Here is a 42,675-nt window from a genome sequence, read left to right as displayed (position 1 = left end):
AAACGGCTTGAGCCCTGTCGAATACAGGTCTCAAGCCGCCTAGGCTGGTTTTCATTATTTGTCCTGTCTACTTGACAGGGAGCACTTCACGATGAGCGGAGGTTTTCGTTTAGAATCCTTGTTCGAAATCCGTTCCGGCATGGTTCGTCTGTGGTCGTTCCGCTTGACGAATCGAGTCGTAGAACGTCGCGTACGTCGTCGTGAAGTACGGGTAGACGTACAAGAAACCGATTCCGAGCGTAAACACCCCGACGAAGAACCAACCGATGAACGAGAGGACGAGTTTGAACGCGTCCATCTTATGCCCATCCATCATGCGGCGTGATTCCGTGATCGCCTCAAGGGCCGATAGTTCCGGTTGGTCCCGTAAAATGTAGTACGTCAGTGAGTACGAGAACCCTTTGATGATTCCCGGGATCACGAGGAGCAACGTCCATAAGAAAATGAACAATCCCATGAAGAACGGGGCGAGCACGTGCTTGACGTAGCCCGTTTTAAATGGCTCGAACAACTTTGAGACGCCTGGCCGCTCGCCGCGTGAAACGGAAAGGACGAGCCACGCCCAGCCGATCGTGAGAGGTGCAATCAACAAAGTGAGAAGAAGCGACAAGAACGTAAGTCCCGTGTCAGCCGCTGTCGGTATCGCCTCTGGGTCTACAGGGACAGGCGGCGCGAACGATTGTGGAATCCCGTTCAAGACGACGAATAAAATTAATAGCCCGGCCATCAGCCAACGCTTTCCGGTTAACATTTTTTGTGCATGTTGTTTTAACTGTGCAGTCATTTTTCATCATCCTTTTTGTGAGGTCTTTCCTAAGTGTACGTCATCGCCCCCAGAAAAGTTTCAAAAAACCACGAAAAAAGGGAAAAGGTTTTTCCCCTCCCCCTCAATACATCACATTGCCCATGAAAAACTGTGACATCGATAAAATAAATAAGAGCACACCTGTGGCCACTGCCGCCAACGAAATGATTTTAAATAGACGGCTTCTCAGAAACGCCTGACGATATTCAAAGCGGCGGATCAGCAATACGTGGACAACCTCATAGAGAAGGACTGCGGCCGTGAAGTAAAACGTCATGATACTCCCGAACCCGAAGAACAACATCGCAAGTAAGCCCAGACCGAAGTTATGAATTCGGTTGTGGACGTCATCGCGGTCACCGACGGTCGCCGTTTGTACGTGTTGCATACTTCCACCTCACTTCCAAAACCCGAACAGAAACAATTGCTATAAATATAAGTTATCACAATTTTCCCACCCCTAAACCTGTCACACCGTCTTTTCACCTAAAAGAAACATTTGGAAAATAAATGTAACAAAAAAAGCGCTGATGTCATCAGCGCGTCATGTGCCGGTCGAAGGTTCAGCTTCTTCCGACTTATTGAATTTGCGTTTCAGTTTGAGCGGTTGTTTCGTGCCGCCGAAGACCGGACCGTCTTCCGCCTCATCGATTTCCGTCTCTTTCTTGAGCACGAAGAACGGGCACCCAAAGTTACAGTATTCATACACGTAATCCATCACATGGTCGATCCGGTTGTCATATGTCGCAAACTTGGATTTCGTCTCATAAAATCCTTTCAACCGAAGTTGTCCGTGACCCCAGTCCCCGACGATATAATCATACTTATCGAGCACGTCGCTATAGCGTGCGATGAATGCCTCCTCGTCAAAACCGTCCCGCTTTTCTTCGATGACGGTATAGCCGTGGCGATTCACTCTAATCATGTTTCACACCTCCACTCTCCTATCATATCATGCCGACCGGCCCCGCCCCTATCCTTTTCGGATGGCATTATGGCGTGTCACAATCGTTTCCCGCAACACATCACGGAGCAGTTCTGGCATGAAGTAACGCTTTGTCTGGTCGGCCAAGTAAGGAAGGAGCGGTCCGAACGTGAACATGTCGACCGTGGCGACGCGATACGTCTCATCGAGCTCGACTTCCTGACCGTGGACGTAATAGCGACCATGCCTCAACTCGAGACCGTGGACAATCGGGGCACCAAGCACCGTTCCGCGAAATCCGAGGCCACGGACATGCATCGTCGTGAACGCTTCTTCTTGGACATCGTTTAAAAAACGGATCAGCGTGGCTCCGTCCAGCGAGAGCAGACAAGGATTGATCGGATGCGGACAGATGCGGTGAAGCATATTGAGCGTGACGTGCCCCGGCAATAACCCTTCCAATAGGACGCCTGCCGGGATCACGCTCACTTCAGCGTCACACCAGTCCGCCAGCCCGCCTGCCAACAGTTCACCGAGGGCAGATGGACCGAACCAGTCGCTCGGATAACCCGGCGTGTCAGCGATGGTCACGTCGAGCAGCCGCTCGGCTTGGCTGTATTCTTCTTGTAAGGTCGAAACCGTCGCTTCATCTGTCTCTCGTTCCGTTAAGTCATGCAAACTGGCCCGCTTCTCGATGACTCGGTTCCCATCGAGGGTGAGTTCCACTTCCCCGACGTATTGCCCGTATTTGCCGGCCTGGGCGATCAAGACACCGTTCGTGACGACCCCATCATCGAGCACGTGATGGGTATGGGCCCCGAGGATGACATCGATTTCCGGAAATGCTTCGGCGAGCCGCTCATCTGCATAAAAACCGAGGTGGCTGAGGGCGATGACGATATCACAGTCTCGGAGTGTTTCAAGCGCACGTTTCGTCGCCTCATGTGGCGCTTCGATGGCCCAACCGAGTTCCGGATAAAGTTCTTCATACGGTGCCGTCACACCGAATAGCCCGATGCGGAGTCCGTCTCGTTCGACAACGAGCGTCTCCGTCGCCCAATCGGGTCTTGTGCCATCCGCATGATAGATGTTCGCGAGCAACACCGGAAACTCCGCTTCTTCGTATAGATGGGCGAGCCAGTCATGCGGGAACGTGATACCTTCGTTGTTCCCAATCGTGACCGCCGTCGGTTGGACGCGATTGAGCAGGCGGACGTTCACTTGTCCCCGCGTCACTTCCGTCGCCGGATGGGTCCGGTCGGCATGGTCGCCGAGATCGAAGACGAGCGTCTCTTCTGTCCGGTGCTCGTTCAAAAACGAGACGAGACGCGGCCAGTTATGAAATTTCGAATGTAAGTCATTATAATGATACATCGTGATCGTTCTCAAGACGATTCCCCTTCCTAGAACAGGCTGATTTGGCTCGGGGCGAGCTCATATTCGGCACCGAGGATCTCGATCAACCGTTTGGCGTTCGGTACCGCGTCTCCGGCCGAGTTGTTGTTGAAGTAGACGTACACCGACTTCGCCGCTGCGTCGACTTGTTTGAGCGCCGCCGCGATCTCTTGCAGTTCGTCTTCACTGTAACGATACAGACAACGTACATGACGCCACTCTTGGCTCGTCATTCCTGGTTTTCTAAGCCAGCCAGCCGTGTTACGGCCGTGTAAGCGCACGACAGCCACTTCCGGATTGGTCACGACCGGCACAAATGGGATGCTGCTCTCTTTCGTCTGCGGCTCATCACAGATCGTGTTGATGAACCGAAGTTCTGTCAAGAAAGCGAGCGTCCGCTCCCGGAACGCCTCGGAGAACCAAGTCGGGTTGCGGAACTCGATCGCGATGTCATAATCCTTCAACTCGTCGCGAATCGTCCGCAAATAATCGAGATGAGGCTTTGAGACGTCAAACCACGGCGGCAGCTGGACGAGCACGGCCCGGAGTTTTCCGGCCTGCTTCAACGGTTCGACCGAGGTCCGGTACCGTTCGAACAGTTCGGCGAGCGGTAATTTCGGTTCGCGGTCATGTCCGCTCATTTCCCTGGAAACTTTGACGACGAACTGGAACGTTTCCGGTGTCTCCTGGTTCCACTTCTCATAGTTCTTCACAGGTTGAATCGCATAAAACGAGGAATCGATCTCGACGGTCGGAAAATGCCCCGCGTAGGTCGACAGTTTATGTTTACGTTCTTCCGGGTTCGTATAGAGCAAATCGTGGTCGCCCCATCCCGTCACACCGACATAAATCATCATGTTCCCTCCTTACATCATTGTTCGAACGTGGCCGTCGCTTTCCGCTTCGACCAGTTCAACGTTCCGGCGAACGTCACGAGCAACAGGACGAGTCCCATCACGAACGGATAGCGCATATCGATATCAAACGCGATCCCGGCGAGCGTCGGGCCGACGATATTGCCGATGCTCATGTAGGCGTTGTTCATTCCCATCGCAAACCCTTGTTCCTTATCGGCCATCTTCGACACGAGCGTATTCAATACCGGTCGTAAAATCGACGTCGACAAGAAGATAATCAACGTGACGGCGAAGAAAATCGCGTAAGACCCGGCGAACAGCGAGAACAAGAAGCCGAGCGCGGCGAGCATGATGAAGATGAGCACGACTTTGATCTCACCGAGCAATGAAACGAGACGGTCGACGGCGAACAGCTGCACGATGACGCTGACGATGCCTGTCCCGGTGATCATGACCGCGATTTGTTGCGGTGTCGCGCTGAACGTCTCACTGACGAACAAGCCGAGGACAGATTCATACGCCATCAGACCGAACGCCATGACCAAGTTGATGACGAGCACGAAGAAATACGGCTTCCGTGTCGACGACACGAGTTGGCGCGGCAACGACTCGCTCTCGCTCGTTTGAACGTATGGCTCTCGATCCGGTTCCTTCAATAGAATGATCGACGAGATGACGGCGACGAACGAGACGATCGCCGACAAGAGAAGCGGCGCCTTCAAACCAAACTCAGCGAAGAAACCACCGATCCCCGGTCCGATAACGATCCCGAGCGACATTGCCGCGGAAATATAACTGTTCCCTTTCGCCCGTTGCTTGAGCGTGGTGATGTCGGCCACGTAGGCGAAAATCGCCGGAATCAATAGCGCGGCCCCGACGCCGCCGATCGCCCGTGAAATCAAGAGGACGCTCAGGTTGTCAGATAAGTAAAAGACGCCCATCGAGACGGTAAAACCGATCAGACCTAAAATAATCATCAGACGGCGCCCGTAAACATCCGCCCATTTCCCGGCGATCGGCGACATGAGCAACTGGGCCCCTGCGAAGACTGAGATCATGAGACCGGCAGCAGTGCCGCCTTCTCCGATCATCTTCAAATAATCAGGAATGATCGGAATGATGATCCCGAATCCTGCTACAGCGATGAACATGTTCAACATGAGAATCGCCAATTGTTTCTTTTGTTTAGTCGTCAATGTATGTCACTTCCTTTTCATCCTTTCATTTTACTTGTTGATGAATGGAATGAGCAAACGATAAGACAGCAAAACACCCATCCTTGACCAGAGGATGGGTGTTCGTTCACTTGCTTATGAGATGCGTGATTGAGCGAGTGATTGATTGGAACGTTGTTTCGGTAAGAAAAGCGTGATCACATACACGATCAACGTTGGAACCGCCCAGGCGAGCCCGATCTCAGCCATCGGCAAGTTCGTGATCCATTCGGTTGCAGCAGACGGCGCCAAACCGTGTGTCGTCTCAAAGAGCGAGAGCACGAGGGCCGTATACACTGTCGCCTTCATGGCGACGTGAGGGTTGCGTTGAATCCGTTCCGTGATCGACACGAGAACGAGTGCGATCATGACCGGGTACAAGAGCGTGAGAAGCGGTACCGCGATTTGAATCAACGTACCGAGTCCGACGAGTGAGATGAGATAGCCGAACAACGTCGTCGCGATAACGACCTGATAATACTTGAGTGATTCGAACGTGTTGCTGATGAAGCGTGAGAACTCAGTGATGAGTCCGACTGCTGTCGTCAAACAAGCGAGGAAGACTGCTGCCCCAAGGGCGAGCATTCCGACTTGTCCGAATGAAGAACCGGCGAACGCTTGAAGCAAGCTTGCGCCATCTGTCGTCCCCGTTTGACCCGTCATATTCGCTCCGATCGATCCGAGCGAGATATAGACGAGCATCAAACATGTGACGGCAAGTAAGCCTGACGAGCGGAGAAGCGAAGACGCTTCTTTTTGGTCTGTCATACCGTTCGCTTTGAGCGTGACGAGCACGATGGCACCGAAGACGAGTGCGCCGAAGACGTCCATCGTCAAGTAACCTTGTTTGAAACCTTCCCCGAGCGCACCGATCCATGTCTCATATCCTTCTGCTGGTGCGACCGGCTTCCCGAGTGGAGCCACGAGGTTCGTGATTCCGATTGCCGCAAGCAAGAGCAAGAGGATTGGTGTGATGATGCGTCCGATGATTTCAATCAATTTTTGAGCGCGTAACGTCAAGAAGAACGTTAATCCGAAGAAGACAGTTGAACTGATTGCGAGCGTGAGCGTAGATGGCGCACCGAGGAACGGTACGACTCCCATCTCATACGTGACGGCTGCCGTCCGAGGAATCCCGAAGAACGGCCCGATTGCCACGTACATTAATCCCGTCAAGACGAGAGCAAGACGCTTCGGAATATACCGAGCGATTTGGTCAGACCCACCGCCGACCCGCGCGACTGCGAAGAGCGCGAGTAATGGTAGCCCGACGCCGGTAATGACGAAGCCGACTAGGGCTGGGACGAGGTTCTGTCCTGCCATCGCACCTAGCATCGGTGGGAACAGCAAGTTCCCGGCCCCGAAGAATAATGCGAAAATCGTGAACGCTAACGGGAATAATGTCGATTTTTTCATACAACTACCTCCACATACATGTAATACCTTCCGTGTTACCCAATGAATCAAATGACTAAATTTTCTGACAATAAAGCGCTTGGTCTATTTCATTATACACACTTTCATTTTTTTGACCACCCTATCCTTAAAAATGATGTTTATTTTTTTGAAATGTGGATTTTTCATATGGAACCGTTCCCTCATTTTACAAATTATCGGCGAGTAAATGAGGAAGGATTGCTCTTTATGAGAGAAATGGTCAATAACGGATATCGAATTTCCGGAAGGATTCGATCGTCGCCTCTTCGGCTTCGATGCGTTCGACCCCGACAAAACGATTGCCGTCATATAAAGCACGTTTATAAGATTCGAGTCTCTCCGCGTCTCCTTCGATTCGAAGTTCGACCGTCCCGTCATTCAAGTTCCGAACCCAACCCGTGATGCCGTATTCAAGCGCTGTCGCTTGAGCGAAGTAGCGGAAACCGACCCCTTGGACACGACCCGATACGATGAGATGTTGTGCTTGTTTCATGCATGTATTCCTCCTTGTATGTGAAATAACAGGTTTAATGACGCTGTAGTTAGGAAACAATATTTAAGTAAAATAATGGATAGGAGTGGTGATGTGGAACAACTTGTGAATATGGTGACGACGTTTTCGGATTGGCTATGGGGAGTGCCAATCATCTCATTACTTGTCTTGTCTGGACTTTATTTGACGATTCGTTTAGGGTTCTTCCAATTCCGATACCCGCTATACATATTGCAACAAACGTTAGGCAGTGTCTTTAAAAAACCAAAAGGCGAAGGCGACATCAGTCCTCGCCAAGCACTCACGTCGGCCTTGTCGTCGACGATCGGTGCTGCCAATATCATCGGGGTACCGGCTGCCATCATGTTCGGTGGTCCCGGTGCCATCTTCTGGATGTGGGTCATCGCCGTCGTCGGGATGGCCATCAAGTTCTCGGAGAGCGTCCTCGCTGTCCGTTACCGCGAGAAAAACGAGGCCGGGGAATTTGTCGGCGGTCCCGTCTACTATATGGCCAAAGGATTGAAGTTGAAATGGCTCGCTTCTTGGTTCGCCTTCGCCCTCATGATTGAACTCATCCCGAGTATCATGGTCCAAGGGAACGCCGTCAGTTCGGCCGTCCGCGAGACGTTCGACGGCAATACGCTCGTGACCGGACTCATCGTCGCGGGCCTCGTCGCGCTCGTCGTCTTCGGCGGCGTGAAGCGGATCGCCAAAGTGACGGAGGTCATCGTCCCGGCGATGGCGCTCGTCTATGTCGGTGCCGGGTTCATCATCGTCTTGATGAACTTCTCGCAAATCCCGGAAGTACTCGGGCTCATCTTCTCGTACGCATTCCAACCGATGGCTGCCCTTGGCGGTTTCGCCGGTGCCGCGATTGCCGAGACGATTCGTTGGGGCTTCGCCCGCGGTCTGTATTCGAACGAGGCTGGACTCGGGACGGCACCGATCGCCCACGCGGCCGCCCAAACGGATCATCCGGTCCGTCAAGGCTTCTGGGCCGTGATCGGGATTGTCATCGATACGCTCATCATCTGTAGCACGACGGCGTTCGTCGTCTTGTCTTCCGGTGTATGGACAGAGGCCGGCGCCATGAACGACCCGGCCGCTCTGACGACGATCGCATTCCAACAGTACTTCGGTTACACGGGTAGCCTGCTCGTCACGATCTCGCTCATCTTCTTCGTCTTGTCGACGATCATCGTCATCATCTTTTACGGGTCGCGCCAAGCCGAGTACTTGTTCGGGTTGAAGGCCGGATTCTTGATGAAAGTCGTCTATATCGCCTCGATCGTCATCGGTGCGATCGGCGGCGCCCAAATGATTTGGAACTTCCTCGACTTCATGCTCGCGATGATCCTCATCCCGAACATGATTGCCGTCTTGATGTTGAGCGGTGAAGTGAAGCGCTTGACGACTGAGTTCTTCACGTCCGAGAAATATTATAAGAAAGACGTCGCCGAGAAGAAGGCTTCGTAACGACAAACCCGGCTGCAATCGCAGCCGGGCCTTTTTTTATGAACTCGATTCAATCTTGTCGATCGCTTGACGAATCCGTCCGACCGAGGCGTCGAATTGTTGTTGTTCCTCGTCCGTCAGTTCGATCTCGACGATTTGGCGGATACCGGTCCGATCGATCAAGGCCGGTACGCCGATATGGAGCCCAGAGGCACCGTATTCTCCGTCGAGATGAGCACCGATCGTCACGACGGAGTTCTCGTTCCGGACGATGGCGCGGACGATCCGGAGGAGCCCGAGCCCAATCGCGTAGTACGCCGCGCTCTTATATTCGATAATTTGATTCGCCGCATCGCGGACCCCTTGATAGATGGCGTCCAAATCTTCTTGGCGGTACGATTCATTCTCCTCAAGTAACTGCTTCATCGACTTCCCGTAAATGCGGGCATTGTCCCAGGCGACGAATCCTCCGGCGCCATGCTCGCCCATGTAATAGACGTGGCAGTTCCGTGATGACAAGTCGAAGTACTCACCGACTTTATAACGAAGACGGGCCGTGTCAAGCACCGTACCTGAACCGATGACGCGGTGCTTTGGCAAGCCGGACGCCTTCCAGGCGACGTGCGCCATGACGTTAACCGGGTTCGTCGCAACGACGATGATGCCGTCGAACCCGCTCGCCATGATTTGTTTCGTGACGTCACGGACGACGACCGCGTTTTGTTCGGCCAGGTCCATCTGGGTCTGACCGAGCTTTTGAGCGGCACCGGCCGTGATGACGACGAGATCGGCGTCACGGCAGTCCGAGTAGTCCCCTGCCCAAATGCGGACTGGGCTCGGCGCGAACGAGATGCCGTGGTTGAGGTCCATCGCCTCCCCTTCGGCCTTGGCGTGGTTCGAGTCGATCAAGACGAGCTCTTCACAGAGCGCCGCCATCGACAGTTGATAGGCGAAACTGATACCGACCCAGCCGGCGCCGACGACGGCGATGCGGGTGATGTCTTTTGGATCAATCGTTTCCATTCAATCATTCCTCCCTAATCTTTATAGTCTTGGATCAACTGGCTCGGCTTCCATCGCAAGTGTCGCCAGAACGCATTCATGATACCTTTCGAGCGATTCTCGCTCCACAAAACGTTTCACACCTTCTATCCCAAGTGCAAATTCACGCAAGGCGAGCTTTTGTTTCTTCGAGACGTTCCGTTTTTTTAATCGCTTCAAGTTGTTAGGTTCTAAATAATCCATTCCATAGATGATGGATAAGTACTTCCGACCACGTACTTTGATCGCAGGTTGAATCAGTTTCCCTTCAACTTGCGTCAAAAACCGCTCTGGTTTGATGACGATTCCCTCGTGACCGTCTTCAGTCATCGTTTTCCACCATTCAATCACATCAGTTTCAGTCTCGGCATCTTCAATGATTCTATAATCGGTCGCTAAAAACAGTTCATCCATTTCTGAAAATCTCTGATTCATGGTCATATGCCATTCATGCGTCTTATCAAAAAACGTTTCTTCGCTATGTGCCAACACATGGAAAGGTGCAATCTTAATCGCGTTAAGATCTTCAACGTCCCAACAATACGTTTGAAACGCCTGTTTAAATGTCTCGGCTTGTTCCAGCTTTTGACTCACTTCTCTATACCATTCACGAACGCCATCCACGCGGTCTACAGCTGACTCGAGCGAACGTTTTAATTGCTCTCGATCGAGTAACGCTTGCTCAGCGACGTGAGCATACTGATGACGAATCAACTCTCTCGCTTTCAAATTCCAAGGCAGGATTTCGGCATCAAGTAAGACAAACTCTGTTTGATGCGACGCGAAGTAATCGTTTGATGTCAACGACTGATGAAGTCGCGTAACGACTTCAAGCTCTTGCTCAGATTCAAAGAACCGTCTACCTGAACGCGTATAAATGATCCCCTTCGTTCGTCGGCCAATCGCTTGCTCTGCAGCATCCTCATTCTTAAATAGAAGTAGAATTGCACGACTCCCCATATGCTTTTTCTCAGCGATCAGTCGCGTAATCCCAAGTTCTCGATAATAGGCAATCGCTTCGTTTGGGTGCTCGAGATAACCCTCCTCAGCAGCTGGCTTCGGTGTCGGGCTCATCGTCGGTGGAATGTAAACCAACTCTTCAAGCGGGACGGTATGATGTGATACGAGATCAATGGACGGTAATGCTGTTTCTTTCGAGACCTTTACTGCACCGATGGCTTCCGTTTCTACCGTATAGCCATTCATAAACTTCCCGATATTTGGTGGGTCTAATCGTTTCGCTTCTAGCATCGCGAGCGGATTGTCATCGACTTGTGCATAATCTTGCTTTGCTTCCACTTGAACGATGGTTTGTTCCGGATAACGAAATGCCGTCAAGCGCCCACCAAAAACCACACCTTGATCGATATTAATGGTTTGATTGAGACGTAGTGGACGTGGACGCGGATCGTGTCCCCAAATGATTAACTTGTTCGAGCGATGATGCACCGTCCAATCTTTTCGAATCGGCTTACCTGCGTCATCAAATCCATCATTGTCACCGTAGCGACAAAAATCACTAATCTCTCGAGAGGACTTACCAATGAACTCGTCTCGAATACCGGCATGGACACAGACTGCTGTCGGAATATCGTGCTTGGTCAGAACATAGTGAGAGGGTGCATGTTTTAGCAGGCGCTTCATTGAAGACTTTAACGCCTCCGTTAATTCTGCGCCATTCTCCTCTTCGAATGCATGGAGTTCTTCCACAAATAGCTCATCCCCATGCTTCATCGTAACGTTTCGTCCTTCGAGCCAGCGCAACACTTTCCAGCCATGATTACTATCAATCATTTTCGCAACACCCGCTTCGACGTGCCGAATGAAGAACAAAATGGTGTCAAGTGACTTCGGACCGCGACTCGTAATATCTCCAAGTGACAAGAAGGTGCGTCCTTCTGGATGTACGTATAACCCTTCTTCGTTTTGGATGTATCCTAAGCGTCCGAGCAACTCGATGAACTCATCGAAACATCCGTGAATGTCCCCAATCACATCAATCCCATGATCCGCCGATATATGGAGAGGATTATTCATTTGGCGCACAAGTTCGACTTTCTCAACGTCTGCAACGATGTGAAGTTGGTCGAATCCTTCGCGTTTCATCGAGCGCTTTTCCCGATTGAACACTTGAACTTGTTGTTTTACACGTCGCCCCCCACGAGGGAAATCGCGTTGTTGATCACGCTCAAGTAATGTGTGTTGTTCGACGTCTAAGACTAGCGCGTAGATAGGTTGATGCAACCGTCGTGCCAATTCGATATAAGTTTTACGGTCAGACGCATAGAGGTGTGTCGCGTCGATTATCGTCAGTTTATTGAGTCGCGCCCTTGCTTCGATGAGTGAAGTCATCAGCGCAAACGCCTCTGTGGATATGTCTTGATACGCTTCATAAAGCGTGTCAGCTTCGTCCGGCGGATGTCCTTTCCAATCGATATGCTCGACATCCCCGACAAGTTTCCGGTAATCATCCGAACTGACGACTTCGCTCGGACGAATCGTTTCGTCTTCGATTAATTGTTTGAGCCATGTCGACTTTCCGCTATTAGACGGTCCGACCAATAATACAATTCCCGCATAAGGAAGTTGAATCCGCATTATAACACCTGCTTTCTTGTAAACTCGGCGAGTTGAGTCGGCTCTCCAAACGTCGGATGGTTTTCGCCTATCCCACTGAACGTACACGAGTAACCGAACAGCGCTGCTTGCGTCTCACAAAAAGACATGAACTCTGACCTCGTCCACTCGAAGCGGTGATCCGGGTGTCGATATGACGAATCGAGCCCATACACCTTGTTATACTCTCGATTTGGTGTCGTCACGAAGAGTGACTTCGGTCGGTACGTATCGAGAAGTGTGGCCATCATCTTAGGAATACGATCTTCATCGATATGTTCGATGACCTCACAAAGAATGAAGACGTCCGCTCCGCGTAATCGGTCATCCACATAAAACAGCGAACCGAACATCGACACCGGTTGATTAAATGTTTTATCTTCGGCATTTTTTTCATAACGTTTTAATGCCTTGAGTCGCTCACGCTCAGACGGTTCGACCGCATAAATCAGTTCAATCCCAGGCACAAAACCAAGTTTGCTCGCAAGCTTCCCTTCTCCGGCACCCATATCAATGACGACACGACGCTCTGGTAAGGCGCTCACTTTTCCGATGATTGCCTCATAACGCAGGTCGTTCAACCGCTGGTGATCCGCTTTTTGTACTTTAGCTACCGGCTCCTCTTCTAAGAGACGATATACGTCTTTGAAGCGCAATGCTTGTTTCAAAATATATGTACGTTGTGGATGAGAATCTAACCATCCTTCCCCGTAACGTTTGAGTTTTTCAATTTCTTTCTCATCGATAAAATAATGCTTATAATTGTCCATGACAGGAATCAAAACATACAATTGTCGCAATGCCGATTGAAGTGTCGTCATGCCTGACAATTGTAGCATTCGGGCAGAGTGTTTCTTCGTTAAATCTAAATCGTCGGTTGTCTCGCTATAGACGAACTCCACCTGATAACCGAGTGGTTCGAACAACTCACGAATGGCTCCATCACTTAATGCACTCGCAATCGGCCCAACAGAAATGTGTAACGGAAACGAATGATTGACCCATTCCGCATATTCTGGTTTTGGTTTACCGTTGAGCGCCGTGCCGAGGGCCGTTCGTAATAACGAGCAAAAAATACTGCTGACGGCAAATTCTCGGTCATTTATGTATGAAGTAATATCGTATTGGCCAGCATTGTTACGTGAAAGTTCGATTGGGTCGGGCGTTACGAAAAATGTGACGTCTACATGTTCAGCCTCAAAGCGGTTAAAGAACATCCGGACGAGATGACCGTTTTCAGTGCGTTCATATATATTGTTTGGATTTTTAGCAAGCAAATAGGACAAGACTTCTACGTGTTCGCCTGTAGCTCGGATGGAGAGTTGCATGGCTTCACCTGACTTTCTTTGAATGTATGTGTTCAATTTTATTCAAATATACCATATTTTTGAATCCTCTCGTACTCGCCATATGCTAGAATGCGTTAATCCCAATCACTGATCTCAACCTTCCCGTACTGGTTCATCATTTCTGTAAATTCGTCATTCCGACGCACGCTACCAAAATCGACCACTACTTCCTCCACAATCGGGTTTTCTAAAAGAGGTACATAATCTTTGAATTGCATATGCTTCGCAGAAAAATGGGAAAAATTGTCGTAACGAGGGTGCTTCACCTAAGCTTGAAAGATTGATCAGGCCTTGTAAATGTTCGATTTCTATTCTTTTCAAGTGATAAAGTTTACTAACATCAGGTAATTGTTGAACACGACGAAGCGACTGTAAATGAAGTGTTCGCAACTCGAGCAATTCAGAAATGACGGATAAATCTTCTAATCCCCGAATGTGCCGCAACCCCAAATGTTGTAGCGCTTTTAATGAGGAAAGTGCCGTCAAATCGCGTGTCCCGCCTAATAGGATGTTCAGTGTTGTCAGTTTTTCAAGACCGCCTAAACAAGAAAAGTTATGTAATCGTACCGACCGTAACGTCAGCTCTTCTAATTGAGGGAGTCTCCTCAACACATCGATGCCTTTCGTATGTCCTTCTATGCGCAAACGTTTTAGTCTCGAGAATCGACTAATCACCGATAAATCGGGCTTCGTCGACTTCGTCGCCCCGATCGAGAGGTCAATCAGGTGCTCTGTCACACCGTCTAAAATGTCTAAACTTTCTAATCGATAGACGTGTAACACGAGTTCAGTTAACGAACGAAGCTGATGAATGACGTTTAAATTCGTTATTCTACGATCAACGTCAACATATAACCTTCTTACTGACGGGACATACGCAAGATTAGATAAGTCGCACCGTGCAAAATCAAAGCTATGTGCACGCAACACGATGTCATCACGTTTTGAAAAGAGATGCGCTTCTAATAACATAAACGTTTCTTGTGATACAACATCAGAGAATTGAATCGTGTGCAGGGTTTCCAACTGTATGAGTTCAAGTACTTCTGACTCCGTTAACCGGTCCGTGATTTCGACTCGTCCGCCACCTATATCTTCATACATGTTTTAATTCTCCTCTCTTTCGAAAATCCCCGTATCTCGAACATAACCAAAAATACAAATAATCTCACCTTCCATTACAAAAGGTATCTTTAGTCGTCTCAATATGTGATGAAATTTATCGGTTACATCATGAATCTCTGGTTCCATGATAGAACCACGAGCTTCTTTGACGATAGGTAGAATCCGCATCCATTCGATTGAAGCGGTCGGATAAGGAAAGCCATCATCCCAATCACTTGAGAGATCAGCCGTCTTCGATAAAAATTCAGGACTTGGTGTGTCTTCTAATACATATTTGATTTGATAAGGCGCTTCAGATAAGCATTCAGGTGCCACCGCTCGTCTCAGTTCCTCCCACTTCGTCTTGTTCATCACGGATGTCAATTGCCGCTTTTCAATTTCATGTAGCCGTTTTTGTCGGTCCATCCCGGTTCATCCCTTCTCATATACGATCTCTAAGCGCTTGATTGCCCGCGACACGTCTTCTCGATTATGTTTTTGCTTCATCCACTTGGGCAAGCGACTCTCCATACTTCGGTTCGCGCCGTCGCTCGTCCGAATATCTGCTTCCACGTACTGTCTCATATACGCGAGGTGCTCCTGGTTATAAGCCCATAGGATATGACCACAGCAGTTCGTCTGTAAATAAAGTGGAAGTCTAAAGAAAGGATCGTAGGCGCCTCTTTCTACCCGTATGCCTTGATCCGAATACATCCGTACGTACCCACAGGCCAGACAACTAAGACGTACCTCTTCATGAACGATTATGTCGGCGCGCTGCTCACATCGAGGACACCGCACAAGAATCTGATGCATGAACGCCATTAATGTTTTGCTCTTTAACTGAAATCGCTTCACTCGACACGCACCTCCTCATTTGATTATACAAAAAACCAGCGAAGCTACGCTTCGCTGGTTACATGAATAGATTACCCGATTGATCCTTCCATCTCGAACTTGATGAGACGGTTCATTTCGACGGCATATTCCATTGGCAATTCTTTCGTGAACGGCTCGATGAAGCCCATGACGATCATTTCCGTCGCTTCTTCTTCCGAGATTCCACGGCTCATGAGGTAGAAGAGTTGCTCTTCTGACACTTTAGAGACTTTCGCTTCGTGCTCGAGTGAGACTTGGTCGTTCAAGATCTCGTTGTACGGGATCGTGTCCGACGTCGACTCGTTGTCCATGATGAGCGTGTCACATTCGATGTTCGAACGTGCGCCTTTCGCTTTACGGCCGAAGTGGACGATACCGCGATACGAGACTTTTCCGCCTTGTTTCGAAATCGACTTCGAGACGATTGACGACGACGTGTTCGGTGCGAGGTGAATCATTTTCGCGCCGGCGTCTTGGTGCTGCCCTTTACCGCCGAGGGCGATTGAGAGCGTCATCCCGCGTGAGCCTTCACCTTTTAAGATGACGGCCGGGTATTTCATCGTGAGTTTCGAACCAATGTTACCATCGATCCACTCCATCGATCCACCCGCTTCACAGATGGCACGCTTCGTGACCAAGTTGTAGACGTTGTTCGCCCAGTTTTGGATCGTCGTATAGCGGCAGTATGCGTCTTTGTTGACGAAAATCTCAACGACCGCCGAGTGGAGTGAGTTCGTCGTGTAGACCGGTGCCGTACATCCTTCGACGTAATGGACAGATGCGCCCTCGTCGACGATGATGAGCGTCCGCTCGAACTGACCCATGTTCTCCGAGTTAATTCGGAAGTAAGCTTGGAGCGGTTGCTCGAGCTTCACGCCTTTTGGTACATAGATGAACGAACCACCTGACCAAACAGCCGAGTTGAGTGCCGCGAACTTGTTGTCTGTCGGCGGAATCAATTTTCCGAAGTACTCGCGGAAGATGGCTTCATCTTCTTTCAAAGCAGTGTCTGTATCTTTGAAAATGACACCTTTCGCTTCGAAGTCTTCTTGCATGCTGTGATAGACGACTTCAGACTCATACTGAGCCGAAACGCCTGCCAAGTATTTTTGCTCCGCTTCCGGGATTCCGAGCTTGTCAAACGTACGTTTGATTTCTTCAGGAACCTCGTCCCACGAGTGCTCTGTCTTTTCAGACGGTTTGACATAATACGTGATCTCATCGAAATCGAGTGCCGTGAGATCACCGCCCCATGTCGGCATCGGCATTTTGCGGAACTGTTCGAGTGATTTCAAACGGAACTCGAGCATCCATGCCGGTTCTTCTTTCATGCGCGAGATCGTCTCTACGATTTCGTTCGTCAAGCCGCGGCCTGAACGGAAAATCGAGATGTCTCGGTCATGGAAGCCATATTTATAATCGCCAATGTCAGGCATGTTTTTCGCCATATCGGTCTCCTCCTTCTACTTACGCTTCCTCGTCGACTCCCTTTTCAAGCGCTTTCCACGCGAGCGTGGCGCACTTGATGCGAGCCGGAAACTTTGAGACGCCAGACAACGCTTCGATGTCGCCTAGGTCGAACGTGTCTGTATCGTAGTCTTTCCCTTGGACCATCTCCGAGAAGATGTTGGCCAATTGGAGTGCCTCGTCAACAGACTTGCCCTTCACGATTTGAGTCATCATCGATGCCGAGGCGAGACTGATCGAACAGCCTTCCCCTTCAAACTTGGCATCTTTCACGATTCCATCCTCGACTTGGAGTTGGAGTCGGAGTGAATCCCCGCATGTCGGGTTGTTCAAGTCGATCGTCACGCCATCTTCGATGACGCCACGGTTTCTTGGGTTTTTATAATGATCCATGATGACCTGTCGGTACAACATATCGAGATTGTTAAAACTCATAATTGAAATACTCCTTCGTTTGACGTAGCCCTTCGATGAAGCGGTCGACTTCTTCTTTCGTATTGTACAAGTAGAAGCTCGCTCGGGCTGTCGATGATTGCTTCAGGAGACGCATGAGCGGCTGGGCACAATGGTGGCCGGCCCGGACCGCGATGCCTTGCATATCCAAGACGGTCGCTAAGTCGTGGGCGTGCACGTCACCTAAATTGAATGTGACGAGTCCGACCCGTTCCTCTGGCCCGAAGATTTGGATACCTTCGATCGTCCGCATCTGTTCGATGGCGTACGTCGCGAGCGCCCGTTCGTGGGCTTCGACGTTCTCGAGACCGAGGTCTTCTAAGAAGTCGATGGCCGCTGCCAAACCGACAGCGCCGGCGATGATCGGCGTCCCTGCTTCGAACCGGTACGGGATGTCTTTCCATGTCGACTCATACAAGTCGACGTAATCGATCATCTCGCCACCGAATTCGACCGGCTCCATGTTTTTAAGCAACTGTTTCTTCCCGTATAAGACCCCGATCCCGGTCGGACCGAGCATCTTATGGCCTGAGAAGGCGAGGAAGTCGCAGTCGAGTGCTTGCACGTCAAGTTTACGGTGCGGTGCGCTTTGCGCCGCATCGACGACCATGACCGCGCCTTTCTCGTGGGCGAGCTTCGCCACGTCGGCGATCGGGTTGATCGTGCCGAGCACGTTCGAGACGTGACTCATGGCAACGATTTTCGTCCGGTCCGACAAGACGGCACGGACCGCGTCGAGCGTGACCCGACCGTCCGGCGTCAATTCGACGTAACGGAGTTTGGCCCCTTTACGCTTGGCGAGCTGTTGCCACGGAATCAAGTTGGCGTGATGCTCCATCGGCGTGAGGACGATCTCGTCCCCCGCGCCGACGTTGGCATCCCCGTAGCTTGACGCGACGAGGTTAATCGCCGTCGTCGTCCCGCGTGTGAAGATGATCTCTTCCGGGACGGCGGCGTTGATGAATGAACGGACGCGCTCCCGCGCCCCTTCATACGCATCCGTCGCGTGCGTCCCGAGCGTATGGACGCCCCGGTGCACGTTCGAGTGGATGCGGCGATAGTAATCCTCGATCGCCTCGATGACAGCAAGCGGTTTTTGGGAGCTCGCCGCGCTGTCGAGATAGACGAGCGGATGACCGTTGATTTCCTGATCTAAAATCGGGAACTGTTTACGAATCGAGGCATCGATCATCTTAACGTACTTTCCCTTCGATGACTTCACGGAGACGGTCTTTGACCGACTCGATCGCGAGTTGCTCGACGACCGGGTTCAAGAATCCGTGAATGATCAACCGTTCGGCTTCTTTACGTGACAGACCGCGGCTCATCAAGTAGTAGAGCTGCACGTCGTCGACGCGTCCGACCGAAGCGGCGTGACCGGCCATGACGTCGTCCTCATCGATGAGGAGAATCGGGTTCGCGTCGCCACGTGCCTTTTCAGACAACATGAGGACACGTTCCGTTTGAACGCCGTTCGATTTCGAAGCACCATGGTGAATCATCGATGTCCCGCTGAAGATGGCCGTAGCCGAGTCTTTTTGGACACCGTGAATCAAGATGAACCCTTCTGACGACTTCCCGAAATGGTCCGTCCGGATATTGAAGTTTTGTTTCTGTGCGCCACGACCAACCGTGACGGCTTTCGTGTCTGAGAACGTATTGTCCCCGACGAGGTGTGTCTTCGTCTCGACGAGCGAGTTGCCGTCATTCATGTGACCGAGCGCCCATTCAAGGCGTGCGTTCTCATAGACGACACCGCGGCGGTTCATGAACGAGAGGGCCGACTCAGCAAGCTGGTCGACGCCACCGAAGACGACTTTCGCGTTCGCGGCTGCGAACACTTCTGTCACGGCGTTGACCGTGTGCGGCTCGTTCGTGTTCGAGAGGAAGCTCTCGACATACGTCACTTCACTGCCTTCGTCCGCGACGATGATCGTGTGGTGATAGAGCGCGCCGTTCGCTTGTTCCATCGTGAAGATGGCTTGGAGCGGGTCTTTCAACTGAACGTTCTTCGGTACGTATAGGAACGCACCACCGTTCATGAGGGCAGCGTTCAACGCAGACAAACGTTCTTCGTCCACGCGGACACCTTCCGTCATGAAGTACTTCTCGACGAGGTCCGGATGTTGTTCCATCGCTTCGTTGATGCCCATGAAGAGGACACCTTCTGGCGTCGCGAGTTCGTTGTAGACGACATGACCGTTGCGTTCAACGAGCACGTTTGTACGGTGGTCTCCAAGAAGTGCTTCGATTTCAGGCGTCAAGCCGTCGTGCTTCGTGAGCTCGACGTCTCCAGAGACGAAGTCCCATTTATCAATCTTGATCTTTTCAACTTTTGGCAAGGCGAGAGTCGGCGCAAGTTCTGCTGCTTCTTTGCGACGGTTGACCATAAATGCCGGTCCACCGAGCGCCTCTGCACGTGCCGCTACTGCTTGTGCATCCAATTCAAATTGTACGGTCATCGTACAGCCTCCTTACGCTTCTGTGTCTACTGTCATTCCAAGATCTTGCTTCACCCAGTCGTAACCTTCTGCTTCGAGTCGTTGTGCAAGCTCTTTGCCACCTGACATGACGATTTTACCGTCCATCATGATGTGAACAAAGTCTGGCTCGATGTAGTTAAGGAGACGTTGATAGTGCGTGATGATCAAGCAGCCGAACTCTTCGTTGCGCATTTCGTTGACGCCTTTGGCGACGACTTTGAGCGCATCGATGTCAAGACCTGAGTCAATTTCATCGAGGATGGCGATGTTCGGTTTAATCATCATCATTTGAAGAATCTCGTTACGTTTTTTCTCTCCGCCTGAGAAGCCTTCGTTCAAATAGCGGTGTGCCATTTCTGAAGGGATCTCGAGGACGTCCATTTTCGCATCGAGTTCACGGATGAACTTCATGAGTGAGATTTCTTGTCCTTCTTCGCGGCGTGAGTTGATTGCTGAACGCAAGAAATCGGCATTCGTGACACCACTGATTTCAGCAGGATACTGCATCGCGAGGAACATTCCGGCTTGCGCGCGCTCGTCAACTTCCATGTCGAGTACGTCTTCGCCGTTCAAATCGACGCTTCCGCCTGTTACTTCATACAATGGATGTCCCATAAGTGCCGATGCGAGTGTAGATTTACCCGTCCCGTTAGGACCCATGATGGCGTGAATTTCGCCACCTTTAATTTCAAGATTAAGACCTTTGACGATCTCTTTTCCTTCGATTGAGACGCGGAGGTCATCAATTTTCATGTGTGGTACGTTAGACATTCGGATACCCCTTCCGTTTTCTCGCCATTTTTGGCGTAGATTAGATATATTCTAATCTTAATCTAGACAATTTTTTATTTCAAGCGACTCACCTTATTATTCATTCTCAATAAAACTTAAATGTTGAGAATGAGAATATCGGGAAATCAAGACTTTATCCAACTTTTTCCTCGATTAAGGCCAAACTTGCTTTCCGTTCTTTCAAGGCGCCGGCGAAGAAGAAGGCGCCGCAAGCCGTCAACACGGCCAAGCTTCCAAACACTGGCAACGCGGCGTTATCAAACCCATCGAGCAACACCCCACCGATGACGGGGCCGATCGTCTGACCGAGCGCCGTCAACCCCATCGCCCCGAAATACGTCCCGCGCAGGTGAGCCGGTGCCAATTCGTCCGTCAATACGTCCGTCATCGTGAACATAAGCACCTCACCGATTGTGAAGATGACCATCGCGATGAACAACACCCACGTCTCGGTCGCAAAACCGATGAGCAGGAGCCCCGTCGACAGCGTCCCGACGCCGAAAAAGAGTGACTTGATCGGCGACACGCGAATCCCGAAGCGCATGATCGGATATTGGACGACGAGGACGGTGATCGCATTGACCGTCAACAGATAGGCGAACAAACGTGAGCCATCACTGAAGCCGTCATGGAACGCGATGAACTGCGGCAACGTCGCATTGAACTGACTATAGCCGATGATGGCGAAAATCATCCCGATGATGACGTAGCGGAACGTCTTATCTTGCTGTAACACACGGAACGTCTCCGTCAAGCGCGGCCGGACTTTGACGCCGTCCCCTTCCTCGAACGGATATTTCCGGAACAGCGTCGAGATGACGAGACCGTATAACACATAGACGCCCGTGACGACGAAGAAGGCGCTCTTCGCCCCGGTGAGCGACAACACGACCGCGAGCAACGGACCGATCGCCGCCGCGATATTGATTAAAAAGTAGCGGACATTGTAGACGATGACGCGCTGGTCCGGTTGCGTCGTGTCGCTGATGAGCGCGCGGGACGCCGGTTCGAGGAACGACCGCGACACGCCCATAAGTACCGAGAACATGTAAAACCAAAATAATTCCGTCACGAGCGCGAACCCGCTGAACGTGATCGCGTTCAAGGCGATCCCGATTAGCATCAACTGTTTGCGCCCATAGCGGTCAGACAGCGTGCCCCCAAAAAAGCTCATGAATAACCCCGATAACGCCGAGATGGCGAACACCGTCCCGATGACACTCGCCGAGAAGCCAAGCGTCGCAAGATAAATCGCAAAAAACGGCATAACAAAAAATGTCGACAGCCGGGCAAAAAATGTACCAAATAAGACACCCAGCGTCAGCGGATGAATGTGTCGTATGTTCATCCGGATCCCCCCTTTTTCTACATATATGTAGTGTACTTCTATTGGTGCGTCAAAACTACTCCAAACAAAAAAGGCCCGGGATGTCCCGAGCCTTGACGACAATTATTGTTTGACCGGTACGACTGCACCTTTGTATTCGTCCAAGATCCACTGTTGTGTCTCTTCTGACGTGAGAACTTCAAGGAGTGCCTTGACGCGCTCGTCGTCTTCGTCGCCTTCACGTGTGACGATCAAGTTGACGTAAGGTGAGTCTTCGCCTTCGAGGGCGATCGCGTCTTCGAGCGGGTTGAGGCCGGCATCGATCGCGTAGTTCGTGTTGATGAGGACCGCGTCCCCTTCACCGTTGTTGAACGCTTGCGGGAGAAGTGCCGCTTCAACGTCCGTCTTGAACTCCAAGTTTTTCGGATTGTCGACGATGTCTGAAACCGTCGCGTCCGTCGTCTTGCCTTCTGCGAGCGTGAGTAAGCCTTCTGATTGGAGCATCGTGAGGATTCGTCCGTGGTCAGCGACTGACGAACTCATGATGATTTCAGCGCCTTCTGGCAGCTCATCGAGTGATTTGTAGTCTTGTGAGTAGACACCAATCGGCTCGATGTGGACGCCGCCGGCTGATGCGAATTTGTAGTCTTTGTTCTCAGCCATTTGCGACTCGAGGTACGGCTCGTGTTGGAAGTAGTTCGCGTCGAGTTCGCCGTCCGCGAGCGTTTTGTTCGGGAGGACGTAGTCTTGGAACTTCTTGATTTCGAGCGTATAGCCCTTCTCTTCGTAGTCGTCTTGAATGTGCTCTAAAATCTCAGCGTGCGGGACGTTTGACGCACCGACGACGAGCGTCTTGTCATCGCCCGAACCTGATTCTGAATCTCCGCCGCAAGCTGCGAGAATCGTGAGTGCTGAAGCTGCTGTCAATCCGAGTACTGTTTTCCATGATTTCATTATAAAACCCCTCCAAATTTTCTATTTAGATCAAGCGGAACGCTTGTCAATTACTGATACGAGTCGATCGCCGATGAACTGGATGACGAAGACGATAACCAAGATTAAGACGGTCGCGACGAACGTGACGTCACTCTGTGAGCGCTGGAACCCTTCGAGGAACGCCAAGTTCCCGAGTCCCCCGCCCCCAACGACCCCTGCCATCGCCGTATAACCGACGATCGCGACGATCGTGACCGTGATGCCTGACACGATGGCCGGCAATGCTTCTGGGAACAACACTTTATAGACGATCTGCCATTTTGTCGCACCCATCGATTCAGCCGCCTCGATGACGCCGCGGTCGACTTCACGCAGGGCGAGCTCGACCATCCGCGCATAGAACGGAGCCGCACCGATGATGAGCGCCGGCAACGCTGCCGTCGATCCGAGCATCGTCCCAACGACGAGTAACGTGAACGGGATGAGCAAGATGATCAAAATGATGAACGGGATCGACCGGAACACGTTGACGATTGCGCTGATAACCGTGTAAATCGGACGGTTTTTCATCATGAGCGGTTCGTTCGTGACGTATAAGAGCATCCCGAGGGCGAGACCGATGACGAAAGTCGCGGCTCCGGCGACGAGCGTCATATAGAGCGTCTCCCACGTCTGCTCGAGCATGACTTGCCAATCTACATTAGGAAACATCGCTTTCTACCTCCACTTCCACTGCCTGCGACCGGATTGAGGCGATGGCCCGCTCGACTTCAGCCGGCTCTCCGATCAATTGGATGAATAATGTCCCGAGGGCACCGACTTGTGACTGCGTCACGTTTCCGCCGATGATGTTGAAGCCGATATCATGTTGCTTCAACACTTCTGACAGAATTGGTTGCTCGGCCGTCTCGTTCAAGAATTTGAGCTTGACGATTTGACCGCTCGGATAACGCGCTTTCAAGTGCTCGAACGTGAGCGACATGTCTTCGACCGCGCCGATCTGTTTGACGAACTCTTTCGTGATCGGCTGTTCCGGATGTTGGAACACCTCGGCGACTTGTCCGGTCTCGACGACCTTCCCGGCCTCCATGACGGCGACGCGGTGGCAAATCTTTTGGATGACGTGCATCTCATGGGTGATGAGGACGATCGTCAATCCGAGCTTTTTATTGATGCTGACGAGCAGTTCGAGAATCGAATCGGTCGTCTTCGGGTCGAGTGCGCTCGTCGCTTCATCGCAGAGGAGCACTTCTGGATTCGTAGCGAGCGCACGGGCTATCCCGACTCGCTGCTTTTGACCGCCCGATAGTTGCGACGGATAGCTGTCTTCCCGTCCGCCTAAGCCGACGAGTTCGACAAGTTCTTGGACGCGGCGTTTGCGTTCGCTGGCCGGTACCCCGATGAGCTCGAGCGGGAAGCTGATGTTCTCAGCGACCGTGCGTGACCATAATAGGTTGAAGTGTTGGAACACCATCGAGACGTTTTTACGTACCCCGCGTAGTTCCTTCGGCGTGAGCTTCGTCAGCTCGCTGCCGGCGACCACGATTTCACCGCTAGACGGTGCCTCGAGTCGGTTGAGCAAGCGGATGAGCGTCGACTTCCCCGCCCCTGAATATCCGATTATTCCAAAAATTTCGCCGCTTTCGATGGTAAGCGACACATCATCGACCGCCTGGACCCGACCGTTTTTCGTATCGAACCATTTGGCCACATTGCGTAGTTGAATCAATCCATTTCCCTCCTGACAACAAAAAAAGTACGCACGTTTGAGCAAACGTGCGTACTTTATCGGTACGGACAACGATTGCTCTCATCTTCCAAGGTTTACACCTTGCTGGAATTAGCACCATTTCGGATTGCTCCGCGGTTGCTGGGCGTCATAGGGCCAGTCCCTCAGCCTCTCTTGATAAGAGTGGTTGCGTATTTGATTAGCCTTATCATAGCGACATATTATTTTCATGTCAAACTATTTTATGCAAAAAAATAAAAAAAGGTGCCATCCGAGGATGACACAGAACGTAGCACCTTGAGTCACTGAAGGACAACCCATAGATGAACCTCTTTTGCCCGATCAGAGCATTCATCCTTATATGGGGGATTTTTACCCGACCATCACTCGATCTTCGAACGGACCATGCAATTACGCGACCGGTGCCCCGACGCTTGATTTTTTTGGGGGACAATCGAAGGGAAGGTCCACCTGAAATCGCGTAAGCTCATGCAACGGTTGTTCGAAAACGTCTTGCTGACGGGAAAATCTCGTCCTATGTTGTGTTCAAGTAAGATGTTGTAATGAATATATCATTCGTGAACTTTCTGTGTCAACTGATTATTTAAAATTTTCAGATTATTCTAATCATCCTATCTCATTTGACGAAAGATAGGACGTGCTGGACGTTTTGAAACGCGTACAAACGATCGCGAACTTGGCCATTCTCCAGCTTCAATAGCGCCGGGACGCTCATGACCTGATACGCCTCGAGCTCGTTCGGGATAAAGTTGGCATCACGCTTTTCAATCTGGAGTTCGGGGTCGACGGCCTCGACGACCGAGAGCATCCGCTCGGCCACGGCGCATGTACCGCACATCGGGGCGTATATATATAAGAATCCGTCTGTCATCATTGTTCTCACCTCTCCTCTAAGTATATGAATCCGGACCGGTCGGTTCAAAAGTTGTGCTCAAATGGAAAATTCTGAACATTTCAACATTTTGTATTGACGCTCGCTAGAAAGAGGCATAGTATGGTCATTAACTTTATTGCTTTTGTACATAACAGCATACCAGTAGAAAAGGACAGGTGAATCCCCAATGACGGAAGAGAAGCTTACCGGAAAACAGTTTTTGATGAACGTCTTGAACGGCCTCAGTCTTGCCATCCTCATCGCCCTCATCCCGAGCGCCTTGCTCGGTGAATTAACGAAAGCCATCTTACCTTATGTTCCGTCCTTGCAGTTCATCTTAGATGCGACGACAATCGCGATGCGTCTCTTACCGGTCATCATCGGTGTCGCTGTCGCCATGCAGTTCGGACGCTCGGCACTCGAGGCCGGCACAATCGGCATCGCGACCCAGGTCGGGAGCGGCGCCATCCGCATCGAGGAAGGCGCGTTCCTCATGGCCGGAATCGGTGACGTCATCACGGCCGGTGTGACGGCCGCTCTCGCGACGTTCCTCGTCATGCAGTTGTCGCCACGCTTGAAGACATACACGGTACTCGTCTTACCGATGACGGTCATCGTCGTCGCCGGAGGGATCGGGGCGTTCCTGCTCACTTACATCTCACAAATCACGACATACGTCGGGACGATCATTATGACGATGACGGAACTGCAGCCCATCGTGATGGGCATGTTGATCGCCATGGCGTTCTCGCTCATCATCGTCTCGCCGATTTCGACGGTCGGCATCGCCACAGCGATCAGTCTGTCTGGTGTCGCGGCCGGGGCCGCCAACTTAGGGGTCGTCGCCGCCGGTTTCGGTCTCGCCATCGCCGGCTGGCAGATGAACGCGACGGGAACGTCGATCGCCCACTTCCTCGGGTCACCGAAGATTCAAATGGCGAACTTCGTCCGTCGTCCGATCATGATGTTGCCGGTACTCGCCAATGCGGCCATCCTCGGAGCGCTCGCAGGCATCCTTCGGATCGAAGGTACACCAATCAGTGCCGGTTTCGGTGTGTCTGGTCTCATCGGACCGATCAACGCCTTGCACCTCATGCCCGGCGGTTTCGCGCTTTGGAACGTCATGCTCGTCATCGTCTTGTTCGGACTCATCCCGATAACGCTCGGAATTATCTTCTACCGCCTGTTCAACCGGACGTCGCTCATCCAGCCTGATCATTACCGCCTCGATTTCGAATGAACAAAAAAAGCCCGGCTTCTCGTGAAGAGAAACCGGGTTTTGTTTAGCCTTGAATCATCGCTTCGTATTCTTCGGCTGACATGAGTTTGTCGACGTCTGACGCGTCGTTCAACTCGACTTCGATCATCCAAGCGCCTTCGAACGGTGCCTCGTTGACGAGTTCTGGTGAATCGGCGAGTGATTCGTTCACCGCTGTGATTTTTCCAGAGATTGGAGCGTACAATTCTGAAACGGTTTTGACCGACTCGACCGAACCGAACGGCTCATCGAGTAAAATCGTGCCGCCGACTTCAGGAAGTTCGACAAAGACGATATCCCCTAGTTCGCTTTGTGCGAAATCTGTGATCCCGATGCGGGCCACGCTTCCGTTCACTTCAACCCATTCGTGCTCTTTTGAATAACGTAGATTGGCTGGTACTTTGCTCATCTTAACTTCCCCCTCAAATGAATTAGACTCACACGAGTATTATAGCACTTCGCCCCAAACGTCTGTAAACGACTTTTCTGAAAATCCGACAGTTGATTTTTGACCATCTGTCACGATCGGGCGCTTCAAAAGCATACCATTACTCGCTAAAAGCTCGATTTGTTCGTCTTCTGATAGATTTGGCAACTGATCTTTGATGCCTTCGTTTCGATATACCTGTCCGCTCGTATTGAAGAATTTTTTAAGCGGCAGACCCGACTGTTTCCATAGCTCAGCCAACTCGTCTTTTGACGGTGTCGCTTCGACGATATGGACGTATGTATAGTCGATGCCGTTCTCTTTCAACCACTTTTCTGCTTTTTTACACGTACTGCATGGCGGATAGCCATATAGTGTCACCATGTTCATCACCTCTTCTATAAATGTAGCACATTCCGAATCAACCGTTCACGCCTGAAGCAAACGCTCGATTTCTCGCTTCAACACCGCGTTCACCGAATGACGCGCTTCGATATGTTCGAGGATGGCCGCAGCCGCCTCGACGGAACGTCCATAACCTAATACTCCTTGTTCGAGGAACGTGATCACATCAGGATGCTTCGCCTCAACCCGACGTGTCGGATTAAACGGGTCGCTCGTCTCCCCATATGCGAGTAACACGTTATTGACGGCCGACACCTGAATGAGTTCGAATCCGGCGAGCTGTTCACCGCGCCGTTCCCGGAGCAGTCCGACGTATAGGTTCGTCAACGCCTCCTCATAGCGGTGTGCGGCGTCTGAAGGATGCGTGATGACCTTCGGCGTCGCGAATGTATCGAGCGCCTCGTCGCGTTGCCAGACGACACGACCTGGCGTATAGGCGATTCCAGGCATCTCCACCATCTCGAACACGGCGAACTCGGCGTAAATGCCATCCTCATACATGACCTTATGCCCGTCTTTCGTATTTTGGAACTGATACGCCAACGGCTCGACGGCGAGCCAATCTAAATTGTCGATGAAGCGTGCCTTATACCCGTCTTCGACAATCAAAAAGAAATCGAGATCCGAATAGTCGTCAAGCCGATCCGTCTCGAGCCCGATCGAACCGAGCGCGAGTAACATTAATGTCCCTTCCTTTGTCGCGACCAAACGGCCGATTGCGTCCATCCGTTCTAACAAGTCATCTCGTCTCATATGTATCCCCTCCTTTTCCCATTGTACGGTGTCGGCAGGGCAAAAAGAAAGGGCCGACCGCGTCCGGTCCACCCTTTCTCTTGCTTGCTTACACGATAAACTTGTTCGCTTTGATGAGGCTCGCTGCGACTTCGCGCTTCGTGCCGATGACGTTGATTGGCTGATAGCGGCTGAACTTCTTCATCGCCGACAAGAGCATGCGCTGCTCGTCGCCCGATGCGGCCGCGTACAACACTTCTTTCGCCATGAGTTCGACTTGCTTGAACACTTGCTCGGCGAAGATTTCGGTGTAGCGAACTTTCTGTTGGTTCTTCTCAGCGCCTGTACGGGCGATGGCTTTCTCCGTCCGCGCGATGGCCGCTTCAAGCGCGTAGATGGCGCTGATGATGTCGGCGATCTTCGCGAGGATCTCTTGCTCGTTCTGAAGGTCTTGCTGATATTTCTGAACGGCCGTTCCGGCGATCATCAAGTTGATTTTCTTCATGTTCGACAAAAGCATCTTCTCGCGTGCGAGCGGTGAGCCGTCGAGCTCTTGCGGCATGTAGCTCATGAGCTCTTTTTGGAGCTTCTGCGCTTCGGCGAGGAGTGGCAAGTCGCCTTTCATCGCTTTCTTGAGGAGCGTTCCCGGCACGATCAAACGGTTGATTTCGTTCGTTCCTTCGAAGATGCGGTTGATGCGTGAGTCACGGTACAAGTTCTCGACTTCATATTCGGTCATGAAGCCGTAGCCGCCGTGGATTTGGACCGCTTCATCGACGACGTAGTCGAACGTCTCTGAGGCGAACACTTTGTTCAATGAACACTCGATCGCATATTCGGCGATGGCTTGGGCAACTTTCGAGCCGTCACGCATATTGTCGTCACCGAGCGCATCGAGGCTGTCTTGGAATAGACCGCCCGTCCGGTAAACCGAGCTCTCCATCGCATAAATGTTCGCGGCCATCGTCGCAAGTTTCTCTTGGATGAGCGGGAACTGACTGATCGGCGTCTTGAACTGTTTGCGCTCGTTCGCGTACTGGACCGAAAGATCGAACGCACGTTTCGACGAACCGACCGCACCGACCGCAAGTTTGTAACGACCGACGTTCAAGATGTTGAAGGCGATGACGTGGCCTTTGCCGATTTCTCCAAGGAGGTTGTCGACCGGGACTTCGACGTCTTCTAAGATGAGCGTCCGTGTCGATGAACCTTTAATCCCCATCTTCTGCTCTTCGGCGCCTGTCGAGACACCGTTGAAATCACGCTCGACGATGAAGGCGCTGAATTTGTCGCCGTCGATTTTCGCGTAGACGACGAACACGTTCGCGAAACCGGCGTTCGTGATCCATTGCTTCTCCCCGTTCAACACGTAGTGCGTGCCGGCCTCGTTCAAGACGGCCGTCGCTTTCGCACCGAGCGCGTCCGAGCCTGAGCCTGGCTCTGTAAGGGCGTACGCTGCGATCCATTCGCCCGTTGCGAGCTTCGGCAAGTACTTATGCTTTTGCTCTTCCGTTCCGAAGAAGACGATCGGGAGTGTCCCAATCCCAACGTGGGCGCCGTAGCTGAGGGCGAATGAACGTGCCTTGGCGAACCGCTCCGTGATGATCGATGACGAAATCTTATCAAGCTGATAACCGCCGTACTCTTCTGGCACATCCGCGCCGAGGAGGCCGAGCTCGCCCGCTTCTTTCAACAGTTCGACCGAGAGATCGAACTCGTGTTTCTCGATGCGTCCAAGGACAGGCATGACACGGTCGTCGACGAAACTCGCCGTCGTGTCGCCAATCATTTTGTGCTCGTCCGAGAAGTCTTCCGGTGTGAACAAACGATCCGCGTCGAGTGCGTCGATGACGAAGCTACCGCCTTTAATCAATTCGTGTTCTGTACGTTCCATTGTCAATTCCCCCTTATAGTAATTCGAAGACGCCAGCAGCACCCATACCGCCACCGATGCACATCGTCACAACCCCATACTTTTCATTGCGTCGTTTCATCTCATGCAAGATCGAGACCGCGAGTTTCGCGCCCGTGCAACCGAGCGGATGCCCGAGTGCGATCGCGCCGCCGTTGACGTTCACTCTCGACGGGTCGATGCCGAGTTCACGGATGACGCCGAGCGATTGGCTCGCGAACGCCTCGTTCAGTTCGAACAATCCGACTTCTTCCAACTTCACGCCGGCCATCTCGAGCGCTTTCGGGATGGCGACGACCGGGCCGATCCCCATCACTTCCGGACGGACACCGCCGACCGCGAACGAGAGGAATTTTGCCATCGGTTTCAAGCCTTGGCGTTCGGCTTCTTCACGCTCCATGACGAGCACGGCTGCCGCGCCATCGGACACTTGTGACGCGTTCCCCGCCGTCACCGAGCCCTTGATTTTGAATGCCGGGCGCAGTTTACCGAGCGCCTCGAGCGTCGAGTCGGCACGGACGCCTTCGTCATGTTTGACGACGAGTTCACGTTCCGCGACTTTCCCGTCCTCGCCGAGCACGTGCTCGACGACCGTGACCGGGACGATCTCTTCTTCGAACTTGCCGCCCGCGATCGCTGCCGCCGCTTTTTGGTGGCTGTCGATGGCGAACAGGTCTTGGTCTTCGCGCGAGATGTTATATTCGGCCGCGACACGTTCTGCCGTGTGGCCCATGCTCATATAGTATTCCGGAGCCGTCTCCATGATCGTCGGGTTCGGACGGATGACGTGGCCGCCCATTGGGACGAGGCTCATCGATTCCATACCGCCGGCGATGACCGCCGTCGCTTGACCGATCATGATTTTCGCTGCCGCGTCGGCGATCGCTTGAAGGCCGGACGAGCAATATCGGTTGATCGTGATGGCCGGTACTTCGTGCGACAAGCCACCTCGTACGGCCGCGTAGCGGGCGATGTTCATCCCTTGTTCCGCTTCCGGCATGGCGCACCCCATGATGACGTCGTCGATCGGTCCCGTGTAGCCTGACCGCTCGAGCGTCGCTTTAATCGCGTGACCCGCGAGTTCGTCCGAGCGAACGTTTCGGAACGAACCGCGTTTTGCTTTTCCGACCGGCGTCCGTGCGCCGGCCACGATGACTGCTTCTCTCATCTGTTAAGTCCCCCTTTTGTCAGTTCCGAAGTGGCTTGCCTTTGACGAGCATATGTTGCATCCGTTGCTGCGATTTCGGTTCCCCGATGAGGCTTAGGAACGCCTCGCGCTCGATGTCGAGGAAGTACTGCTCGTCGACCATCGTGCCGTATGCCAAATCGCCGCCGCTGATGACGTGGGCAAGTTTTTTCGCGATCTTCAAATCGTGTTCAGAGATATAGCCACCGTAGAACATCTCGTATGCCGCGAGTTCGAGTGTCGCTTTCCCTGTTTGACCGACGACCGGCAACTTCTCACGAACCGGTGCCGTGTAGCCGTCAGCGAGACCGAGCACCGTCTGTTTCGCGTCGAACGTCAAGTGGTCGCGGTTCATCGAGATGCCGTCGACCGGACGGTGATAGCCGAGCGCTTTCGCGTCATAGGCTGACTTCGATACTTTCGCCATGGCGATATTCTCGAACGTCTGTTGCGCCGCTTTCTCGATGTTTTGCATCGACTTCGGTGTCTGCTCGAGGAGACGACGGTACGTGTTGAGGTTTCCGCCCCCACCTGGGATGAGGCCGACGCCGACTTCGACGAGACCCATATACGTCTCGAGCGCCGCCTGCATGCGTGCGGCCGGCAAGCTGATTTCTGTCCCGCCGCCGAGCGTCATGCCGTAAGGTGCGACGACGACCGGGCGACCCGCGTAGCGAATCTTCTGGACGACTTGTTGGAACTTGTTGATGATCCAATCGAGCTCGTACCAGTTCTCGTCTTCCGCTTCCATGAGCATCATCGCGAGGTTGGCACCGACACAGAAGTTCTTACCATCGTTGGCGAGGACGAGTCCTTTGAAGTCGGTCTCGACGAGGTCGATCGACTGTTCGATCATCTGCATGATGTCGACACCGATCGCATTGTTCGGTGACGTGAACTCGAGGGCGACGACGTCGTCTCCGATATCGATGAGGCGGGCCCCACCGTTCTCGAGCACGATCCCGTTCGACTTGGCGAGCGGGGCGAGTTTCACTTCTTTCGGGTTGACGGTCTTCTCAACGTACGTCTGTGACGCTTGGTCGTAATACTGGTCTCCCTTATAGAAGGATGTGTGTCCGGCAGCGAGCATCTCATCGATCCACGCCGGGACGTCATAGCCTTCCGCTTTCATGCGGGCGACCGATTTCTCGACACCGAGTGCGTCCCACGTCTCGAACGGTCCGAACTTCCAGCCGAAGCCCCACTTCATCGCGTCATCGATGGCGACGATCGAATCACTGATCTCGCCTGTGAGACGAGCCGAGTAGACGAGCGTCTTCGCCGTGACCGGCCAGAGCAATTGTCCGACGCGTCCCTTGTTCAAGATGGCACCTTTCAGCTTCGCTTTTGAGCCTGGGAGCGATTTGATTTGGTCGAGCTCCGGTCCTGTAATCGCTTTCAATTGTTCGTATTCGAACGTCTCGAGATTCAGTTCCTGGATGACTTTTCCGTCTTTCTTATAGAAACCTTGTCCGGCCTTTTGACCGATCCATCCCTTCTCGACGAGCGTCTTCATTTCAGCAGGGACGTCGAACGTATCCTTCTCTTCACCGGCGTCGAGCGTCTCATAGACGTTTCCGGCGACGTGGACGAACGTGTCGATGCCGACGACGTCGAGCGTGCGGAATGTCGCCGATTTTGGCCGGCCGATGAGCGGTCCTGTGATCGAGTCCATCTCGCCGATCGAGGCGTTCTGCTTGAGCATCTCTTCGAACGTGACGAGGAGGCCATACGTGCCGATGCGGTTGCCGATGAAGTTCGGTGTGTCTTTCGCTTCGACGACGCCTTTCCCGAGACGGTCCTCAGCAAAGCGGGCCATGAAATCGATGACCGGGCGTGCCGTCTTCTCCGTCGGGATAAGTTCGAGCAGTTTCAAATAGCGCGGCGGGTTGAAGAAGTGTGTCCCGAGGAAACGTGCCTTCAAGCCTTCCGGCAATACGCTCGCCATCGCCTCGATCGAGATACCCGACGTGTTCGAGCTGAGAATCGCGTCTTCACGGATGTAAGGTGCGATTTTTTCGAACAGTTGCTGCTTCACATCGAGCCGTTCGACGACGACTTCGATGACCCAGTCCGCTTCCTTCAAGCGCTCGAGATCATCTTCTAAGTTCCCCACGTCGATGAAGTTCAAGTGCTCCGCTGTCGCGAGTGGTGCCGGGTTTTGTTTCAATAGCTTTTGACGGTTCTCAGAAGCGATGCGGTTCCGTACTTGTGGCGACTCGAGCGTGAGCCCTTTCGCTTCTTCTTTCGCCGTCAATTCACGTGGTACGATGTCGAGCATGAGCGAACGAATCCCCGCGTTCGCCAAGTGAGCCGCAATCCCCGCCCCCATTACTCCTGAACCGATGACGACCGCAAAACGAATGTTGCTCGTCAAACGGAGGTCGGCTGATTGTTCGATGTGACTCGTCATATTGTTCCCCCCTCAATGAGAATGAATAGTGATTCATTTCAAGCGTAAAAAAAATCGCAATCACCATCGTGTTTACTCTTCTATCATAAATGAATGACAATTCATTCGCAAGCGTTCATTTTTCAAATTCGTTCCAATTTCACCGAGGACGATTCATTTTTCGGTGACTGTGGTATAGACACAAAGAGTCAATTTTAGAAAGGGGAATGTATTCATGAGTGATAATCGTTTAAACACAATGGGGAACCGACAGGATTTTGAATCGTTCAAGAAAGACGGCCAAGAACAAGCCCATCAACCGGGAATCGATTCGAAGATGGAGCCGTACCCGATCTATGAACGTAAAGGATATAAAGGAAGCGATAAACTGAAAGATAAAGTCGCCATCATCACGGGCGGTGACTCCGGCATCGGGAAATCGGTCGCCATCTTCTTCGCCCACGAAGGCGCGAATACGGTCATCGTCTATAAAGACCAAAACGAGCTCGAGGACGCCGAGGCGACGAAAGAACGCATCGAAGAACTCGGTCAAGCTTGTCTATTGCTGCAAGGTGACCTCGGCGACTCGGCTTTCTGCCAAGACGTCGTCAAACAGTCCCTCGAGACGTTCGGCCATTTGGACATCCTCGTCAATAACGCCGCCGAGCAACATCCGCAGGAGTCGCTTCTCGATATCTCGGACGACCAGCTCGAGCAGACGTTCCGGACGAACATCTTCAGCATGTTCTATTTGACGAAAGCCGCCCTTCCGTATTTAAACGAAGGCGCAAGCATCATCAACACGACGTCGATCACAGCGTACGAAGGTAACGATCAATTGATCGACTACGCATCGACGAAAGGTGCGATCACGGCGTTCACGCGTTCGCTCGCCAAGAACTTGGTCGAGAAGAAGATTCGCGTCAATGGTGTCGCACCAGGTCCGATTTGGACACCGCTCATCCCGGCGACGTTCTCAGCGGAAAAAGTCGCCTCGTTCGGTGACTCGGCTGAGATGAAACGTCCGGGCCAACCGGCAGAACTTGCCCCGGCTTACGTCTATCTCGCAAGTGACGACTCGACGTACGTCAGCGGACAGGTCATGCACGTCAACGGTGGGACGGTCATCAACGGATAATCTTGTCGCAGGCCCAGTGTTCAGTCACTGGGTCTTTGTGTTGGAAAAATAATCCATCCTATGTTAGCGTTATTGCATGCTTCAACCTGTCATTTAGACGAAAGAAAGGAGCCAATGATGGATGATTCATTATCGATTGACACAAGATGATTTTTTCACGTTACAAAAGAACTTCATCAAAAACTCGGTTCCCGATAAACGAAAATCTATACTTGTCACGCTCATACTCATGTTACTGACCGCCTTTTACGGATTTGCCCTCGCGATTGTGTTGTTACCGCAAACGCTCTCCGCCCCTGTCATTCTCGCACTCGCCGCCAGTGCCGCTGTGGTCCCAGCGCTGCTCTTATTCCCGCTCTTCAAGAAAGTGTATTTCACGATGAGGTTGAGACAGTTGCGATCCATACTTCGACAGGACTCGAAATGGCCACGTGATGTCACTTTGTCAATCCATGAGAACGGGATTGAAGTCAATTCGCTCCACAATGCCGTCAACAAACGGGTTCAAGTCGCGTGGGAAGCGATTGAACGAGTGAACGAGGACGAGACACATCACTATATATTCATTGAAGCGACGGAAGCGATTATCGTCCCGAAGCAAAACCAGATGCTCAACGAGACGGAGCGAATTCGAATGAATGATTTGCTACAAAAACACTTAGGCATCAGACTCTAAGCGACAAAGGTCTTCAACCAGGACGTATTCATAATGAATCACAAAGGAGTAGATGCAATGGTCACCACCTATCAACTGACGCTTGACGATTTTTTAGCTTTCCAAAACGACATGATTCACCATTCCAATCAATATAAACGAGCTCGCGGCGTATGGTTGAGATATATGAATCTCCCGCTATTCGCTCTTGGGTATGCGGCTGCATTCTTCCTCGTACCGCGCCCCGAGTCGATCGGCTTATCTTTACTCATCACAGTCGGAATCGGGCTATTGTTCGCGCTATTACTCAGACCGCTGCTAAAAGATTTGCACGCCCCGCTCGCCCTTTGGCAAACCCGCCGCGTCCTCAACAAACAGGACACTTGGCCAAAAGATGTCACGCTCCAGCTTTCTGACACGATCGTCGAGATGCAGACCGTTCGTGGCAACGTCCATCGAACGACGCAAGTCCCATGGACATCCATTCTCAAAGTGAACGAGAACGAGACACATCGCTTCCTCTATTACGAAGAGGATGAGGCGTTGATCATCCCGAAAGTGAAAGACGGAGTCACGGAAGTCGAACAAAGTGAAATCGAGCGAATCCTCGACAAACATATGAACACAGAAAAGCACACGAGTTCACGTTGAACTCGTGTGCTTGTTTCATTTCTTGACCATTCCTTTTAAGACGAACGCGACGTTCGCCGGACGTTCCGCAAGGCGGCGCATGAAGTAGCCATACCAGTCACGGCCGTATGGCACGTAGACGCGGACTTTATAGCCTTGACGGACGAGCTCGAGTTGACGCTCGACCCGGATGCCGTACAGCATTTGGAATTCGAACTGGTCGAGTGGGATGTTGTTCAGTTTCACATGTTCGATGACCGCATCGATCATATGGTCGTCATGTGTTGCGATAGAGGCGTAGTTCCCGTTCGCCAGATGGAGTTTGACGAGCTTCAAGTAGTTGTGGTCGACGTCTTCTTTCTCCGGGAAAGCGACCGTCGCCGGTTCCTTATAAGCCCCTTTGACGATACGAAGGTTCGGCTTGAGCGGCGCGAGATGATTGATGTCATCTTCCGAGCGGTACAAGTATGACTGGATGACCGTCCCCAGGCCCTCAAAGTCCGCTTTCAATTTTTTGAACAAGTCGAGCGTCTTCTCGCAACGTGCCTCGTCTTCCATATCGATGGCGACGAACACACCGACTTCTTTCGCCGTCGTCAAGATTTGACGCATGTTGTCTTCGATCAACTCGTCCGAGATATCGAATCCGAGCGACGTCAGCTTGAGCGACATGTACGCGTCAAGCTTCTCTTCCGCCATGATTTCGATGGCACGAATGATTTCATCCCGGTTTTCGTTCGCTTCTGCGACCGTCGTGATGAATTCCCCTAAGTGGTCGACCGTGACCGATAATCCTTTCGCGTTCAACTCACGAATCGTCGGCACCGACGTCTTGAAATCTTCCCCCGCCACAAAGCGCGAAGCCCCGAACCGAAGCCCATATTTTTTAGCCAAACTGTTGAGTGTTTTGTTTTGAGACATGTAGATAAATCCATCGCGCAACACTTTTTCCATCTGATTTTCCCCCTTACGTTTACACCCATCTATCTCTATGACGATGTCTGAAATTATTATGACATACAAACGTCCATTCGTCTGTAATTTTGTAATCGTTTTCACCGATTCATTTCCTTAGATTTAGAAAAAAACAGACGCCCCGGAGGACGTCTATTTTACAGGCTCGTATTCGGTGCCACATAGAGCAAAATACTGAGGAAAACGAGCACACTTCCAGTAAGGACGAACATATGCCAAATCGCGTGGTTGAACGGCAGTTTCTGCCACATGTAAAAGACGATCCCGACCGAATAGGCGATCCCTCCGGCGAGGAGCAACATGAACCCGTTATGACCGAGCGACTCGTACAGCGGACGGATGGCGATGAGACAAATCCAGCCGAGGCCGAGATACGTCACGTTCGACACCCACATGTATTTCCCCGTCGAGAACAGTTTCCAGACGACCCCAAGCACGGCAACGCCCCAGACGATTCCGAACAACGTCCAACCGAGCGTCCCTTTGAGCGACACGAGCGCGAACGGCGTATAACTTCCCGCAATGAGTAAGTAAATCCCCGCATGATCGAACACTTGGAGCACGCGTTTCGCCCGGGGATGTGGAATCGCATGCATGAGTGTCGAGAACAGGTACAGTAAAATCATCGATACCCCGAACACGCTCACGGCGATGACGTTACCTGTGCTTCCCGTCTCCGTTGCCGTCATGACAAGCAGAACGAGCGCGACGATGCTGAAGATGACCCCGAGCCCATGGGTGATGGCGCTCGCAATCTCTTCCCCGAGCGTGTCGGCATGGAGCATGTCTTTTAGCTTCTCTTGATCCATTCAGGTCCCACCTTTCAAATCTATTCCTCTAGTATGGTCATTTCCCGATTTTGTTGCAAACAAAAACATGGGCCGAAGCGACCCATGTCTGTGGATTATGCGACTTCCTTCACTGGAACGTCACATTCCATATTTTGTGCCCGCATCGCTTTAGCGCGTATGTGGAACAAGACGAGCAGCGTGATCGTCCCAATCGTGGCGATGACGTACGGGATGACCCCATCCATCTTGAAGCCGATCGGTGCCGTCAAGATATAGAACCAGACCGCATACAACATGAACGTCCCCGGAATGAGCGCGATATAGTGGTTGCGCCCTTTGATGTAGAGGTACATCGCCCCGACGAACAAGGCGATGACAGCCGTCGTCTGGTTGGCCCAGTTGAAGTATTGCCAGAGCATCTGGAAGTCCATGTTCGTGAGCACGTATGAGATCGCGAAGAGTGGGAGCGCGATCCACAGGCGTGACGAGAACTTCTTCTGCGCGACTTTCATATAGTCGGCGATGATCATCCGAGCGCTACGGAACGCCGTGTCGCCTGACGTGATCGGCAAGACGATGACGCCGAGGATGGCGAGTGTGCCGCCGATGCTGCCGAGCATAAGTGTCGCCACTTCTTGGACGACAAGTGCCGGCGTACCCGTTTGAATCAATCCGAGCAGTTCGCCTGGCTCGAAGATGGCCATGGCGGCCCCGGCCCAAATCATGGCGATGACCGCTTCGACAATCATCATGCCGTAGAAGATTTCACGGCCGTTGCTCTCTTTCATCGTCGTCCGCGAGATGATCGGCGACTGCGTGGCGTGGAAGCCTGAGAGCGCCCCACACGAGATCGTGAAGAAGAGGAGCGGCCAAATCGGCAAGCCGTCCGGATGCATGTTCGTGAGTGTCATCTCTGGAATCTTGTAGCCCTGCGCGAACAGGCTGACGGCGATCCCGATGGCGCTGATCATGAGGAGCGCCCCGAAGAACGGGTAGATGCGCCCGATGATCTTATCGACCGGGAGCAATGTCGCCAAGATGTAGTAGGCGAACACGGCGAAGATGACGATCGTGAGCGTCGTCGCGTTGCCGTCGAACAAGTTGTTGATCATGTTACTCGGCGACGTGACGAACACCGTCCCGACCAAAAGCAAGAGAAGCAGGGCGAACCCGTTGACGACGTGGCGGAGCGAGCGGCCGAGGAACTTCTCGGCGAGCTGCGGCAAGTGCGCCCCGTTGTTCCGAAGTGAGATCATGCCCGTCAAATAGTCGTGTACCGCTCCAGCGAAAATCGATCCGAAGACGATCCACAGGAACGCGACCGGTCCGTAGAGCGCCCCCATGATTGGACCAAAAATCGGGCCGACTCCGGCGATGTTCAACAGTTGAATCATCGAGTTCCGTTTTTTCCCCATCGGCACGTAGTCGATGCCGTCCTGTGACGCGTAGGCAGGTGTCGTCCGCTCTTCCTTGATGCCGAACGTCTTCTCGACGTAGCTGCCGTATACTTTGTACCCGACGAATAGAATCGCCAAGGCGATAAAGAATGTAATCATGTGTGCTGTCCCCTTTTGAACGTATGTAGCCGGTCCCCACCGGCCCCGAAAAAATGAATCCCGTTGTTTTACACATATAATGTAAACGCTTACGTGATTGATTATACAGCAGTTCCCCTGTTTTCGTAAGAGGTTTCGTTCACTTTTTTGACACTTTTTCGAGCGCGCAAAAACGGCGCCCTGTTGGGACGCCGTCTCGGTTGAATCGCTTATTTCAATGCGAACTTCGCTTGTTTCGCACCTGCACCTGTGTAGTCGCTCGCGATGACCGCGTAGCTTCCTTTAGCAAGACCTTTTTTGAATGTGAACGTATACGTTCCGGCCCAGCTCGCTTTCACTTTGGCGACTTGTTTGCCTTTCGCGTCTTTCAAGACGACGACGGCACCCGGTGTCGTTTTCCCGATGAGCGCTTTCGTTCCGACCTTCACGCCTTTCGTGTTCTTCGGTGTCGCGATGGCCGCTTTCTTGAACGTGAACGCCTTCGCTTTGACGACTTTTCCGGTCACATCTTTAGCGATAACTTCATAGTCCCCGTAGATGAAGCCGGCGCGTTTCGTGAATTCGAACGATCCGTTTTTGTCCGACGTCGCGTAGGCGATTGTCTTGCCGTCACGCTTGAGCGTCAACTTCGTCTCTGGTGTCGTTTTCCCTGAGATGACGTTCGTGTTCGCGTACGTCAATTTCGAGGCGAGCGCCGGTGTGCCGACGAAGCCGGCACCGACGACTTTCGTTTCTGTCACGGTCGCGCCATCGAGTTCAGAGATGATGGTGAGCGATTGACGGAGCTTGAGCGGTTTCGTCACGAGCGTGTACTTGCCGTCTTTGTCAGCTTTCGCTGTCGCGAGCTCTTTCGCGCCGTCTTTCAATGTGACGTTCGCATTCGGTGTCGTCGTACCCGTCACGGCTTTCGCGCCTGGTTTGATTGTATTCACTGTAAGCGTGAGCACAACTTCCTCTTCCTCAACTGCTTGATCGAGTTCGATCGTGTACGTGCGGAACAGACGATCCGCTGCGTCCGGACGTGTCGTCTCGGTCGCTTCGATACCTTCATACAAGTCGACATATTGCTTGCCAGCGTCGGCCGTCTCAAATTTCGCTGTCCGTTTCGCGTCGGCGACAATCTTCCAGTTGTCATCCGCTTTGTATTCCAGTTTGCCTGAGACGATATAGTCCGAAATCACGTTCCGTGTCTCATACGCTGAGCGATAGACGATGTTCTTGCCGCCACCGAGTCCCGGGAACGATGTCGAGCCGGCGCGATAGTTGTTCGTCGCGACGAGGAACTCTTGGTCGAGCGTGATCGGTTTGCCGTTATACTTCACGTTCTTGACGCGGTTCGCGTCTTCGTTTTTCAGTGTTCCGCCTGCATCGAACTTGGCAGGACCGGTCACGTCGATTTCATACGTGAGGCCATCGAGGATATCGAAGTTGTAGCTGCGGAACTCCAAGTTAAGCAACTCATCGTTCGTATCCGAGACTTGTTTGTACGCCCCGGCTGACATCTCGAGCCAGTCCATCACGTCCGCACCCGTCACTTTGACGACTTCGAGTGTGTTCGGGAAGACGTATAGGTCGGCCACGTTCTTCAATGCAATCGAGCCTTTCGGGATGTTCGTGTAATAGCTCGCGTCCGTCAAGTTACGGTTACCTGCTTTGAACGGAGCCCCCGCCGAGAGGATTGGAAGCTCTTTATATGCCGCGAGTTCCGGGTTCGTCGCGAGTTCTCTCTCGACGTACCATTTTTGTGCGTTCGTCACGAACTGGACCGACGCGTCGTCACGAACGAGCGCGAAGTAGCTCTGGATGTCGTCTTGAATCTCACCGACCGGGCGGTTGATGTATTCAATCGTCGCCTTATGGTCCGCGTCGATGAGCGAGGCGATTGTCGGGTCGACCGGTGTGTCTGCCTTGACCGTGTCGAGTTTCGCGTTCGCGTCGAGCACGTTCCACTTGCCGTCGACGAGCTCGAGGTCGAGGTCGATGACACCGAGGTCTTTCCCTTGGTTGTTCGCCATGACGACCGGCTTGCCGTTGATCGTGCCTTTGTCCATGTTCACGTGCGGGAAATCTTTGAACATGCCGTTCGCGTCAGGGAAACGACCGTGCTGGTGACCGGTCATGACCATGTCGAGCCCTTCGATTTTCGTGAGCGTATAGCCGACGTTCTCTTCCCCGTCTGATTGTTCATCCGCGAGTGTCGCACTTTCCCCGATGCCTGAGTGCGCGAGCGCGACGACGACGTCTGCGCCTTGCTCTTTCAATTTGGCGACGGCCGCTTTTGCTGCCGGGACCATATCATCTGCCGTCACCTTGCCTTGGAGGTTCCCTGAATCCCACGACATGATTTTCGGCGGCACGACCCCGAACACACCGACTTTAATCGTATGTGTCTCGCCGTCCCCGTCGACGACTTGGCGTTCGATGATTTGGACTTCTTGTCCGTCCTCGTTATATTTCGAGACGATCGGCTCACCCGACAAGTCCTTCACGTTCGAGTTGACGAAGCGAAGCTTGCCTTTCGACCCTTGCATCGCGTCATACAAGAACTGGAGCCCAAAGTTGAACTCGTGATTCCCGAGTGTGACCGCATCGAACTCGAGTGCCGACATCGCTTGATACATCGGATGTTCGAACGCGCCTGGTGCTTTCTGATGCTGCTCGCGGACATAATCTCCGAACGGCGTCCCTTGAAGCGTATCCCCGTTATCGAATAGGAACGTGTTCGGCTTGCCTGCGTTTGTGCGATGTTGCTGAATCAACGTCGCGACTTTCGTCAACCCAATCGTGTTGTCGATTTTGTCTTGGAAGTAATCGTAGTTCGTGATGTTCGTATGTAGGTCGGTCGTCTCCAAGAAGCGCAGTTTGACGACGTCTTCGTCTTCCGCTGCTGCGTGTTGGAGCGGGATGAGTGTTGGGACGATAAGCGACGTAGCAATGGCCATCTTCGTAAATTTAGACATGATTTT

The 42,675-nt window shown here is 52.3% G+C and carries 39 protein-coding genes and 1 riboswitch; of the genes, 5 read left to right on the top strand and 34 right to left on the bottom strand.

Features of this window, described 5'->3' with window-relative positions; genetic code table 11:
* Positions 1-109: 109 nt before the first annotated feature.
* The 8 genes from KNP60_RS04055 to KNP60_RS04020 all read right to left on the bottom strand — a co-directional run bounded on the left by KNP60_RS04055 (position 110) and on the right by KNP60_RS04020 (position 7,126).
* Positions 110-784, bottom strand: coding sequence for a DUF975 family protein (locus KNP60_RS04055; protein WP_034778418.1), 675 nt, complete (start codon positions 782-784; stop codon positions 110-112).
* A 103-nt stretch (positions 785-887) separates the two neighbouring features.
* On the bottom strand, positions 888-1,193 hold the full coding sequence (locus KNP60_RS04050) for a hypothetical protein (RefSeq protein WP_214752998.1): 306 nt from the start codon (positions 1,191-1,193) through the stop codon (positions 888-890).
* A 156-nt stretch (positions 1,194-1,349) separates the two neighbouring features.
* Positions 1,350-1,730 (bottom strand): YutD family protein, encoded by a 381-nt coding sequence (locus KNP60_RS04045; RefSeq protein WP_021065508.1) that lies wholly within the window; start codon positions 1,728-1,730, stop codon positions 1,350-1,352.
* A 48-nt stretch (positions 1,731-1,778) separates the two neighbouring features.
* Positions 1,779-3,119 (bottom strand): bifunctional metallophosphatase/5'-nucleotidase, encoded by a 1,341-nt coding sequence (locus KNP60_RS04040; RefSeq protein WP_251131310.1) that lies wholly within the window; start codon positions 3,117-3,119, stop codon positions 1,779-1,781.
* A gap of 14 nt (positions 3,120-3,133) precedes the next feature.
* Entirely contained in the window at positions 3,134-3,979 is an 846-nt protein-coding gene (locus KNP60_RS04035; RefSeq protein WP_214796983.1) for a DUF72 domain-containing protein, read from the bottom strand.
* Between the two features lie 17 nt (positions 3,980-3,996).
* The gene (locus KNP60_RS04030) at positions 3,997-5,178 is read right to left on the bottom strand and encodes an MFS transporter (protein ID WP_214796982.1); all 1,182 of its coding nucleotides are present in this window, start codon (positions 5,176-5,178) and stop codon (positions 3,997-3,999) included.
* A gap of 114 nt (positions 5,179-5,292) precedes the next feature.
* Positions 5,293-6,612, bottom strand: coding sequence for a branched-chain amino acid transport system II carrier protein (brnQ, locus tag KNP60_RS04025; RefSeq protein ID WP_034778429.1), 1,320 nt, complete (start codon positions 6,610-6,612; stop codon positions 5,293-5,295).
* Between the two features lie 241 nt (positions 6,613-6,853).
* Entirely contained in the window at positions 6,854-7,126 is a 273-nt protein-coding gene (locus KNP60_RS04020; protein WP_214752996.1) for an acylphosphatase, read from the bottom strand.
* Between the two features lie 111 nt (positions 7,127-7,237).
* Between KNP60_RS04020 and KNP60_RS04015 the strand changes: the two genes are divergently transcribed.
* On the top strand, positions 7,238-8,602 hold the full coding sequence (locus tag KNP60_RS04015; RefSeq protein WP_251128278.1) for an alanine/glycine:cation symporter family protein: 1,365 nt from the start codon (positions 7,238-7,240) through the stop codon (positions 8,600-8,602).
* A 36-nt stretch (positions 8,603-8,638) separates the two neighbouring features.
* Here KNP60_RS04015 and KNP60_RS04010 read toward each other — a convergent pair whose 3' ends face one another.
* The 16 genes from KNP60_RS04010 to KNP60_RS03935 all read right to left on the bottom strand — a co-directional run bounded on the left by KNP60_RS04010 (position 8,639) and on the right by KNP60_RS03935 (position 25,652).
* Positions 8,639-9,604, bottom strand: coding sequence for an L-lactate dehydrogenase (locus KNP60_RS04010; RefSeq protein ID WP_214796981.1), 966 nt, complete (start codon positions 9,602-9,604; stop codon positions 8,639-8,641).
* 21 nt (positions 9,605-9,625) lie between these two features.
* Complete coding sequence (locus KNP60_RS04005) at positions 9,626-12,220, bottom strand: polynucleotide kinase-phosphatase (protein ID WP_214796980.1); 2,595 nt, start codon at positions 12,218-12,220, stop codon at positions 9,626-9,628.
* Entirely contained in the window at positions 12,220-13,566 is a 1,347-nt protein-coding gene (locus KNP60_RS04000; RefSeq protein WP_214752990.1) for a 3' terminal RNA ribose 2'-O-methyltransferase Hen1, read from the bottom strand. Before KNP60_RS04000 ends, KNP60_RS04005 begins: the two co-directional genes overlap by 1 nt.
* Positions 13,567-13,734: 168 nt before the next feature.
* Entirely contained in the window at positions 13,735-14,691 is a 957-nt protein-coding gene (locus KNP60_RS03995) for a leucine-rich repeat domain-containing protein (protein WP_214752988.1), read from the bottom strand.
* Positions 14,692-14,694: 3 nt separating this feature from the next.
* Positions 14,695-15,117, bottom strand: a complete 423-nt coding sequence (locus KNP60_RS03990) for a DUF6678 family protein (protein WP_214752986.1) — start codon at positions 15,115-15,117, stop codon at positions 14,695-14,697.
* Positions 15,118-15,123: 6 nt separating this feature from the next.
* Positions 15,124-15,276, bottom strand: coding sequence for a hypothetical protein (locus tag KNP60_RS03985; protein ID WP_214752984.1), 153 nt, complete (start codon positions 15,274-15,276; stop codon positions 15,124-15,126).
* A 344-nt stretch (positions 15,277-15,620) separates the two neighbouring features.
* A complete protein-coding gene (gene sufB, locus KNP60_RS03980; RefSeq protein ID WP_214796979.1) occupies positions 15,621-17,018 on the bottom strand; it encodes a Fe-S cluster assembly protein SufB in 1,398 nt (465 codons plus the stop codon).
* A gap of 19 nt (positions 17,019-17,037) precedes the next feature.
* Entirely contained in the window at positions 17,038-17,472 is a 435-nt protein-coding gene (gene sufU / locus KNP60_RS03975) for a Fe-S cluster assembly sulfur transfer protein SufU (protein WP_034778441.1), read from the bottom strand.
* Entirely contained in the window at positions 17,462-18,682 is a 1,221-nt protein-coding gene (locus KNP60_RS03970; RefSeq protein WP_214763292.1) for a cysteine desulfurase, read from the bottom strand. Before KNP60_RS03970 ends, sufU begins: the two co-directional genes overlap by 11 nt.
* A 1-nt stretch (position 18,683) precedes the next feature.
* Positions 18,684-19,952, bottom strand: coding sequence for a Fe-S cluster assembly protein SufD (gene sufD / locus KNP60_RS03965; protein WP_034778444.1), 1,269 nt, complete (start codon positions 19,950-19,952; stop codon positions 18,684-18,686).
* A gap of 12 nt (positions 19,953-19,964) precedes the next feature.
* Complete coding sequence (sufC, locus tag KNP60_RS03960; RefSeq protein ID WP_152567746.1) at positions 19,965-20,726, bottom strand: Fe-S cluster assembly ATPase SufC; 762 nt, start codon at positions 20,724-20,726, stop codon at positions 19,965-19,967.
* Between the two features lie 172 nt (positions 20,727-20,898).
* A complete protein-coding gene (locus tag KNP60_RS03955) occupies positions 20,899-22,113 on the bottom strand; it encodes an MDR family MFS transporter (protein ID WP_214796978.1) in 1,215 nt (404 codons plus the stop codon).
* 102 nt (positions 22,114-22,215) lie between these two features.
* Positions 22,216-23,046, bottom strand: a complete 831-nt coding sequence (locus tag KNP60_RS03950; protein WP_214752980.1) for a MetQ/NlpA family ABC transporter substrate-binding protein — start codon at positions 23,044-23,046, stop codon at positions 22,216-22,218.
* Between the two features lie 30 nt (positions 23,047-23,076).
* Complete coding sequence (locus KNP60_RS03945) at positions 23,077-23,739, bottom strand: methionine ABC transporter permease (protein WP_034778455.1); 663 nt, start codon at positions 23,737-23,739, stop codon at positions 23,077-23,079.
* Positions 23,729-24,757, bottom strand: a complete 1,029-nt coding sequence (locus KNP60_RS03940; RefSeq protein WP_034778457.1) for a methionine ABC transporter ATP-binding protein — start codon at positions 24,755-24,757, stop codon at positions 23,729-23,731. Before KNP60_RS03940 ends, KNP60_RS03945 begins: the two co-directional genes overlap by 11 nt.
* Positions 24,758-24,835: 78 nt before the next feature.
* A riboswitch (SAM riboswitch) is annotated at positions 24,836-24,941 on the bottom strand.
* 453 nt (positions 24,942-25,394) lie between these two features.
* Positions 25,395-25,652 (bottom strand): thioredoxin family protein, encoded by a 258-nt coding sequence (locus KNP60_RS03935; protein ID WP_114166832.1) that lies wholly within the window; start codon positions 25,650-25,652, stop codon positions 25,395-25,397.
* Between the two features lie 187 nt (positions 25,653-25,839).
* On the opposite strand from KNP60_RS03935, the gene KNP60_RS03930 reads away from it, so the two are divergent.
* Positions 25,840-26,892 (top strand): PTS sugar transporter subunit IIC, encoded by a 1,053-nt coding sequence (locus KNP60_RS03930; protein ID WP_214796977.1) that lies wholly within the window; start codon positions 25,840-25,842, stop codon positions 26,890-26,892.
* A 43-nt stretch (positions 26,893-26,935) separates the two neighbouring features.
* Here the strand turns inward: KNP60_RS03930 and gcvH are convergent, their stop codons facing one another.
* From gcvH to KNP60_RS03900, 6 genes are all read right to left on the bottom strand, one after another.
* Positions 26,936-27,319, bottom strand: coding sequence for a glycine cleavage system protein GcvH (gcvH, locus tag KNP60_RS03925; RefSeq protein ID WP_021065488.1), 384 nt, complete (start codon positions 27,317-27,319; stop codon positions 26,936-26,938).
* A 39-nt stretch (positions 27,320-27,358) separates the two neighbouring features.
* A complete protein-coding gene (locus KNP60_RS03920; protein ID WP_131437898.1) occupies positions 27,359-27,721 on the bottom strand; it encodes an arsenate reductase family protein in 363 nt (120 codons plus the stop codon).
* A gap of 45 nt (positions 27,722-27,766) precedes the next feature.
* The gene (locus KNP60_RS03915) at positions 27,767-28,495 is read right to left on the bottom strand and encodes a hypothetical protein (protein WP_251131309.1); all 729 of its coding nucleotides are present in this window, start codon (positions 28,493-28,495) and stop codon (positions 27,767-27,769) included.
* Positions 28,496-28,583: 88 nt separating this feature from the next.
* Positions 28,584-30,368 (bottom strand): acyl-CoA dehydrogenase family protein, encoded by a 1,785-nt coding sequence (locus KNP60_RS03910; RefSeq protein WP_214796976.1) that lies wholly within the window; start codon positions 30,366-30,368, stop codon positions 28,584-28,586.
* 13 nt (positions 30,369-30,381) lie between these two features.
* The gene (locus tag KNP60_RS03905; protein ID WP_214707315.1) at positions 30,382-31,554 is read right to left on the bottom strand and encodes an acetyl-CoA C-acetyltransferase; all 1,173 of its coding nucleotides are present in this window, start codon (positions 31,552-31,554) and stop codon (positions 30,382-30,384) included.
* Between the two features lie 19 nt (positions 31,555-31,573).
* Positions 31,574-33,985: a 3-hydroxyacyl-CoA dehydrogenase/enoyl-CoA hydratase family protein gene (locus tag KNP60_RS03900; RefSeq protein ID WP_214796975.1), complete on the bottom strand. Its 2,412-nt coding sequence runs from the start codon at positions 33,983-33,985 to the stop codon at positions 31,574-31,576.
* Between the two features lie 214 nt (positions 33,986-34,199).
* Here KNP60_RS03900 and KNP60_RS03895 point away from each other — a divergent pair, with 214 nt between their 5' ends.
* The 3 genes from KNP60_RS03895 to KNP60_RS03885 all read left to right on the top strand — a co-directional run bounded on the left by KNP60_RS03895 (position 34,200) and on the right by KNP60_RS03885 (position 36,408).
* Complete coding sequence (locus KNP60_RS03895) at positions 34,200-35,102, top strand: SDR family oxidoreductase (protein WP_251131308.1); 903 nt, start codon at positions 34,200-34,202, stop codon at positions 35,100-35,102.
* 121 nt (positions 35,103-35,223) lie between these two features.
* Positions 35,224-35,778 carry a YcxB family protein gene (locus KNP60_RS03890; protein ID WP_214796974.1) on the top strand — a complete coding sequence of 185 codons (555 nt, stop codon included), beginning with the start codon at positions 35,224-35,226 and terminating at the stop codon, positions 35,776-35,778.
* A gap of 57 nt (positions 35,779-35,835) precedes the next feature.
* Entirely contained in the window at positions 35,836-36,408 is a 573-nt protein-coding gene (locus tag KNP60_RS03885) for a YcxB family protein (RefSeq protein WP_214796973.1), read from the top strand.
* Between the two features lie 15 nt (positions 36,409-36,423).
* Here KNP60_RS03885 and KNP60_RS03880 read toward each other — a convergent pair whose 3' ends face one another.
* The 4 genes from KNP60_RS03880 to KNP60_RS03865 all read right to left on the bottom strand — a co-directional run bounded on the left by KNP60_RS03880 (position 36,424) and on the right by KNP60_RS03865 (position 42,669).
* Positions 36,424-37,341: a proline dehydrogenase family protein gene (locus KNP60_RS03880; RefSeq protein WP_138859096.1), complete on the bottom strand. Its 918-nt coding sequence runs from the start codon at positions 37,339-37,341 to the stop codon at positions 36,424-36,426.
* 158 nt (positions 37,342-37,499) lie between these two features.
* Positions 37,500-38,171 (bottom strand): PAQR family membrane homeostasis protein TrhA, encoded by a 672-nt coding sequence (gene trhA, locus KNP60_RS03875; RefSeq protein ID WP_214796972.1) that lies wholly within the window; start codon positions 38,169-38,171, stop codon positions 37,500-37,502.
* A 95-nt stretch (positions 38,172-38,266) separates the two neighbouring features.
* On the bottom strand, positions 38,267-39,709 hold the full coding sequence (locus KNP60_RS03870) for a carbon starvation CstA family protein (protein ID WP_214707307.1): 1,443 nt from the start codon (positions 39,707-39,709) through the stop codon (positions 38,267-38,269).
* 209 nt (positions 39,710-39,918) lie between these two features.
* Positions 39,919-42,669, bottom strand: a complete 2,751-nt coding sequence (locus KNP60_RS03865; RefSeq protein WP_214796971.1) for a bifunctional 2',3'-cyclic-nucleotide 2'-phosphodiesterase/3'-nucleotidase — start codon at positions 42,667-42,669, stop codon at positions 39,919-39,921.
* Between the last annotated feature and the right edge of the window lie 6 nt (positions 42,670-42,675).

The sequence above is a fragment of the Exiguobacterium sp. s5 genome (assembly GCF_018618075.1).
Lineage (GTDB): Bacteria > Bacillota > Bacilli > Exiguobacteriales > Exiguobacteriaceae > Exiguobacterium > Exiguobacterium mexicanum_A.
The sequence above is the reverse complement of the archived record's forward strand: the minus strand, read 5'-3'. Positions and strand labels throughout refer to the sequence as shown.

Excerpts from the sequence above, each read along its gene's own strand:
- KNP60_RS03870 (WP_214707307.1), bottom strand. The coding sequence starts at position 39,709 with ATGATTACATTCTTTATCGCCTTGGCGATTCTATTCGTCGGGTACAAA.
- KNP60_RS03930 (WP_214796977.1), top strand. The coding sequence starts at position 25,840 with ATGACGGAAGAGAAGCTTACCGGAAAACAGTTTTTGATGAACGTCTTG.
- KNP60_RS03900 (WP_214796975.1), bottom strand. The coding sequence starts at position 33,985 with ATGACGAGTCACATCGAACAATCAGCCGACCTCCGTTTGACGAGCAAC.
- KNP60_RS03895 (WP_251131308.1), top strand. The coding sequence starts at position 34,200 with ATGAGTGATAATCGTTTAAACACAATGGGGAACCGACAGGATTTTGAA.
- sufD (WP_034778444.1), bottom strand. The coding sequence starts at position 19,952 with ATGACCGTACAATTTGAATTGGATGCACAAGCAGTAGCGGCACGTGCA.
- KNP60_RS03920 (WP_131437898.1), bottom strand. The coding sequence starts at position 27,721 with ATGGTGACACTATATGGCTATCCGCCATGCAGTACGTGTAAAAAAGCA.
- KNP60_RS04050 (WP_214752998.1), bottom strand. The coding sequence starts at position 1,193 with ATGCAACACGTACAAACGGCGACCGTCGGTGACCGCGATGACGTCCAC.
- KNP60_RS04015 (WP_251128278.1), top strand. The coding sequence starts at position 7,238 with ATGGTGACGACGTTTTCGGATTGGCTATGGGGAGTGCCAATCATCTCA.
- KNP60_RS03990 (WP_214752986.1), bottom strand. The coding sequence starts at position 15,117 with ATGGACCGACAAAAACGGCTACATGAAATTGAAAAGCGGCAATTGACA.
- KNP60_RS03970 (WP_214763292.1), bottom strand. The coding sequence starts at position 18,682 with ATGATCGATGCCTCGATTCGTAAACAGTTCCCGATTTTAGATCAGGAA.
- sufB (WP_214796979.1), bottom strand. The coding sequence starts at position 17,018 with ATGGCGAAAAACATGCCTGACATTGGCGATTATAAATATGGCTTCCAT.
- KNP60_RS03905 (WP_214707315.1), bottom strand. The coding sequence starts at position 31,554 with ATGAGAGAAGCAGTCATCGTGGCCGGCGCACGGACGCCGGTCGGAAAA.
- KNP60_RS03935 (WP_114166832.1), bottom strand. The coding sequence starts at position 25,652 with ATGATGACAGACGGATTCTTATATATATACGCCCCGATGTGCGGTACA.
- KNP60_RS04020 (WP_214752996.1), bottom strand. The coding sequence starts at position 7,126 with ATGAAACAAGCACAACATCTCATCGTATCGGGTCGTGTCCAAGGGGTC.
- KNP60_RS03995 (WP_214752988.1), bottom strand. The coding sequence starts at position 14,691 with ATGTATGAAGATATAGGTGGCGGACGAGTCGAAATCACGGACCGGTTA.
- KNP60_RS03950 (WP_214752980.1), bottom strand. The coding sequence starts at position 23,046 with ATGAAATCATGGAAAACAGTACTCGGATTGACAGCAGCTTCAGCACTC.
- sufU (WP_034778441.1), bottom strand. The coding sequence starts at position 17,472 with ATGAGTTTTAACAATCTCGATATGTTGTACCGACAGGTCATCATGGAT.
- gcvH (WP_021065488.1), bottom strand. The coding sequence starts at position 27,319 with ATGAGCAAAGTACCAGCCAATCTACGTTATTCAAAAGAGCACGAATGG.
- KNP60_RS03945 (WP_034778455.1), bottom strand. The coding sequence starts at position 23,739 with ATGTTTCCTAATGTAGATTGGCAAGTCATGCTCGAGCAGACGTGGGAG.
- KNP60_RS03955 (WP_214796978.1), bottom strand. The coding sequence starts at position 22,113 with ATGAACATACGACACATTCATCCGCTGACGCTGGGTGTCTTATTTGGT.
- KNP60_RS03985 (WP_214752984.1), bottom strand. The coding sequence starts at position 15,276 with ATGAGACAGTACGTGGAAGCAGATATTCGGACGAGCGACGGCGCGAAC.
- KNP60_RS03890 (WP_214796974.1), top strand. The coding sequence starts at position 35,224 with ATGATTCATTATCGATTGACACAAGATGATTTTTTCACGTTACAAAAG.
- KNP60_RS04000 (WP_214752990.1), bottom strand. The coding sequence starts at position 13,566 with ATGCAACTCTCCATCCGAGCTACAGGCGAACACGTAGAAGTCTTGTCC.
- KNP60_RS03910 (WP_214796976.1), bottom strand. The coding sequence starts at position 30,368 with ATGGAACGTACAGAACACGAATTGATTAAAGGCGGTAGCTTCGTCATC.
- trhA (WP_214796972.1), bottom strand. The coding sequence starts at position 38,171 with ATGGATCAAGAGAAGCTAAAAGACATGCTCCATGCCGACACGCTCGGG.
- brnQ (WP_034778429.1), bottom strand. The coding sequence starts at position 6,612 with ATGAAAAAATCGACATTATTCCCGTTAGCGTTCACGATTTTCGCATTA.
- KNP60_RS03865 (WP_214796971.1), bottom strand. The coding sequence starts at position 42,669 with ATGTCTAAATTTACGAAGATGGCCATTGCTACGTCGCTTATCGTCCCA.
- KNP60_RS04045 (WP_021065508.1), bottom strand. The coding sequence starts at position 1,730 with ATGATTAGAGTGAATCGCCACGGCTATACCGTCATCGAAGAAAAGCGG.
- KNP60_RS03880 (WP_138859096.1), bottom strand. The coding sequence starts at position 37,341 with ATGGAAAAAGTGTTGCGCGATGGATTTATCTACATGTCTCAAAACAAA.
- KNP60_RS03885 (WP_214796973.1), top strand. The coding sequence starts at position 35,836 with ATGGTCACCACCTATCAACTGACGCTTGACGATTTTTTAGCTTTCCAA.
- sufC (WP_152567746.1), bottom strand. The coding sequence starts at position 20,726 with ATGAAAATTGATGACCTCCGCGTCTCAATCGAAGGAAAAGAGATCGTC.
- KNP60_RS04055 (WP_034778418.1), bottom strand. The coding sequence starts at position 784 with ATGACTGCACAGTTAAAACAACATGCACAAAAAATGTTAACCGGAAAG.
- KNP60_RS04035 (WP_214796983.1), bottom strand. The coding sequence starts at position 3,979 with ATGATTTATGTCGGTGTGACGGGATGGGGCGACCACGATTTGCTCTAT.
- KNP60_RS04010 (WP_214796981.1), bottom strand. The coding sequence starts at position 9,604 with ATGGAAACGATTGATCCAAAAGACATCACCCGCATCGCCGTCGTCGGC.
- KNP60_RS04005 (WP_214796980.1), bottom strand. The coding sequence starts at position 12,220 with ATGCGGATTCAACTTCCTTATGCGGGAATTGTATTATTGGTCGGACCG.
- KNP60_RS03915 (WP_251131309.1), bottom strand. The coding sequence starts at position 28,495 with ATGAGACGAGATGACTTGTTAGAACGGATGGACGCAATCGGCCGTTTG.